Annotated in this window: 53 protein-coding genes (2 of these 53 only partly in view); 24 read left to right on the forward strand and 29 right to left on the reverse strand. The window is 67.9% G+C overall.

The genetic code is table 11. The annotated features are described in order from the left end of the window. Positions 1–550 carry the end of a glutamate synthase large subunit gene (gltB, locus tag ACYVD7_RS11405; RefSeq protein WP_460763135.1) on the forward strand. The gene continues 4,031 nt to the left of window position 1, outside the view, so only the last 550 of its 4,581 coding nucleotides appear in the window; the start codon falls outside the window, past its left edge; its stop codon occupies positions 548–550. Between the two features lie 202 nt (positions 551–752). Continuing rightward, on the forward strand, positions 753–2,282 hold the full coding sequence (locus ACYVD7_RS11410) for an FAD-dependent oxidoreductase (RefSeq protein WP_460763426.1): 1,530 nt from the start codon (positions 753–755) through the stop codon (positions 2,280–2,282). A 245-nt stretch (positions 2,283–2,527) separates the two neighbouring features. Here the strand turns inward: ACYVD7_RS11410 and folE are convergent, their stop codons facing one another. From folE to recC, 4 genes are all read right to left on the reverse strand, one after another. Then, positions 2,528–3,118, reverse strand: a complete 591-nt coding sequence (gene folE, locus ACYVD7_RS11415) for a GTP cyclohydrolase I FolE (RefSeq protein ID WP_460763137.1) — start codon at positions 3,116–3,118, stop codon at positions 2,528–2,530. 208 nt (positions 3,119–3,326) lie between these two features. Further along, a complete protein-coding gene (locus ACYVD7_RS11420; RefSeq protein WP_460763140.1) occupies positions 3,327–5,225 on the reverse strand; it encodes an AAA family ATPase in 1,899 nt (632 codons plus the stop codon). Further along, positions 5,222–8,878 (reverse strand): UvrD-helicase domain-containing protein, encoded by a 3,657-nt coding sequence (locus tag ACYVD7_RS11425; protein WP_460763143.1) that lies wholly within the window; start codon positions 8,876–8,878, stop codon positions 5,222–5,224. The genes ACYVD7_RS11420 and ACYVD7_RS11425 overlap by 4 nt, the downstream gene beginning before the upstream one ends. Beyond that, positions 8,875–12,255: an exodeoxyribonuclease V subunit gamma gene (gene recC / locus ACYVD7_RS11430; protein WP_460763146.1), complete on the reverse strand. Its 3,381-nt coding sequence runs from the start codon at positions 12,253–12,255 to the stop codon at positions 8,875–8,877. The genes ACYVD7_RS11425 and recC overlap by 4 nt, the downstream gene beginning before the upstream one ends. A 217-nt stretch (positions 12,256–12,472) precedes the next feature. Between recC and ACYVD7_RS11435 the strand changes: the two genes are divergently transcribed. The 6 genes from ACYVD7_RS11435 (at position 12,473) to ACYVD7_RS11460 (ending at position 17,016) form a co-directional block, all read left to right on the forward strand. After that, the gene (locus tag ACYVD7_RS11435; protein WP_460763148.1) at positions 12,473–13,267 is read left to right on the forward strand and encodes an ABC transporter ATP-binding protein; all 795 of its coding nucleotides are present in this window, start codon (positions 12,473–12,475) and stop codon (positions 13,265–13,267) included. Beyond that, the gene (locus ACYVD7_RS11440; RefSeq protein WP_460763151.1) at positions 13,267–14,016 is read left to right on the forward strand and encodes an MlaE family lipid ABC transporter permease subunit; all 750 of its coding nucleotides are present in this window, start codon (positions 13,267–13,269) and stop codon (positions 14,014–14,016) included. Before ACYVD7_RS11435 ends, ACYVD7_RS11440 begins: the two co-directional genes overlap by 1 nt. Positions 14,017–14,115: 99 nt before the next feature. After that, on the forward strand, positions 14,116–14,640 hold the full coding sequence (gene mlaD / locus ACYVD7_RS11445; protein WP_460763154.1) for an outer membrane lipid asymmetry maintenance protein MlaD: 525 nt from the start codon (positions 14,116–14,118) through the stop codon (positions 14,638–14,640). Beyond that, positions 14,640–15,293: an MlaC/ttg2D family ABC transporter substrate-binding protein gene (locus ACYVD7_RS11450; RefSeq protein WP_460763157.1), complete on the forward strand. Its 654-nt coding sequence runs from the start codon at positions 14,640–14,642 to the stop codon at positions 15,291–15,293. The genes mlaD and ACYVD7_RS11450 overlap by 1 nt, the downstream gene beginning before the upstream one ends. A 117-nt stretch (positions 15,294–15,410) precedes the next feature. Next, entirely contained in the window at positions 15,411–15,689 is a 279-nt protein-coding gene (locus ACYVD7_RS11455; RefSeq protein ID WP_460763160.1) for an STAS domain-containing protein, read from the forward strand. A gap of 70 nt (positions 15,690–15,759) precedes the next feature. Further along, positions 15,760–17,016 carry an MlaA family lipoprotein gene (locus ACYVD7_RS11460; RefSeq protein ID WP_460763163.1) on the forward strand — a complete coding sequence of 419 codons (1,257 nt, stop codon included), beginning with the start codon at positions 15,760–15,762 and terminating at the stop codon, positions 17,014–17,016. A 236-nt stretch (positions 17,017–17,252) separates the two neighbouring features. Here the strand turns inward: ACYVD7_RS11460 and ACYVD7_RS11465 are convergent, their stop codons facing one another. Then, on the reverse strand, positions 17,253–18,602 hold the full coding sequence (locus tag ACYVD7_RS11465) for a DNA recombination protein RmuC (protein ID WP_460763166.1): 1,350 nt from the start codon (positions 18,600–18,602) through the stop codon (positions 17,253–17,255). Between the two features lie 98 nt (positions 18,603–18,700). Here ACYVD7_RS11465 and ACYVD7_RS11470 point away from each other — a divergent pair, with 98 nt between their 5' ends. After that, on the forward strand, positions 18,701–19,051 hold the full coding sequence (locus ACYVD7_RS11470) for a GFA family protein (RefSeq protein ID WP_460763169.1): 351 nt from the start codon (positions 18,701–18,703) through the stop codon (positions 19,049–19,051). Then, entirely contained in the window at positions 19,048–19,548 is a 501-nt protein-coding gene (locus ACYVD7_RS11475) for a GFA family protein (RefSeq protein WP_460763172.1), read from the forward strand. The genes ACYVD7_RS11470 and ACYVD7_RS11475 overlap by 4 nt, the downstream gene beginning before the upstream one ends. A gap of 72 nt (positions 19,549–19,620) precedes the next feature. Here the strand turns inward: ACYVD7_RS11475 and fdhD are convergent, their stop codons facing one another. The 4 genes from fdhD to ACYVD7_RS11495 form a co-directional block, all read right to left on the reverse strand. After that, entirely contained in the window at positions 19,621–20,463 is an 843-nt protein-coding gene (gene fdhD, locus ACYVD7_RS11480; protein WP_460763176.1) for a formate dehydrogenase accessory sulfurtransferase FdhD, read from the reverse strand. Further along, positions 20,460–20,696 carry a helix-turn-helix domain-containing protein gene (locus ACYVD7_RS11485; protein WP_460763178.1) on the reverse strand — a complete coding sequence of 79 codons (237 nt, stop codon included), beginning with the start codon at positions 20,694–20,696 and terminating at the stop codon, positions 20,460–20,462. Before ACYVD7_RS11485 ends, fdhD begins: the two co-directional genes overlap by 4 nt. Further along, positions 20,693–23,047: an FdhF/YdeP family oxidoreductase gene (locus ACYVD7_RS11490; protein WP_460763181.1), complete on the reverse strand. Its 2,355-nt coding sequence runs from the start codon at positions 23,045–23,047 to the stop codon at positions 20,693–20,695. The genes ACYVD7_RS11485 and ACYVD7_RS11490 overlap by 4 nt, the downstream gene beginning before the upstream one ends. A gap of 101 nt (positions 23,048–23,148) precedes the next feature. Further along, positions 23,149–24,324 carry a class I SAM-dependent rRNA methyltransferase gene (locus ACYVD7_RS11495; protein ID WP_460763183.1) on the reverse strand — a complete coding sequence of 392 codons (1,176 nt, stop codon included), beginning with the start codon at positions 24,322–24,324 and terminating at the stop codon, positions 23,149–23,151. A 285-nt stretch (positions 24,325–24,609) separates the two neighbouring features. Here ACYVD7_RS11495 and ACYVD7_RS11500 point away from each other — a divergent pair, with 285 nt between their 5' ends. From ACYVD7_RS11500 to ACYVD7_RS11510, 3 genes are all read left to right on the forward strand, one after another. After that, entirely contained in the window at positions 24,610–25,389 is a 780-nt protein-coding gene (locus ACYVD7_RS11500; protein WP_460763186.1) for a rhomboid family intramembrane serine protease, read from the forward strand. A gap of 157 nt (positions 25,390–25,546) precedes the next feature. Continuing rightward, positions 25,547–26,086: an outer membrane beta-barrel protein gene (locus ACYVD7_RS11505; protein WP_460763189.1), complete on the forward strand. Its 540-nt coding sequence runs from the start codon at positions 25,547–25,549 to the stop codon at positions 26,084–26,086. 148 nt (positions 26,087–26,234) lie between these two features. Next, positions 26,235–26,705 (forward strand): cytochrome c oxidase assembly factor Coa1 family protein, encoded by a 471-nt coding sequence (locus ACYVD7_RS11510; protein WP_460763192.1) that lies wholly within the window; start codon positions 26,235–26,237, stop codon positions 26,703–26,705. A gap of 95 nt (positions 26,706–26,800) precedes the next feature. Here ACYVD7_RS11510 and ACYVD7_RS11515 read toward each other — a convergent pair whose 3' ends face one another. Continuing rightward, a complete protein-coding gene (locus ACYVD7_RS11515) occupies positions 26,801–27,277 on the reverse strand; it encodes an Lrp/AsnC family transcriptional regulator (RefSeq protein ID WP_460763195.1) in 477 nt (158 codons plus the stop codon). Positions 27,278–27,560: 283 nt separating this feature from the next. Between ACYVD7_RS11515 and phhA the strand changes: the two genes are divergently transcribed. Next, positions 27,561–28,451 (forward strand): phenylalanine 4-monooxygenase, encoded by an 891-nt coding sequence (gene phhA / locus ACYVD7_RS11520; RefSeq protein ID WP_460763198.1) that lies wholly within the window; start codon positions 27,561–27,563, stop codon positions 28,449–28,451. A gap of 100 nt (positions 28,452–28,551) precedes the next feature. On the opposite strand, the gene ACYVD7_RS11525 is transcribed toward phhA, so the two are convergent. Both ACYVD7_RS11525 and ACYVD7_RS11530 read right to left on the reverse strand, forming a co-directional pair. Beyond that, positions 28,552–31,584: a DUF7948 domain-containing protein gene (locus tag ACYVD7_RS11525; protein WP_460763201.1), complete on the reverse strand. Its 3,033-nt coding sequence runs from the start codon at positions 31,582–31,584 to the stop codon at positions 28,552–28,554. Between the two features lie 131 nt (positions 31,585–31,715). Then, entirely contained in the window at positions 31,716–32,441 is a 726-nt protein-coding gene (locus ACYVD7_RS11530) for a hypothetical protein (RefSeq protein WP_460763204.1), read from the reverse strand. Here ACYVD7_RS11530 and ACYVD7_RS11535 point away from each other — a divergent pair. From ACYVD7_RS11535 to ACYVD7_RS11550, 4 genes are all read left to right on the forward strand, one after another. Continuing rightward, positions 32,440–33,735, forward strand: coding sequence for a sensor histidine kinase (locus ACYVD7_RS11535; RefSeq protein WP_460763207.1), 1,296 nt, complete (start codon positions 32,440–32,442; stop codon positions 33,733–33,735). The two genes, ACYVD7_RS11530 and ACYVD7_RS11535, sit on opposite strands and share 2 nt — an antisense overlap. Positions 33,736–33,796: 61 nt before the next feature. Further along, positions 33,797–34,432, forward strand: a complete 636-nt coding sequence (locus ACYVD7_RS11540) for a response regulator transcription factor (RefSeq protein WP_460763210.1) — start codon at positions 33,797–33,799, stop codon at positions 34,430–34,432. A gap of 204 nt (positions 34,433–34,636) precedes the next feature. Next, on the forward strand, positions 34,637–35,401 hold the full coding sequence (locus tag ACYVD7_RS11545) for an RNA polymerase sigma factor (RefSeq protein WP_460763213.1): 765 nt from the start codon (positions 34,637–34,639) through the stop codon (positions 35,399–35,401). Beyond that, positions 35,395–35,739: a hypothetical protein gene (locus tag ACYVD7_RS11550; protein ID WP_460763215.1), complete on the forward strand. Its 345-nt coding sequence runs from the start codon at positions 35,395–35,397 to the stop codon at positions 35,737–35,739. Before ACYVD7_RS11545 ends, ACYVD7_RS11550 begins: the two co-directional genes overlap by 7 nt. A gap of 27 nt (positions 35,740–35,766) precedes the next feature. Here ACYVD7_RS11550 and ACYVD7_RS11555 read toward each other — a convergent pair whose 3' ends face one another. The 4 genes from ACYVD7_RS11555 to ACYVD7_RS11570 all read right to left on the reverse strand — a co-directional run bounded on the left by ACYVD7_RS11555 (position 35,767) and on the right by ACYVD7_RS11570 (position 38,876). Beyond that, positions 35,767–36,456 (reverse strand): helix-turn-helix transcriptional regulator, encoded by a 690-nt coding sequence (locus ACYVD7_RS11555; RefSeq protein WP_460763218.1) that lies wholly within the window; start codon positions 36,454–36,456, stop codon positions 35,767–35,769. A gap of 216 nt (positions 36,457–36,672) precedes the next feature. Further along, entirely contained in the window at positions 36,673–37,893 is a 1,221-nt protein-coding gene (locus ACYVD7_RS11560) for an NIPSNAP family protein (protein WP_460763221.1), read from the reverse strand. A 3-nt stretch (positions 37,894–37,896) separates the two neighbouring features. Continuing rightward, complete coding sequence (locus ACYVD7_RS11565) at positions 37,897–38,487, reverse strand: hypothetical protein (RefSeq protein WP_460763224.1); 591 nt, start codon at positions 38,485–38,487, stop codon at positions 37,897–37,899. After that, positions 38,484–38,876: a VOC family protein gene (locus ACYVD7_RS11570; protein ID WP_460763227.1), complete on the reverse strand. Its 393-nt coding sequence runs from the start codon at positions 38,874–38,876 to the stop codon at positions 38,484–38,486. Before ACYVD7_RS11570 ends, ACYVD7_RS11565 begins: the two co-directional genes overlap by 4 nt. A gap of 300 nt (positions 38,877–39,176) precedes the next feature. On the opposite strand from ACYVD7_RS11570, the gene ACYVD7_RS11575 reads away from it, so the two are divergent. Both ACYVD7_RS11575 and ACYVD7_RS11580 read left to right on the forward strand, forming a co-directional pair. Continuing rightward, a complete protein-coding gene (locus ACYVD7_RS11575) occupies positions 39,177–39,512 on the forward strand; it encodes a hypothetical protein (RefSeq protein WP_460763229.1) in 336 nt (111 codons plus the stop codon). 143 nt (positions 39,513–39,655) lie between these two features. After that, positions 39,656–40,693 (forward strand): class 1 fructose-bisphosphatase, encoded by a 1,038-nt coding sequence (locus tag ACYVD7_RS11580; protein ID WP_460763233.1) that lies wholly within the window; start codon positions 39,656–39,658, stop codon positions 40,691–40,693. A 109-nt stretch (positions 40,694–40,802) separates the two neighbouring features. On the opposite strand, the gene ACYVD7_RS11585 is transcribed toward ACYVD7_RS11580, so the two are convergent. Together ACYVD7_RS11585 and ACYVD7_RS11590 are read right to left on the reverse strand one after the other, a co-directional pair. Further along, a complete protein-coding gene (locus ACYVD7_RS11585; RefSeq protein ID WP_460763235.1) occupies positions 40,803–41,690 on the reverse strand; it encodes a hypothetical protein in 888 nt (295 codons plus the stop codon). Between the two features lie 31 nt (positions 41,691–41,721). Further along, positions 41,722–42,699 (reverse strand): GDSL-type esterase/lipase family protein, encoded by a 978-nt coding sequence (locus tag ACYVD7_RS11590; RefSeq protein WP_460763238.1) that lies wholly within the window; start codon positions 42,697–42,699, stop codon positions 41,722–41,724. 232 nt (positions 42,700–42,931) lie between these two features. Here ACYVD7_RS11590 and ACYVD7_RS11595 point away from each other — a divergent pair, with 232 nt between their 5' ends. After that, positions 42,932–43,675 (forward strand): 2OG-Fe(II) oxygenase, encoded by a 744-nt coding sequence (locus ACYVD7_RS11595; protein ID WP_460763240.1) that lies wholly within the window; start codon positions 42,932–42,934, stop codon positions 43,673–43,675. A gap of 167 nt (positions 43,676–43,842) precedes the next feature. Here ACYVD7_RS11595 and ACYVD7_RS11600 read toward each other — a convergent pair whose 3' ends face one another. From ACYVD7_RS11600 to ACYVD7_RS11610, 3 genes are all read right to left on the reverse strand, one after another. Next, positions 43,843–44,277 (reverse strand): response regulator, encoded by a 435-nt coding sequence (locus ACYVD7_RS11600; RefSeq protein ID WP_460763243.1) that lies wholly within the window; start codon positions 44,275–44,277, stop codon positions 43,843–43,845. Next, entirely contained in the window at positions 44,277–45,023 is a 747-nt protein-coding gene (locus ACYVD7_RS11605) for a sensor histidine kinase (protein ID WP_460763245.1), read from the reverse strand. The genes ACYVD7_RS11600 and ACYVD7_RS11605 overlap by 1 nt, the downstream gene beginning before the upstream one ends. Before the next feature lie 156 nt (positions 45,024–45,179). After that, complete coding sequence (locus ACYVD7_RS11610; protein WP_460763248.1) at positions 45,180–46,301, reverse strand: PA0069 family radical SAM protein; 1,122 nt, start codon at positions 46,299–46,301, stop codon at positions 45,180–45,182. A 94-nt stretch (positions 46,302–46,395) separates the two neighbouring features. Here ACYVD7_RS11610 and cls point away from each other — a divergent pair, with 94 nt between their 5' ends. The 3 genes from cls (at position 46,396) to ACYVD7_RS11625 (ending at position 49,216) form a co-directional block, all read left to right on the forward strand. Next, positions 46,396–47,835 carry a cardiolipin synthase gene (gene cls / locus ACYVD7_RS11615; RefSeq protein ID WP_460763250.1) on the forward strand — a complete coding sequence of 480 codons (1,440 nt, stop codon included), beginning with the start codon at positions 46,396–46,398 and terminating at the stop codon, positions 47,833–47,835. Between the two features lie 305 nt (positions 47,836–48,140). Beyond that, positions 48,141–48,395, forward strand: coding sequence for a hypothetical protein (locus tag ACYVD7_RS11620; protein WP_460763253.1), 255 nt, complete (start codon positions 48,141–48,143; stop codon positions 48,393–48,395). Positions 48,396–48,451: 56 nt separating this feature from the next. Then, positions 48,452–49,216: a pyridoxine 5'-phosphate synthase gene (locus ACYVD7_RS11625; protein WP_460763256.1), complete on the forward strand. Its 765-nt coding sequence runs from the start codon at positions 48,452–48,454 to the stop codon at positions 49,214–49,216. A 207-nt stretch (positions 49,217–49,423) separates the two neighbouring features. Here the strand turns inward: ACYVD7_RS11625 and ACYVD7_RS11630 are convergent, their stop codons facing one another. From ACYVD7_RS11630 to gyrB, 8 genes are all read right to left on the reverse strand, one after another. Beyond that, positions 49,424–49,834: an ExbD/TolR family protein gene (locus ACYVD7_RS11630; protein ID WP_460763258.1), complete on the reverse strand. Its 411-nt coding sequence runs from the start codon at positions 49,832–49,834 to the stop codon at positions 49,424–49,426. A gap of 427 nt (positions 49,835–50,261) precedes the next feature. Beyond that, positions 50,262–50,678 carry an ExbD/TolR family protein gene (locus tag ACYVD7_RS11635; protein WP_460763261.1) on the reverse strand — a complete coding sequence of 139 codons (417 nt, stop codon included), beginning with the start codon at positions 50,676–50,678 and terminating at the stop codon, positions 50,262–50,264. A 21-nt stretch (positions 50,679–50,699) separates the two neighbouring features. Then, positions 50,700–51,137 (reverse strand): ExbD/TolR family protein, encoded by a 438-nt coding sequence (locus ACYVD7_RS11640; protein ID WP_460763264.1) that lies wholly within the window; start codon positions 51,135–51,137, stop codon positions 50,700–50,702. A gap of 36 nt (positions 51,138–51,173) precedes the next feature. Continuing rightward, positions 51,174–51,935 (reverse strand): MotA/TolQ/ExbB proton channel family protein, encoded by a 762-nt coding sequence (locus ACYVD7_RS11645; RefSeq protein ID WP_460763266.1) that lies wholly within the window; start codon positions 51,933–51,935, stop codon positions 51,174–51,176. Positions 51,936–52,029: 94 nt separating this feature from the next. Then, positions 52,030–52,701, reverse strand: a complete 672-nt coding sequence (locus ACYVD7_RS11650) for an energy transducer TonB (protein ID WP_460763269.1) — start codon at positions 52,699–52,701, stop codon at positions 52,030–52,032. Positions 52,702–52,851: 150 nt separating this feature from the next. Beyond that, a complete protein-coding gene (locus tag ACYVD7_RS11655) occupies positions 52,852–54,069 on the reverse strand; it encodes a tetratricopeptide repeat protein (RefSeq protein ID WP_460763271.1) in 1,218 nt (405 codons plus the stop codon). A 125-nt stretch (positions 54,070–54,194) separates the two neighbouring features. Further along, complete coding sequence (locus tag ACYVD7_RS11660; RefSeq protein ID WP_460763273.1) at positions 54,195–54,998, reverse strand: M48 family metallopeptidase; 804 nt, start codon at positions 54,996–54,998, stop codon at positions 54,195–54,197. 202 nt (positions 54,999–55,200) lie between these two features. Beyond that, positions 55,201–55,414: the final stretch of a DNA topoisomerase (ATP-hydrolyzing) subunit B gene (gyrB, locus tag ACYVD7_RS11665; protein WP_460763276.1), read on the reverse strand. It continues 2,243 nt past the right edge of the window; only the last 214 of its 2,457 coding nucleotides appear in the window; its start codon lies off the right edge, out of view; it ends in the stop codon at positions 55,201–55,203.

Here is a 55,414-nt window from a genome sequence, read left to right on the forward strand (position 1 = left end):
CGGCAAAGGCATGGCCGGCGGTCGCATCGTGCTGAAACCGTCGCCCGACGCCCGCTACGACACCCGCAATGCGCCGATCCTCGGCAACACCTGCCTGTACGGCGCCACCGGCGGCGAGCTGTATGCCGCAGGCCGCGCCGGCGAGCGCTTCGCCGTGCGCAATTCCGGCGCGATCGCCGTGGTCGAAGGCGCCGGCGACCACTGCTGCGAATACATGACCGGCGGCGTGGTCGCGGTGCTGGGGCGCACCGGATTGAACTTCGGTGCGGGCTTTACCGGTGGGCTTGCATACGTGCTCGACCTGGATCGCGATTTCGTCGATCGCTACAACCACGAGCTGATCGACATCCAGCGCATCGCCGGCGACGGCCTGGAAAACTACCGTTCGCACCTGCGCGACCTGCTGCTGGCGCACGTCGCCCACACCGACAGTGCGTGGGCAAGGAAGATCGTCGAGGAGATGCGCGATTTCCTGGGCAAATTCTGGCTGGTGAAACCGAAAGCCGCGAGTCTGGAAGCGCTGGCGGAGAACCTCAGGAGAGCGGCGTGATGGCGTTCGCCCTTGCTTGTAGCTCCCGCGAAAGCGGAAATGCCGTTCAACGGCGAACGCCGGTCAACCCAAAGTCGTTGCTCATCAACGACGAGGCAACCCGCCCGCAACCTTTCCCGACGCGACGTCAAACGCGAACGTCACTGGATTCCCGCCTTCGCGGGAATGACGAAGAACGAGGCTGTGGGTGCGCATGAGCAAGATGGAAACGAAGAAACCTACCGCTGCCCGGCCCGCATTCGGCTTCCGCGAACAGCCGCGGCAGATGCCTGCGCGCATTCCGTTGGCGCTGCGCCAGGACGGCGACTGGAGCGAGCTGTACGGCCGCTTCGACCACGCCGAGGCGAAGCACCAGGCCGGGCGCTGCCTCGATTGCGGCAACCCGTATTGCGCGTGGAAGTGCCCGCTGCACAACTACATCCCGCAGTGGCTGGAGCTCGCGCGCCAGGGCCGCGTCACCGAAGCCGCATCGCTGTGCCACGAAACCAACCCGCTGCCGGAAATCTGCGGTCGCGTGTGTCCGCAGGACCGCCTGTGCGAAGGCAGCTGCACGCTCAACGACGGCTTTGGCGCGGTGACCATTGGCGCGGTGGAGAAATACATCGTCGATGCCGCACTCGCCGAAGGCTGGCGCCCGGATCTGTCGAACGTGGTGGCCACCGGCAAGCGCGTCGCGGTGATCGGCGCGGGTCCCGCCGGCTTGTCGTGCGCGGATCGCCTCGCGCGCGCGGGCGTGGAAGCCACCGTGTTCGATCGCTACGAAGCCATCGGCGGTCTGCTGCACTTCGGCATCCCCAGCTTCAAGCTCGACAAGACGGTGATGGTGTCGCGGCGCGAGATCCTCGACGGCATGGGCGTGCAGTTCCGCCTCGGTGTCGAAGTCGGTCGCGACGTGACCCTGGAATCGCTCATCGACGACTTCGACGCGGTGTTCCTCGGCCTGGGCAGCTACCGCTACACCGACGGCGGCCTGCCCGGCCAGGATCTCGCGAACGTGCTGCCGGCACTGCCGTTCCTGGTGCAGAACGGCCGCATCGTGCATGCCGCCGCCGATGCCAGGGCGTCGTCCGAGGGCCTGCCGCCGGTGAGCAAGGCCATCGCGGGTTGGGAAGACCACATCGCCCTGCCCGACCTGCGCGGCAAGCGCGTGGTCGTGCTCGGCGGTGGCGACACCGGCATGGATTGCGTGCGCAGCGCGGTGCGCCTGGGCGCGGCGAGCGTGAGCTGCGTCTACCGCCGCGACGAAGCCAACATGCCCGGCTCCGCGCGCGAAGTGGCGAATGCGCGCGAGGAAGGCGTGCAGTTCCTGTTCAACCGCCAGCCGCTGGCGTTGCTTGGCGACGACCACGTCACCGGCGTGCGTGTGGCCGACACCGTGCTGGGCGAACCCGACGCGCGCGGTCGTCGCAATGCGGTGGTGGTGGCGGGTACCGAATCGGTGCTGGCAGCGGACGTCGTGATCATCGCGTTCGGGTTCCAGCCCGATCCGCCGGCGTGGCTGGCCACGCACGGCATCGAGCTGGAGCGCGATGGCCGTATCCGCGTCGGGCGCGAGCGGTCGCGTTGCGGTAGTGATTGCGCGACGCAGGATTCGCTATTGCCGTTCCAGACCACGCACCCTTGCGTCTTCGCGGGCGGTGATGCGGCGCGCGGTGCAGATCTGGTGGTGACAGCGGCCTATGAGGGGCGCGAAGCCGCTGCGGCGATCGTGCAGGCGATCCTTGGGCGTTGATACAAGAATTCAGCGCTCCATCATTCTGGGCCGCGGGCGCGGCCCTTGCCGGACGGCCACTTCACGCTTGTCGTGGGCCGACCGCGCACCCGAAGGTTTTCGCCGGCGGCGATGCGGTGCGCGGGGCGGACTTGGTGGTGACGGCCGCTTACGAAGGCCGCGAGGCGGCGGCGAGCATCGTGCGGGTATTGCTGGGCTAACCCCGCGGCCTCGGCGTCAGGCACCGAGGCCGAATACCCCAGCCCTCAGCGCCCCGGGCCCACGTCGATGAACTGCAGGAACTCGGCGCGGGTGCGTGCGTCCTCACGGAAGCTGCCGAGCATCTTCGAGGTGATCATGCTCACGCCGCGCTTGTGCACGCCGCGGGTGGTCATGCATTCGTGCGCACCTTCGATGACGACGCCGACGCCGCGCGGCTGCAGCACGTGCTGGATGCAGTCGGCGATCTGCGCGGTCATCTTCTCCTGCACCTGCAGGCGGCGCGCGTAGGTCTCGACCACGCGGGCGAGCTTGCTGATGCCCACCACCTTGCCGTCGGGCAGGTAGCCGACGTGGGCCTTGCCGATGATCGGCGCCATGTGGTGCTCGCAATGGCTCTCGAACTCGATGTCGCGCAGCACGATCATCTCGTCGTAGCCGGCCACTTCCTCGAAGGTGCGCGCCAGGTATTCGGCGGGGTCCTCGCCGTAGCCGCTGAACCAGTCGCCGTAGGCGGTGACCACGCGCTTGGGCGTGTCGATCAGGCCTTCGCGGGCCGGATCGTCGCCGGCCCAGGCGAGCAGGGTGCGGACAGCGGCTTCGGCCTGGTCGCGGCTGGGCTTGGGGGTGTCGGCCATGGCGGGTTCAATGCGTACGTGGGGAGGGGAATGCTACTCCGCGCCGCGAGGTATTGGGCGCGCGACGGATTCCAGCGCGGAGGAGCTTGGCTACGCGGCTCCGACTGGCAGCCTCGCGGGCAGGTCCTCGGCGTCGGTCGATTCGACCGGGTCGGGCACCGAACGGGCAGATGGCGAGTCATAAAAGAGGGGCGGCAAGCTCGCGCGTTCAACGCAGTCTGGAGGCCAGCCCCGAGACGCGCTGTGCATGCCGCGACAATGCTTCGCGTAGCACCGCCTCGCTGCCGCACACGTGCACCGCCTGGCGGGCGCGGGTCAGCGCCGTGTACACCAGCTCGCGCGAGAGCGTGCGCGCGTCCTGCCGCGGCAGTAGCAGCCACACGGTGTCGTATTCGGAGCCCTGCGCCTTGTGCACCGTCATCGCGAACGCGCCGCCGTGTGCCGGCAGCGCGGCGGGATGGAACCCGCGCACGCCTTCGCCGCCGGGGAACCAGGCGACCACGGTGCCGGCGGCATCACGCAGGCACACGCCGATGTCGCCATTGAACAGGCCATGGCGGTAGCTGTTCTCGGTCACCAGCAGCAGGCGGCCATGGAAGTAGCGTTCGCGCTGCGCCCCGGCCAGCGCTTCCTCGATGCGCGTGTTGAGCTGGACCGCGCCCTGCGGCCCCTCGCGCAGTGCAGTAAGCACGCGGGCACGGTCGGCGAGCGCGAGCGCGACCTGCGGATCCTCGACATCGGCCAGCGCGCGCCACGGCGCCAGCAGTGCGGTCCTTGCGTCCGCGGCCAGCGGATCGGCGAGCCCGGCGTGGAAATGCACGCCGGACAGCGCGCCCGTGCGCAACAGGTCGAGCAGCGTGTCGGCATCGCCACCGCGCGCCGCCTTGGCGAGCGGGGCGAGGTCCAGCGTCTCGGATTGGCGGTAACCGCGACTGAGATGCACGCGCGGCAGGCGCGTGAATGCGGGGATCGCTGCCGGCATTTCCGGCGCGCCCGACACGGCGGCGTCGCTGATGGGCCCACGCGCGAACAAGTCAGCCTGCGCGGGATCGGCAACGCCGCGGGGGCGGCGCGCACCCGGCATCGAAGGCACCGTCGGCGTAGTCGGTGGCGCTGGAGTGATCGCGGTTTCATCCATCGCCGCCGCCACGATCGCGGCGAGCACGTCGCCGGCTTCCACCGACGGCAACTGGTCCGGATCGCCCAGCAACAGCAGGCGCGCGCCATCGGGGACCGCTTCGACCAGCTTGCACATCAGTGGCAGGTCGACCATCGACGCCTCATCCACCACGACCACGTCGAACGGCAGCGGATGGTCGACGTCGTGGCGGAAGCGCGGCCGTCCGGGCACCGTCCCGAGCAGGCGATGCAACGTGCGCGCCTGCTGCGGCAGCGCCGCGCACAACGCAGGATCCACGCCCGGCGTCCCCTGCAGTTGCGCGACGGCCTTGCGCAGGCTTTGCGCCATGCGTTCGGCCGCGCGGCCGGTGGGTGCCGCCAACGCGATGCGCGGTGCGCGCCGTCCCTCGGCGCGGGCCTGCGCCAACAGCAACAGCAGCAGCCGCGCGATGGTGGTGGTCTTGCCGGTGCCGGGACCGCCGGTGATGACGAGCAGCGACCGCCGCAGCGCCAACCATGCCGCCCGCGCCTGGGCGTCATCGGGATTCGGAAACAGCGCGCCGAACGCGTCGAGAGCGGCGATCTGCGTGGGTTCGCCAGCGTTCTGCGCGGCCAGGCGTCGCAGGTGCGCGGCCAGTCGGCGTTCGTACTCGCGGTAGCGGCGCAGGTAGAGCAGGTCGTCTTCCAGCACCAGCGGCGCATCGGCCGCGGCGGCGACGTCCGCGCCGGGCGTGGCGACCCAGCGCGAATCCTGCAAGGCCGCGCGCCACGCGGCCGGCTCTGGCCAGGACACGTCGATGTCGAGCAGTTCCGGCGGGCGGGCGAGGTCGATGCCGGCGTGGCCCAGCGCGATCGCGTGCGACGCCAGCGCCGTCGCGGCCAGCACGGCATCGGGCGTGGCTGGATCCAGGCGGCGCAGGCTCTGCGCCAATGCATGGTCGACGGTGCGCAGCACGCCGTGGCGATGGAGCAGGTCGAGCAGGCTCATGCCAGCCCTCCTGCGAACAGGGCGTCGAGCGCCTCGACCAGCGCGCGCGGCGGTACATGTGCGTGCACCCCCGGCGCAGCGGAATCGTTCGCGTCCAGGCCGCGGCAGTACAGGTAGCGCACGCCACCGAAATGGCGGTCGTAGTCGTAATCCGCACCGAGGCGGAAGCGCAGCCAGCGATGCAGGGCCAGCGTGTAGATCAGCGCCTGCAAGGTGTATTCGCTCTCGTCCATCGCCGCGTCGAGCGTCGCCGCGTCGTAGGCGGGCAGCCGATTGGATTTGTAGTCGAGCAGGTAGGTGCGGCCGGCGTGCGGGCCGTCAGACAAGGTGCTGTCAACCGGGGCATCGTCAACCAGTGTGTAGACCAGGTCGATCTTGCCGGTCATCAGGCCTTCCAGCCGCTGGCGCAGGCCGAAGGCATGGCGCGCGCGCAGCACGCCGTGCGCGTGCAGCCCGGCGAGCAGTTGCTCGACGCTGACGGACTGTAGCGAGAAGTGGAATTCCATTTCCGCGCGACGCTGCGCGGTGGGCACATCGCACAGGCGTACGCCCTCGGGCAGCACGGCATTGAGGGTGTCGCTGACCAGCTTCGCCAGCACGGGCAAGCCGTCGTCGCTGTCTGCAGCGGTGTAGCCGCCGCCGGACAGCGCCTCGCGCAACGGCGATTCCTGCCCCGCCGGAATCGCGCCACCGGCATCGCACCAGGCGGCGAAGTCCACCCGCTCCAGCGCCGCGTGCAGCACGTTGCCGAAGCGGCTGCCGCTGAAACGACGGTCGTAATCGGCGGCCGGTGGCGCTTCGGGTTCGTCGCCGGCGCCGACTTCGGCACCAGTCGCCGCAGCTGCGTGGCTGCTGTCCTCGCGCGCCAGCTGGGTGAAGCTGTACACCCACCAGTCGCGCGGCAACGCGCGCTGCACCACGCGGGCCGCAGGCACCTCGCCGGCCGCTTCCGGTGGCAATGGCAGCAACTCGGCGGGGATAGCCGGATCGGTGTCGAGCACGATGGCGCCGTCGGTGTCATCCGTGAGCGTCGCGATATCGCCGAGCAGGCGCGCCAGTGGCGTGTCGTCGTAGCCGAACAACGGGCCCGCGGCGAGCCACAGCGCGTGCCGGGCGCGGGTCAGGCCGACGTAGAGCAGGCGCGCGTCTTCGGCGACTTCTTCCTGCTGGCGTGCGGCGACTGCATCGGTCCAGGCGGATGCATCGACGTCGCGTCCGGTGTCCAGCTGCAGCGTGCGACCCTGCGCGGACAGCACTTCGCACCAGCGCCGCGGTGATTTGCGTTCACGACCGACACCCGCGAACGGCAGGAACACCAGCGGGAATTCCAGGCCCTTGCTCTTGTGAAGCGTCATCACCTGCACGCGCTGGGCGTCCGATTCCAGGCGTAGCTGCTGGGTTTCATCACGGTCATCGGCCTCGGCGATGCGGCGACGCAGCCAGTCGACCAGGCCGTGCACGCCCAGCGCGGTGGTCGTGGCTTCCTGCAGCACTTCGGCCAGCTGCAGCAGGTTGGTGAGGCGGCGTTCGCCGTCGAGCAGCTGCAGCAGGTGCGGTGCCTGTTCGGCGCAGCGGTCGGAAATCAGCGCCAGCGGGCCATGGCGCTCCCAACGCTCGCGCCAGTCCAGCGCGCGCAGCTGCCAGGTGGCGCGCAGGTGGTCGTCCTCGTCGAAGCGCGCCAGCATCGCCGCGTCCATGCCCAGCCACACGCTGGCCAAGGCGCCGCGCAGCCGCGCCTCGTCGCCGGGATGCAGCAGCGCTTCCAACAACGCGAGCACTTCCTGCGCCTGCGCGCTGTGGAACAAGCTCAACCGCCCCGCCGCGACAGCCGGGATGCCGGCACGGGTGAGCAGCTCCTGCATCAGCGTCGCCTCGCGGTGCTCGCGCACCAGCACGGCGAGATCGCCCGGGCGCACGGCACGGCCGCGGATCATCGCCGCGCCGCGACGGGCGTCGCCGAGCAACGTGTGCATCGCGGTGACGCAGGCTTCCGCGGCGCGGCGCCGGGAATCGTCGGCTTTCCACGCGCCACCGCCGTCGGGTGCGGGCAGCTGCCGCAGGGTCAGGGCGGGCGCGTTGATGCCCGCGCGCTGGTAGTCGTCGTCGTGCGCGGTGCCACCGGGTTCCACGGCGAGAAAACGGATCTTGGCATCGCCGAAGGCGGTGTCGCCGCCGCGGTCGTACAGCGCCTGGATCGCGCGCAGCACGGCCGGACGCGAACGGAAATTCTGGCGCAGCTCCGGTAAGCGTCGGATGCCCGGGGTCGTGGCGGCCGCAAGGTACGTATGGACGTCACCGCCACGGAACCGGTAGATCGCCTGCTTGGGATCGCCGATCAGGAAGAGATTGGCGACGTCCGGGTTGGCCGCGTCCGTGTTGGTGGCATCCGTGTCAGCCGCCGTGTTCGCGTCGCCGCCGAACACGCGTCGAAAAATCGCCCACTGCCGCGGGTCGGTGTCCTGGAACTCGTCCACCAGCGCCACCGCGTACTGCTGGCGCAACCGCTGCATCAGCGCGTCGCCGTGCGCGCCCTCGAGTGCACCGGCCACGCCCTCGATCAGATCGTCGAAGGTCTGCACGCGGCGCAGGCGCTTGAGTCGTGCCAGGCGCGACGCGGCCTGCGCGCGCAGGCGGTGGACCAGGCCGATGGTCTGGTCGGCCAGCCACGCTTCGCGCGCAAGGTCGGCGTCGAGCCACGCCGCCAGCGCGTCGAACACCGGCGACGCGGGCAACTGCGCCTCGCGGCCGGCTTTGGCGTGTTCCCGCAACCGCGCGGGCGTGAGTTTGTCGAGATGATCGTCCGTACGTTTCAGCGCGCGCATCGCGATGCCCTGCGCAAGCGACTTCCACGCCTTCTCGTAACTGGGCCGCTTCGCCTTCTGCCCGTTCATCACGCCCGCAGCGAAAGCGTCGGCCAGCGCCGACTGCGCGTGTTCGCCGTGTTCACGGTAGGCGGCCTGCAGCGTCGCGAACGCCTGCTGCAACGCCGGCACCGGATCCGGCACTGCCGGGGGCGATGGAGGCAGCACGTCATTCGCCGCAAGCAGGGCGCCGAGGTCCTTCGCCAGCTCCTCCGGTCCCGACCACTCGCGCGCGAGCAGCTCGGCGTCGCTGGCGTCGGCACCGAACGCGCGCCACAGGTCGGCGGCGACTTCGTCGCGCAGTTCGGTGTCGCTGCCCACCAGTTCGGCGGCGAGGAACGGCTGCCCGGCCTCGAGCGCGTGATCGCCGAGGACGCGCATGCAGAAGCCGTGGATGGTGAACACCGCGGCCAAGTCGATCTCGTGCGCGGCGCGCAACAGCCGCGCCTGCAGCGCGGCGGCGTCTTCATGCGCGAGCCGGCGTGCGATCAGCGCGCCGGTGAGCGCGGTTTCAGCATCGTCCGCCGACGCCTGCGCGCCACTGGCGAGGCGCGCGGCCAGAGTGAGGCGCTGGCGCAGGCGTTCGCGCAGCTCCTGGGTGGCGGCTTCGGTGAAGGTGACGGCCAGGATCTGGCCAACACGCAGCTCGCGCTCGATCACCAGGCGCGTGACCAGCGTGGCGAGCGTGAAGGTCTTGCCGGTGCCGGCGCTGGCCTCGATCAGCTGCAGGCCGGTCAGCGGCTGGTCGAGATACGGATCGCGCGGCGGCGCGTGCGCGGCGGCAACGTTCATGCGGCACCTGCGCTGCGCGCGTGGACCACCGCGTCGAACACCTGCGTGGCGATTGCGCGGAACTGGTCGCCCAGTACCTCGTCGGCAAACGGATCGTGGCCGCGCAGCACCAGTTGCGCGCTCACAGTGGCGCTTTCGCTCCAGCCGTTGTTGCCGCCCGTCCAGGCGTCGCGCGCGCGCTCCCATGGGCTTTTTCGGGACGCCGCGGTGCCGGCGCGTTGCTGCTGCTCGGCCTGGTACCAGACCCATCCCGAGCGCGGCAGGAATGGCAGCGCCTCACGCAGGCCGCGTTCGCGCAGGCGCAGCAGGACCCGCAGCGCGTCCTGCGCCTGCGCTTGCGCTGCCGGATCGCGAGGATGCGGCCCCAGTTTCTTGTTCTGCAGCGCGAACTGCCACAACGGCTGCGGCTGCCCGAATGCGCACAGCATCAGCCAGTCGAGCCCGTGAGAGATCTGCGCCGGACCGTGCAACTCGTCGAAACGCAGGCGCGCCAGTCCGTGTGCGTAGAGGTTGTCGATGCGGCCGTACAGGCGAATGCCGTCGAGCTCGAAGTCGACGTTCAGCACGCGCGGCTCGCCTACGCGCCAGGCGCGGAACGCATCGGCATAGGGCTGCACCTCGGTGCGCACGCGTTCGAGCTGGCGTGCGCCCATCGGCCCGGACGGCAGCATCGCCCGTGCGCGCAGGCGCTGGGCGAGATCGTCGGTGGCGCCGGCGACGCAGGCGTCGAACACCGCATGCTGCAGCTTCCAGCGCTGCAGGCCACGCGCGGGCAGGGTCAGTGGCTCGGTGTCGTCATCGGCGTCGGCTTCTTCCGGCAGGCGCACGTTGAGCCGCTGGCGCAGGAACGCGGCGGGCGGATCGGAGAGGAACTTGCGCAACTCGGTGACGCTCAGCTCCTCCGTGTCCTCGCGCGGCGGCGGCGCGGGCAGCGGTCCGGACACCCACGCACCCAGCGGCCGGCGCTCGCCACTCTGGCTCTGCGCGGCCGGACGCCATTCCCCGCGATAGCTGAAGCGCCGTGGTTCCCCTTCTTCGTCCGTACCGGCGCCGAACGCGGCCGGCGCGAACGGCTGCAACGGATGGCGCACGACGAAAGCCTGGCGCACCTGCGCCGGTTGCGCGTGATAGCGCGCCGCAGTGTCGAGCAGTTCCGACACCAGCACCGACGGCTCGCGCTCGCTGCCGTCGCGCGGATCGGCACCGAGGTAGCTCAGGTAGAGCACGTCGTTGGCGGCGGCGAACAGCTGCAGGAACAGGAAGCGGTCGTCCTCACGCAGCGAGCGGTCGCCGTGTCGGCGCGCCGGGCCACCCAGTTCGGCCGCCAGCTTGTTCAATCCACCGGCCGGATCGCGGCGCGGGTAGTCGCCGTCGTTCATGCCCAGCAACGCGATCACCCGGAACGGCAGCAGGCGCAGCGGCACCATGCGGCCGAAACTGACGCCGCCGGTGAGCAGCGGCGCGCGGGTGTCGGCTTGCGTCAGCGCGCTCTGGAAATGCGCGCGCACGACTTCCGGCGGGACCGGCGAGTCGAAGCCCGCCACTTCCGCGGCCCGGGCGAAGTCGTCGAGCAGGCCGTGCAGGCGTTCGCGCGCGCGCTGGTCGTTGCCCGTGCGCAGGTGCTCGGGCAGCAGCGCGGCGAGCAGGTCGAGCAGGCGCTCGCGCCACAGTGCGGGCGACATCGCGGTGGCGAACACGCGCTCGTGCCGGGCCAGCACGCGCAGCACCCGGATCAGCGCATCGAGCGCGTCCAGCGCGCTGCCTTCCATGTCGGTGAAAGGGGCGATACCCAGGATCGGCGCATCATCGTCGCTGGCGTGACCCAACAGCAGGCGGTCGAGCGCGAACGCCCAGGTGCAGGCATCGTCGCGCGGGGCGTCGTGGCGGCTGCGGTGCGCGGCGTCCAGGCCCCAGCGCGCGCCGGCTTCGCTCAGCCAGCCGTGCAGGCGCTCCAGTGCGGCCGCGTCGAGTTGCGCGGCGTCGGCCAGCGCAGGCGTGGCAAGCAGGTCGAGCACCTCGCTCAGGCCGAAGCGCGACACCGGCAGCGCCAACAGCTGCAGGAACACCGCCGCCAAAGGTTCGGCCGCCATCGGGCTGGTGTCGGCGAGCGCGTAGGGAATCGCTTCATGGCGCGCTCCGCCGCCGAACACCGCGGCAATGTGCGGCACGTAAGGATCGATGTCGGGCGCGAGCACGGCGATCTCGCGCGGCTGCAGCGGCGGATCGAAGCGCCGGCCTTCGGGGAGATCGTTCTCCAGCAGGCCGCGCAACTGGTCGTGCAGCACCTGCACCTCGCGCAGGCGGGTGTGGCAGGCATGCACCTGCACACTGGCGTCCTCGCGATCGAGTGCGGCGCGCCAGGGCGTTGCCGGCGGACCGCGCCGGTGCAGCAGATCGCGCTTCAGGCGTTGCAACAGGGATTCGTTCGCCGTGTCGCCGCGCACCTCCGGGTCGTCGTAGGCGGCGATTTCGCCGGAGGGGTGCACGACTTCGTAGCCGCCGAGCACGGCCATGAAGTCGCGGCCGGCCGCGCCCCAGGCCTGCAGCAGGGGGCTCTCATCGGCGCTGGCCTCGTCGGGATCGAACGCCCCCTCGCCCGCACGCAGGCGCTCCGCCAGCGTGCCCAGGTCGCCCCAGTACTTGCGGGTGGGCGTGGGCAGGTAGAAATGCAGGGTCCCCACGCGCGCCTGGGTGGCGATCACGCGCAACACGTCGGGCGAGACATTGAGCGTGGCGAATGCGAACAGTCGCGGCGGCAATCCCGCCGGCAGAGGGCCCGTGCCGCCGTCCTTGCCGCCAGCAGCGCCGCCAAAGCGGCCGAGGTAATCATCGATGCGCCGCGCGCGATGGCGCTGGCCGCGCGCGACGCGTCGCCACAGCGCAGCCTGCGGATCACTCGGCGACGACCCGGCCTCCCAGGCCAGCAGCCAGTCGCGACGCCAGGCCTGGTACTTCTCGAACACGCTGGCCAGCTCGCCCGCCAACGACCAGGGCTTGAGCGGATCCTCGCCGGCGAGGTAGCCGCGCAGCGTCTGCAGGGCCGGTTCGCGCAGCGCATCGGGGTCGCCAAGGGACGCGTACAGGCGCCAGTGCAGCGCCGTCGCGTCCAGGTCCTCGTCGGCGCCCGCGACGTTGGCATCGAGCGCACGGCGAACGAATTCGCCCGGGGTCAGGAACTCCAGGTTGGCGGCGATGCCGTATTCCTTTGCCAGCGTCGCCTGCAGCCAGCGCCGCATCGCCACCTGCGGCACCAGCACGATATCCGGCGCCAGCAGCGGCTGGCCGGAAGCGGGATGCCGCAGCTCGTCCGCCAGCAATCCGGCCAGTACCTCCAGGGCGTTGGAGTGGTAGAGGCGGAAATCGGGCGCGGCGGGCATCGACCCATCTTGCCGTACGCCAGTCGCAAACGACGAGACGCGAGGATGTTGCCTGCCCCACCGGAGCCGCGAACCCGACGGCCATGACCATCGGCCGGCACGCCGCACGTCGGCGCTCTGCGACAATGTCGCCCGCCATTCAGGCTTTCCCCCGCATCCTTCGCGCGCTTTTGCGCCCATGCGCCCGCGCACCCACGAAGAGCACGCCAGACCCTGCATGACCGACACCGCGCCCATCGTTCGCATCGACAACCTCCGCCTCGACCGTGGCGGACGCACGGTGCTGCGCGACATCAGCCTCAACGTGCCGTGCGGCAGCATCGTCGCGGTGCTGGGGCCGTCGGGCAGCGGCAAGTCGACACTGCTGGCGGCTTTGACCGGCGAACTGCACGCGGCCGCCGGCTCGGTGCAGGTGCTGGGCCAGGAAGTGCCGCGTTCGCAACGCGCGCTGCTGGAGCTGCGCAAAGGCATAGGTGTCCTGCTGCAGGGCAACGGCCTGCTCACCGACCTCACCGCGGCGGAGAACATCGCGCTGCCGCTGCGCATGCATACCAAGCTGCCGGCGCCGGTGATCCGTCGCCTGGTGCTGATGAAGCTGCATGCCGTCGGCCTGCGCGCCGCCGCCGATGCGTATCCGCGCGAACTCTCCGGCGGCATGGCCCGCCGCGTCGCCCTGGCGCGCGCGCTGGCGCTGGATCCGCCGCTGATGATCTACGACGAGCCGCTGACCGGCCTGGATCCCATTGCCAGTGGCGTGGTGATGGACCTGGTCAAGCGCCTCAACGATTCGCTCGGCCTGACCAGCATCATCGTCACCCACCACGTGCACGAGACGTTGCCGATCGCCGACCACGCGGTGGTGATCGCCAATGGCGGCATCGTGTTCACCGGCACGCCGGATGCGCTGCAGGCCAGCGACGATCCGCTGGTCCGCCAGTTCCTCAACGGCGAACCCGACGGCCCCATCCCCTTCGAAAGCGCCGCCTTCAACAGCAGCGCGGAGGCCGCGTGATGCCGTTCGTTGCCGCCACCCGCGCCATCGGTCGCGCCGGCCTGTTCACGCTGTCGGTGCTGCGCGCGTCGAAGCCGACCGCCGACTTCTTCCGCGAGCTGGTCCGCGAGATCTACAAGATCGGCGCGCGCACGCTGCCGATCATCACCGTTGGCGGCGCCTTCGTCGGCCTGTCGGTGACGCTGCTGGGCTACCGCGCGCTCGATACCTACGGCGCCGCCAACCAGGTCAGCGCGATGCTCGGCCTGGGCATGTATCGCGAACTCGGCCCGGTGCTGACCGCGCTGCTGTTCATCGGTCGCGCCGGTTCGTCGATCGCGGCGGAGCTGGGCCTGATGCGCGCGACCGACCAGATCACCGCGCTCGGCCTGATGGCGATCGACCCGATCGGCAAGGCGGTGGCGCCGCGCTTCTGGGCCGCGCTGTTGTGCATGCCGCTGCTGACTGCGTTCTTCTGCAGCCTGGCGATCAGCGCCGGCTACTTCGAGGCCGTGCATGTGATCGGCATCGACCAGGGCTTCTTCTGGCAGGTGCTCAAGGACAGCGTCGACTTCGGCGACGACTTCCTGATGGCGTTCGTGAAGTCGGCGGTGTTCGGTGCGACCGCGGCACTGGTCGCCGCGCACGTCGGTTACCACGCCGAACCCACCATCGAGGGCACCTCGATCGCGACGACGCAGGCGGTGGTCAATGCGTCGCTGCTGGTGCTGATGTTCAACTTCGTGATGTCGGCATTGTTGTTCCGGTAGGGCGGGTTTGACCCGCCGGTATGCGCGGATCGTTGTTTCGTTTTACGAGATCGTTGTTTGCGGCGGGCCAAGGCCCGCCCTACGAATAGGGTGAGTGACATGCGTAGTCCAAGAATCGAATTCGCCGTCGGCGCCTTCCTGCTGCTGGGCCTGGCCTCCGTGCTGGTGCTCGCGCTGGCGTCCACCAACCGCAACTGGGGTTTTGGCGGCGACAGCTACCCGCTGAAGGCCCGGTTCACGTCCATCGGCGCGCTGCGCCCCAACGCTCCGGTGAAGATCGCCGGTGTCGCGGTGGGCAAGGTGGCCGACATTCAGGTCGACCCGGTTAAATACGATTCCGTCGTGACCCTGGCCATCAACAGCAAATACAGGGACCTGCCGGGCGATACCTCCGCCGGCATCTTCACCAACGGCCTGCTGGGCGAAAGCTACATCGGCCTGGCGCCCGGCGGCGATCCCGAGCCGCTCAAGCCCGGCGACGAGATCTTCCTCACCCAGCCGGCGGTGGACCTGATCCAGCTGGTCGGCAAGTACATGTTCTCCGGCGCCGGCAAGTCGGGTGACGACAAGCCAAGCAACGAAACCCCCGCGGAGCCCTCCGCACCTTCGGAAGAAACCAAGTGATGAAGCGCAACCTGATCACCCTCGCCCTCGCCGCCGCCTTCGCGGCCGCCGCGCCGGCGGTCACCTTCGCGCAGAGCGCGGCGCAGGCCGCGCCGGCAGCCATCTCGCCGAGCAAGCTGGTGTTCGACAACTCCACCCGCATCCTGACGACGCTGGAAACGCGTCGCGCCGAGTTCAGCAAGAACCGCGGCGCGCTGCGCCAGTTCGTGTCGAGCGAGTTCAACTCGATGTTCGACCGCGACTACGCCGCGCGCATGGTCCTGGGCGTGCACGGCCGCGGCGCGTCCGACGGCGACGTGAAGCTGTTCGCCGATGCGCTGACCGACAGCCTGATGGGCCGCTACGGCTCCTCGCTGCTCGACTTCAACACCAAGCTCAAGGTGCGCGTGAAATCCGAAACCGCGCTACCCAACGGCCGTGGCGTGCGCGTGTCCAGCGAGTTCCTGCGCCAGGGCGGCGAGCCGATCCCGGTCGACTACCTGATGCGCAAGTCCGGCACCGGCTGGAAGGTGTTCGACGTGATGGTCGAAGGCGTGAGCTTCGTGCAGACCTTCCGCGCGCAGTTCGACGGCCCGCTCACCCGCAAGTCGATCCCGCAGGTGGCCGCCGACCTCAAGGCCGGCAAGCTGCAGGCCGACGCGGGCAAGAACTGATCACGAAGCACTGACTGCCCAGCACGATGACCACGGGACGTTGGCCGCGCACCGCGCCAACGTCCCCTTCGTCGCAACGTGATGGCACCCTGACCGCCCGCACCGAGGCAGCCACCGATGACCGCCACGCTCTCCCGCACCGACGACACCCTGGTTTTTGCCGGCGAACTCGATCGCGCCGCGGTGGCATTGCTGTGGCCGCAGGCGCAGGCGAAGCTCGCCGGCGCCCGCGCGCTGGACCTGACCGCGCTGACGCGCATCGACAGCGCCGGGCTGGCGTTGCTGGCCGAACTGGCCGCGCACATCGACGGCGTCCGCGTCGTGGGCACCCCACCGGGGCTCGGCGAACTGCGCGCGGCATACCGCCTGCAGGACGATCTTTCCTTCACGGCCTGACCCGCTGCCCGCCTTGTTGCGGTAGCGTTACAGCCTCTCGCCGCGCTTTTCCCTGAAGCTCCCCATGCGCTTGAACGGATTCCCCCTCGCCCTGGCCGCGCTGCTGGCTCCCGCCGCGGTGCTTGCCCATGCTTCCAGCGACGCGACTCCGGTCGCTGCCGAACCGGTTCCGGAGCAGGTCATCGCCACTGCTTCGGCTGCCGATATCGACGTTGCGTCGCCCGTTGTCGACCCATCCGCCGCGGCTGGCCAGCTTGCGACGCCGGAGACGACCACCGTCGCCCTTGCACAAAGCGCCGGAACCGAGGCGCCCGCACCGGAGGACCCCAGTGCCGCGCAGCAGACGCCAGCTGTCGATGCGACAGCGGTCGATGGGCCCGCTGTCGAAGCTGCCTCTGGCGAACGCGCACCCACGGTCGAGGCCGGCGCGCCTGTCGCCAATCCCGACCTCTCGGCCACCACCACGCAGGACGGCGCATCGCAGGACGATACGACGACGCCCGCCGAACCGGCGCCCGCCTCCACCGCGCCGACCGACGCCGAACGCGACTTCGCCGACATCTACGGCACCCAGGGCTACAACCCGGTCGCCGATTCCACGCTGCCGGAGCCGGCGACGATGCCCGGCACCTTCGACCCGTGGGAGAAGTACAACCGGCAGATGCACCGCTTCAACTACGTGATCGATCGCCGCGTCGCCAAGCCGCTGGCGCGCGGCTACGTGAAGGTGGTGCCGCGACCGGTTCGGCTGGGCGTGAGCAATTTCTTCAACAACCTCAGCCAGCCGCTGACCATGGTCAACAGCCTGCTGCAGGGCAAGCCGAAGCAGGCCGGGCAGTCGCTGGGCCGATTCCTGCTCAACTCCACCGTGGGCGTCGCCGGCCTGTTCGATCCGGCCACCCGGGTCAAGCTGCCCAATCGCAGCGAGGACTTCGGCCAGACGCTGGGCGTGTGGGGCTGGAAGCGCTCGCGCTATGTCGAGCTGCCGCTGTTCGGGCCGCGCACGGTGCGCGACGTGTTCGGCATGGTTGGCGACGCGCCGCTGAGCCCGCTGCGGCGGATCGAGGAAGACAGCGTGCGCATTCCGCTGCAGGGACTGCAGCTGGTCGACATGCGCGCGCAACTGCTGTCCACCGATTCGTTGCGTGAAGGCGCGGCGGACGACTACACCCTGGTGCGCGATGCCTGGTCGCAGCGCCGTGACTACCAGATCTTCGGCGACCGCCTGAAGAACGGCGAAGACCTGCCGGACTACCTGCGCGACGACGAGGACGATTCCACCGTGCCGATCGACGCGATGCCGGTGCTGGTGCCGGGCGGCAGCTGATCCGCGCGCAGCGTCCTTCGACTTCGCCTGCGGCGCGCAGCTTGTCCTGAGCGCACTCGAAGGGCCCAGGATGAGCGGATCTGGATGTGGGGCGTGCTTGAGTCGCGCTTGACTGGCTGGACGCCGAACATACGAGACTGGGCCGTTGGATGCCTTCGCATGAGGAGGAGATGCCCTCCGCGAACGCCGCTCATCCTGAGCGTAGGCGCCTAGCGCCGAAGTCGAAGGACGCAGACTCAGCCTTCGTCATCCATCGCATCCGACGCGGTACCCAGCAGTCGCTGGCTGTCTTCCTGCGGCAACGCTTCGACGTCGCGCAGCTTGCGTGACAGCGCGCGCGTGCGCCGGCCGGTTTCCTCGATCTTGCCGCTGGCTTCGTCCAGCTTCTTCTTCACCCCGTCGAGCACGGCGCCGAACTTGCCGAACTCGGTCTTGACCGCGCCGAGCGTGCGCCAGACTTCGCTGGAGCGCTCCTGGATCGCGAGCGTGCGGAAGCCCATCTGGAAGCTGGTCATCAGCGCCAGCAGCGTGGTCGGGCCGGCCACGGCGATGCGCTGGTCGCGCTGCAGCGCGTCAACCAGGCCCGGCCGACGCAACACCTCGGCGTAGAGACCTTCGGTGGGCAGGAACAGGATCGCGAACTCGGTGGTGTGCGGCGGTCCGACGTACTTGTCGCGGATGCGCGTGGCTTCCAGGCGCACGCGCCGCTCCAGCGCGTCACCGGCGGCATGCGCGACGGTGACATCGCCGCGTTCCTGCGCGTCCAGCAGGCGTTCGTAGTCCTCGCGCGGGAACTTGGCGTCGATCGGCAGCCACAACGGCGCCTCGCCGGTCGAACCGGGGAACTTCACCGCGAATTCCACCCGCTCGCTGCTGCCCGGCAGCGTCGCCACGTTCGACGCGTACTGGTCAGGCGCGAACACCTGCTCCAGCAGGCCCGCCAGCTGCACTTCGCCGAATACGCCGCGCGACTTCACGTTGCCCAGTACACGCTGCAGGCCGCCGACATCGGCCGCGAGCTTGTTCATGTCGCCCAGGCCCTGGTGCACCTGCGCCAGCATCGCGGTGACGTTGCCGAAGCTTTCGGTCAGGCGCGTTTCCAGCGTCGCGTGCAGTTTTTCGTCGACGGTGGCGCGCATCTGTTCGAGCTTGGCGGCGTTGTCGCTCTGCAGTTCGCGCAGCCGCTGTTCCAGCGTCGTGCGCATCTCGCCGATGCGCTGTTCGTTGTTGCGGGTGAGTTCGGCGACGCGCAGGTCGAGCGCGCCGGCGAAATCCTTCAGCGCCAGCGCGGTTTCCTGCCGCGCCTTGCGTGCATCTTCGGTCAGCGCCTCGCGCAGGTCTTCCAGGCGCTGGTCGGTGCGGCCGGCGGCTTCGTTGAGGCGGTTGGCGAAGCCGTCGGTGCGCAGTTCCTGCTGGGTGGAGAAGCTGTCGAGCTGTTGGCGCAGTTCGACGCGGCCGTCGCGCTGCTCCTCGCGCAGGGCCTGCTGCAGCGACGCGTCCGGGCGACGCAGCAACAACAGCACGAGCAGCACGATGGCCACGAGGACCGCGGCGAGCAGCAGCATCAGGAGCAGGGATTCGGACATGGGCGCCAGTGTAGCGGGCCAGGTCGCAGCACATGAGACGGCAGGCGGCGAAAGGTATGCTCGCCGACGCGGACTGGACCGCGCGCGGAGACGCAACGATGACGACGCACAAGGGCAGCTGCCATTGCGGCAAGGTGGCATTCGAGGTAGACGGCGAAATCGACGGCGCGACGAGCTGCAACTGCTCGATCTGCCAGCGCAAGGGTTCGCTGCTGTGGTTCGTGCCGCGCTCGCAGCTGCGGGTGACCGCGGGCAAGGACGCGCTGGCGACGTACACGTTCAACCGCCACGTCATCCGGCATCGCTTCTGCCCGGTGTGCGGCATGCATCCATTCGGTGAAGGCACCGACCCCAAGGGCAACGCGGTCGCCGCGATCAACATCCGTTGCCTGGAGGACATCGATCTCGACGCGGTGCCGGTGAACCACTACAACGGCCGCGCGTTGTGACGGCCGACGCTGGGTCCGGAGGCGGGTTCCCGCTGGAAGGCGGTTGTACGTGCCGTGCGGTGCGCTATCGCGTGGCAGCCGCGCCGATCTTCGTCCACTGCTGCCATTGCCGCTGGTGCCAGCGCGAGACCGGCACTGCCTTCGCGCTCAACGCGATGGTGGAAACCAGCCAGGTGACGCTGCTGCAGGGCGAAGTGGAAACCGTGCATACGCCTTCGGAAAGCGGCAAGGGCCAGCAGATCGTGCGCTGCGCGCAATGCCACGTCGCAGTGTGGAGCCATTACCCCGGTGGCGGCCCGGAAATCGCTTTCGTGCGCGTGGGTACGCTGGACAATCCGGACGTGGCGCCGCCGGACGTGCACATCTACACCGCGTCTAAGCAGCCGTGGGTGGTGCTGCCCGAAGGGGCGGCGGTGTTCGCGGAGTTCTACGACCCGCGGGCGCAGTGGCCGGCGGAGTCGATGCAGCGCTATCGCGCGGCGAAGCAGCCGGCTTGATGACGCTCTACGCAACGCGATGTGCTCCAGCGCGTCGTGTTGCGGTTCGACAGGGACGGATCCTGCTCGCGGCTACGGCGCGACGCCTTCGATGCGCCCGGGATGGCTGTAGAGATTGAACGCATCGCCGCGCGCGAAAGCCGCCAGCGTGATTCCGGCCGCTTCGGCGGTGCGGATCGCCAGGTCGGTGGGCGCGGAAATCGCGATCACTATCCCGATGCCCGCCATCGCGGCCTTGTGCACGATCTCGTATGACGCGCGTGAGGTGATCACCAGGAATCCGTGGCCCGGATCGGTGCCCGCGTGCACCATCGCGCCGACCAGTTTGTCCAGTGCGTTGTGGCGACCCACGTCCTCGCGCACCAGTAGTCCGTGTTCGCCGACGAAACCGGCAGCGTGTACTCCGCCGCTGCGCGCATTCAACGGCTGCCGCGCGGCCAGTCCCGCCAGCGCGGCCTGGATCCGTGGCATTGAAACCGGCTGCGGTTCGCGCACGCGCGGGACCGGCCGCAAAGCGTCTTCCAGCGCTTCCACGCCGCACAGTCCGCAACCGCTGCGACCGGCTAGGTTGCGGCGTCGCGACTGCAGCGCGTCCCAGCGGGATTGCGGGATCGCCGCATGCACGGCAACGCCAGACGCGCCGTTCACGATATCGACGACGCGTAATTCGTCCGCGCTGGCCACCACACCCTCGGTGAGGGCGAAGCCGAGCGCGAAGTCCTCGAGATCACAGGGCGTCGCCATCATCACCACGTGCGATTGGCCGTTGTAGAGCAGCGCTACCGGCGCTTCCACTACTACGGTGTCCTCGTGTGCGCTGCACTCGCCGGCCTGCACGCGCAGCGCGCGCACGGGAACGAGCGGTTCGCCGACGGGGCCTGCTTGCGGATGCGCATCGCGCGCGTGCGCCTTCATGCGTGAGCGCACAGCTGCCGGCCCTTGGCCGTGAGCCAGAGCCGGGTCAGGTCGCCGTCCACGCGCGCTTCAACCAGGTCGAGGCCGTCGAAGCGCGGATCGCTGCCCAACGCGGTCAACAGGCGCTGCAGTTCGCTCAGGCCCAGGCCAAGGCGCTTGGCGACGCGATGGATCGACTGGCCGTCTTCGCTGGCCAGCAACTGCAGGAGTTGCAAGGCGGGCTCGTCGCTCATGGGCGTAGGGCGGGCCTTGGCCCGCCATCCGGGTCGCCCGTCATATCGGTGTCGTACGCCACGTCGATCGGCGGGCCAAGGCCCGCCCGACGCAACCGCACCGGAATCGACTTCGACGCCGGCGTGCGCGCGCGGTCAGCGTAGCTGCCCAGCGGCACCAGCGGATTGGTCTCCGGGAAGTACGCCGCGAGGCAACCCGCCGGGATGTCGTATTCGACCAGGCGGAAGCCGTGCACTTCGCGCTCCTCCACGGCGCCGGCCGCATCGCGCCAGACCGACACGAGGTCGACCATTTCTCCGTCGCTGAAACCATGGCGCTGCAGGTCGTCGGACGAGATGAAACAGACCCGGCGCAATCCGTGCACGCCACGATAGCGGTCGTCCAGGCCGTACACGGTGGTGTTGTACTGGTCGTGCGAGCGCACCGTCATCAGCGTCAGCAGCGCGCCATCGCGCTCGCCGTGCAGGGCCAGCGGATGCACGAAGAAATGCGCCTTGCCGTCGCGCGTTGGGAACGCGCGTTCGCGATTGGGATGGCGCAGGTGGAAGCCGCCCGCCGTGCGCACGCGCGCGTTGAAATCCTCGAAGCCGTCGACCACGCGCGCGATGCGTTCGCGGACGCGGTCGTAGTCGTCCACCAGGGCGAGCCACGGTGTCGCGCTGCCGGGCAGCGTCGCCGCGGCGAGGCGCGCGATGATCGCCGGCTCCGACAACAGGTGCTCGGACGCCGGCGCGTTCATGCCCGACGACAGATGCACCATGCTCATCGAGTCCTCCACCGTCACCGCCTGCGGGCCGGTGGCCTGCAGGTCGATCTCGGTGCGGCCCAGGCACGGCAGGATCAGCGCCTCGCGGCCGTGGACCAGGTGCGAGCGGTTGAGCTTGGTGCTGACGTGCACGGTGAGGTCGCAGCGGCGCAACGCCGCCTGGGTCAACGCGGTGTCCGGCGTGGCGGTGGCGAAATTGCCACCCAATGCAAAGAACACCTTGCCGTGGCCGTCGCGCATCGCCGCGATCGCGCTGAGCGTGTCGAAGCCGTGTGCACGCGGCGGATCGAAGCCGAATTCCGCGCCGAGCTTGTCGAGGAAAGCGGCTGACGGTTGCTCGTAGATGCCCATCGTGCGATCGCCCTGCACGTTGGAGTGGCCGCGCACGGGGCACGGTCCGGCGCCGCGCCTGCCGACGTTGCCGCGCAGCAGCAGCAGGTTGCCGAGCATCTGGATCGCGGCGACGCTGCGGTGGTGCTGGGTGATGCCCATGCCCCAGCAGAAGATCGCCGCATCGCTGTCGATGTAAACCTGCGCCGCGTGTTCGAGCTGCGCGCGGGTGAGGCCGGATTCGCGTTCGAGGTCCTCCCACTCCGCCGCGCGGACGCTGGCGGCGAACAGCTCGAAGCCGGACGTGTGTTCGGCGATGAAGGCTTCATCGAGCGTGGAACGCCCCGTCGCGTGGCGTTCCACCACGACCTTCGCCATCGCCGTCGCCACGGCGAGATCGCCGCCGATGCGCGGCTGGAAATAGTCGGTGGCGATGCGCACGCCCTGGCTGCCCGGGCGCATGTCGGCCGGCGACTGCGGATACGCGAAGCGTTCCAGTCCACGTTCGCGCAGGGGATTGAACGCGATGATTCGACAGCCGCGCTTGGACGCTTCGCGCAGCTCGCCGAGCATGCGCGGATGGTTGGTGCCGGGATTCTGGCCGAAGATGAAGATGGCGTCGGCGTGCTCGAAATCCTCCAGCAGCACCGAGCCCTTGCCGCTGCCGAACTGTTCGGTGAGGGCGACGCCCGACGGCTCGTGGCACATGTTCGAGCAGTCGGGCAGGTTGTTGGTGCCGAACTCGCGCACGAACAGCTGGTACAGGAACGCGGCCTCGTTGGAGGCGCGACCGGAGGTGTAGAAGATCGCCTCGTCGGGCGTGGCGAGCGCGTTCAGCGCGCCGGCGATCTTGGCGAACGCCGCGCCCCAGCCGATCGGCACGTAGCGATCGCTCGCGCCGTCGTAGGCCATCGGCTCGGTCAGGCGGCCCTGTCCTTCGAGAAAGTAATCGTCCTGCAGCGCCAGCTGCGACACGGTGTGCGCGGCGAAGAACTCGCGCGTCACCCGCTTGCTGGTGGCCTCGTTCGCCACTGCTTTCACGCCGTTCTCGCAGAACTCGAAGGTCGAGTGCACGTTGCGATCCGGCCACGCGCAGCCCGGACAGTCGAAGCCGGTGGGCTGGTTGGTGCGCAACAGCGTGCTGGCACCCTTCAACACCACCTGCTGCTCACGCAGCGCATGCCACGAGCTTTTCAGCGCGTCCCAGCCGCCGGCGGGCTTGAGGTAGACATCGATGGATTTGCGCGAGGACATGCGCGGATTGTAGGGCGGGTCTTGACCCACCGACGCGCCCGGACCAAAGGCATGCGACCACCGGCGCGCCCTGCCGAAGGCGGGCCGAGGTCCGCCCTACGTCAGTCCAGCACGCGGCAGAACACCGCCTTGAGGTAACGCGATTCAGGTACCTGCGCCAGCCAGGGATGGTCGGCGCCGGCACCCGCGACCTTCAGCACCTGCACGGTGCGGCCTGCGTAGAACGCGGCACGGCGCAGCATGTCGAGGAACTGGTCCTCGGCTACCAGGCCGGTGCAGGAGAACGTCGCGAACAGGCCGCCCGGCTTCACCACGCCCAGCGCCAGCTTGTTCATGTCGAGGTATTTCTTCAGCGCGGTGATGACCTGCTCGCGATCGCGGGTCATCTTGGCCGGATCGAGGATCACCACGTCGAACTGCTCGCCGGCATTACCCGCATCGCGCAGCCACGGGAAGATGTCGGCCTGGACGAAACGCGGGCGCACGTTGTTGAGCTTGGCGTTGCCCTTGGCGATCTCGATCACCGCTTCGTCGATGTCGATGCCGACGACTTCGGACGCGCCACGCACCGCCGAATACACCGCGAAACCACCGGTGTTGCAGCACAGGTCGAGCACGCGCTTGCCTTCGACCTGCTGGCTCAGCCACTGCCGGTTCTCGCGCTGGTCGGCGAAGAAGCCGGTCTTGTGCGCGCCGGCGGGATCGGCGCGGAACTTCACGCCGTATTCGGTGATGACCGACGGTTGCGCGGGTTCGCTGCCGCGGAAATCGAACGACTCCTGCTTCTGCACGTGCTCGTCGGCGGAGGCGTGGAAGCGGCAACCGGGGAAGAGCTGCCTGAGCGCGGCGTAGATCCATTCGCGGTAGCGGAAGGCGCCGGCGCTGAAGAACTCGACCACCAGCAGGTCGCCGTAGCGGTCCACGACCAAGCCGCTGATGCCGTCACCTTCGCTGTGCACGACGCGCCAGGCGTCGCTGACGGCGTCGAGCTTGAGGACGTCGCGGCGCAGCGACACCGCTTCGGCGATCTTGCGCTCGAACCAGGCGGCGTCGACGGCGACGTCCGGGTCGCGTTCGAGCATGCGCAGGGCGATGCGGGAGTGGCCGTTGTAGAAGCCACGACCGATCCAGACACCGTCCACGCCGACCACGTCGACGATCTGCCCGGACCTGGGCCGCTGCGCCGGCTTGTCGACCAGGCGCTGGAAGATCCAGGGGTGGGTGGAGTTCCAGGCGTTCTTGAGACGGACGGTCGGGTTCGGTTCGGCAGTATTCATCGCGGCATTTTACGCGGCGGAACGGGGTCGCCGTGGATATCCCGCTCCGCTGGCTCACACGCACATGAGCTGCCCCGGCCGCGATGACGGTATTGCGCCGGGTCGAGCGCGCGAGGCGAGACTGCCGAGGCAATGGCAGCCGCTGGCGGAGAGCCCGCAGGCGTGGCTTCTCAGCGCGCTGCGGCGCGTTTTGGGAGCGCAGCAACCATTGTCCTTGCGGCGCGGACGGACTTTCCCGCCGTTCCACCCTTGCATCCCCCTGCCCCTGCCGCCACTGCATTGGGCATGCACCTGCCCAGCCCTGAACTACCCGCCGACAGCCCGACCCAGCGCGCCAGGGATCGTGGTCGCCTGCTGCGCGCGCTCAACGCCAGCCTCGCCTTCGCGCTGCTGCTGGGCGCGGTTTACGCCGCGCAGCCGACCTTCGACGTCGCCCGCTGGGCGGTGCAGCCGCACGACCTGGCCGGACTGGCGGGCGTGCTCACCGCGCCGCTGCTGCACGGCTCGATCGAGCACCTGGCCGCCAATGCGATCTCGCTGCTGTTGCTGGGCACGCTGGCCGGCGCGGTATATCCGCGCGCCACGCTGCGCGCACTGCCGTTGCTGTGGCTGGGCTCCGGGCTGGGGGCGTGGCTGCTGGGCGATGCGGGCACCCGCCACCTGGGCGCGAGCGGGGTGACCCACGGACTGATGTTCCTGGTCTTCAGCCTGGGCGTGCTGCGCCGCGACCGGCCTTCGGTGGCGGCGGCGATGATCGCCTTCTTCCTCTACGGCGGCATGCTGCTCACGGTGTTGCCACACGAAGCCGGCGTGTCCTGGCAGTCGCACCTGGGTGGCGCGATGGCCGGCATCGTGGCGGCGTGGCTGTGGCGTCGCGCCGACCCGCTGCCGCCGCGGCGCAAGTACAGCTGGGAGATCGAGGAGGAGCTGGAAGCGCAGGCTGCACAACGCGAGCGCGACGAACTCGAACGCGACATGCCGCACGACGTGCCGGTGCTGTGGCAGCGCCCCGAGCGCGACGACGAACGTGGCGTGGTGCTGCGGTTTCCGCCGCGACAGGAGTAGGAAGGCGTCCGCCAGCACAGCGCAGCGCCGGAACCCGGCCTGCCACACTTTGCCTGAACGGCGGCTGTTAACGAAAAATTGACATATTTCCGGAGAGCGCCGAATCTCTGCGCCCCCCGATCCTGGGGGAATGATCAATTTTTCTGGAAAGCACGCAATGAAGAAGACCCTGATCCTCGCCTCCGCCCTGGCCCTCGCCTCGGTGTCCAATTTCGCCCTGGCTGCCGAAGGCAAGGGCTTCGTCCGCGCCGAGCTCGGCCGCAGCCACGTCGATATCGACGTGTCCGGCATCGGTAGCGGCAGCGAGAACGACACCAGCTACTCGCTGCGTGGCGGCTACTACTTCACCGAGAACTTCGCGGTCGAAGGCTTCTACAGCAACCTGTTCGACAAGTCGGTTGACGGTGACTCGGCCGAGCTGAGCGCCATCGGCGTGGGCGTGGTCGGCAAGAAGAACTTCGGTGCCAACAACACCGGCTTCTTCATCGACGGCCGCGTCGGCGTTGCGCACGGCAACCTCGACACCAACTTCGGCCTGGACGGCAACTCGACCAAGCCGTACGTCGGCGTCGGCGTGGGCTACGACTTCAACGAGAACGTCGGCCTGAGCCTGAACTACGACTACCTCAAGGGCAACGGCGATGGCATCTCCATCACCGCCAAGCCGCTGACCCTGGGCGTCGAAGTCCGCTTCTGATCGTCCGGCAATCGTTGCACTGGAACGGCCGCTTCGTGCGGCCGTTTCTTTTTTGCGGCATTTCTGGCCGCGCCTGCGCACGCTAGAGTGCGCAAGCCGCGCCGTTCGTCCTGTCGCGGCCACATGCCTGACAGGAGTTGCCGTGAACATGCCCGCGCAGACCCACTGGTTCGGCCGCAACTGGAAATGGGTGGTCCCGGTGGGCTGCCTCTCGCTGGTGATGCTGTTCGTCCTGGTGGGTGCGCTGCTGTTCGCAGGGGTGTTCAACTTGATGAAACAGGCCGAGCCCTACCGGTACGCACTGGAATCGACGCAACGCCATCCCGCGGTGATCGCCGCGCTCGGGCAACCGATCGAGGCGAGCGCGATGATCCGCGGCAACATCCAGGTCAAAGGCGCTTACGGCGATGCGCAACTGAATTTCCCGGTGTCCGGTCCGCGTGGCAAGGCGACGGTCTATGTCGAGGCGCGCAAGGAACGCGGCCGCTGGCGGTACCGCATCATCGAAGTCGACACGGGTGCGCAGCGCATCAACGTCGTGTCTGACGACACCGTCGCGGCGCCTTCCGGCGAGGACGACCAGGTTGAGGACGACCAAGTTTCCGAAGGCGCACGGTAACCGGCGCGCAAGCCGTCCGCATTTCAAGACGACCTTTCAGCATCACCACCGGCTGCGTTGAAACTACGGCACCGGCCGCAGGTAACGCGACGTCATCAGCCGCGCGGCAACGGCATCCCGCGAAACGCCTTCACCGTGCGCAGTACGAAACTGGAATTCACGTCGGCCACGCCCGCCTGGTTGAGCAGGCGATCGAGCAGGAAGCGCGAGAAGTGTTCCAGGTCGCGTACCGCAACCTGCAGCAGGTAATCCATGTCGCCAGTGAGGGCGTGGCAGGCGACGACTTCGTCCCACTGGTCGACGAACTGCGCGAACGCCGCGATCGAATCCGCGTCGTGGTGGCGCAGTTGCACGCGCACGAAGGCGAGCAGGCCCAGACCCAGACCTTCCGGACTGACCTCGGCGCGGTAACCGGTAATCACGCCGTCGCGTTCCAGCCGCTGCACCCGGCGCAGACAGGCCGAAGCCGACAGATGGACGCGTTCGGCCAGCTCGGCGTTGGTCTGGCGACCGGCGCGCTGGAGTTCGGCTAGCAGCAGCAGATCGGTGCGGTCGAGGTCGACGGCAGCCATATGGCGGATTCCTGCTTGGTTTTCCAATGAGGCGCAACAATCTTGCGCCAAAGCCGCCACCTGGCACAACAACGCAACCTTCTTGCAGCCTGTGGACGCTAAAGTGCCTTGATGCGGTCAAGCGCCGTGTTCGAGCGCCCGTGGCGATCCCTAGTTCGACCTGGACGTCTCCCACGATGTTCGTTCACATCGCCCTACGCGACCGTGCTCCATGACAGCCGTGCTCCAGACAGCCGTGTTCCACAAACGCATGCCGGCCCCACGCCGGCGCACCGGACCTTCGATGAACACCACTCCCAACCGCATCGAACACCAGCTCACCGACAAGGGCTACGTACCGGTCTACACGACCGCCGTGGTCGAACAACCGTGGTCGAGTTATTCGGAAAGCGACCATGCGGTCTGGGCGACGCTGTTCAAGCGCCAGCGCGAGATCCTGCCCGGCCGCGCGTCCGACGAATTCCTGCGCACGCAGGAAGCGATGGGGATGACGCCGCAGCAGATCCCGAAGTTCGACGACCTCAACCGCATGCTGCGCAAGGCGACGGGCTGGGAGCTGGTCGGCGTCGAGGGCCTGCTGCCCGAACTTACCTTCTTCGACCATCTCGCCAACCGGCGTTTCCCGGTGACGTGGTGGATCCGCAAGCCCGAGCAACTCGACTACCTGGCCGAGCCCGATCTGTTCCACGACCTGTTCGGCCATGTGCCGCTGCTGATGAACCCGGTGTTCGCCGACTACATGGCTGCGTACGGTCGCGGCGGGGTCAAGGCGCATGCGATCGGTCCGGACGCGCTGGTGAACCTGACGCGCCTGTACTGGTACACGGTGGAGTTCGGACTGATCCGCCAGCCGGAAGGCCTGCGCATCTACGGCAGCGGCATCGTGTCGTCGAAGGGCGAGTCGATCCATTGCCTCGAATCCGCCGCACCGAACCGGATCGGCTTCGACCTGGAGCGGATCATGCGCACGCGCTACCGCATCGACACCTACCAGAAGACCTACTTCGTCATCGACAGCTACGAGCAGCTGATGGAAGCGACGACGCCGGACTTCACGCCGCTGTACGCGAAGCTGGCGGAGCAGGAGTCGATCCCGGCCGGCTCGGTGCTCGCTACCGATACCGTCTACAACCGCGGCACCGGCGAGGGCTGGTTGAACGACGGCGACGTGTAGTCGCTCGAGGCCGCGCTACCGGGTGACGCACACCCGGCACGGAGCCCTGAAAAAAACGGCCGCACGAAGCGGCCGTTTTTGTTCGGGGTGCGAAACCAGCCTAGAGCCCGCTGTTCCGCCACGCCTGGTCGGCCACGGTAGCCACGTTGATCGGCGCGGTCGACGCGGCGCCATCCCAGCCCTTGTTCTGGCCCGTCTGGGTGTTGCGCCAGAGCAGATCCGCCTTGCCATTGCCGTTGTAATCGCCGGCACCGACCGGACGCCACGCCGCCGGCACCGCCGCCACCGCCAGTTTGGTCGCGCCGTTGGCGCTCAACCAGCACTGGCTGGTGTAGTTGCCTGGATTGAACCAGTGGATGTCGGCGTAACCATCGCCGTTGTAATCGGCCACCGGGCCAACCCTCCACAGCACCGGCATCGACGACACGGCCTGCGTCGTCGTCGAATTGCCGCTGCGCCAGATCTGGTTCGCACCGGTCTCGATGTTGCGCCACAGGATGTCGCTCTTGCCGTCCTTGTTGAAGTCGCCCACGCCGACGATTTCCCACGCCAACGCCGATACCGTGGCCAGCGCGGTCTGGGTCGACGCCACCCCCGAATTCCACACCACGCTCGCGCCGGTGATGCGGTTGTGCCAGAGGATGTCGGACTTGCCGTCTCCGCCGAAATCGCCGACGCCCGCCACGACCCAGTTGGTATCGGTGGCGGCGGTGATCGCCTGGCGCGTGGTGCTCTGGGCCGAGAGCCACAGGTCGTTGGCGCCGGTGACCAGGTTGCGCCAAAGCACGTCGGACTTGCCGTCGTTGTTGAAGTCACCCACGCCGGCCACCGTCCAGTTGGGATCGGTCACGGCCGCCTGGGCGATGCGCGTGGTCGAGGTCGCCGAGCGCCACAGGTCGTTGCCGCCGGTGGCCAGGTTCCGCCAGTACACGTCGTCCTTGCCGTCGTTGTCGAAGTCGCCGCTCCACGTGCGGTTGTAGGCCTGCCCGACCTTGGCCATCACCACGTTGGTGAGCGAAGAGTTCGCCGGATCCTGCTCGTCGCCGACGAAGTAGACGCCGCCGAAGCGGTCCACCGCGATCGCACGGCCGGTTTCCTTCTCCGCGCCATCGCCCACGTAACTGCTGAAGGCCAGCTTGGCCTTGCCCGCCACCACGCCGATCTTGGCGACGAAGGCGTCGTAGTCGTAGCCGGTGCCGCCGCGGCCGGCCTGCAGTCGGGCGGCCTGCGGGAAATTGGTCGAGTGCGTTTCGCCTGTCACGTAGGCATTGCCCGCCGCGTCCACCGCGATGCCGTAGCCGTAGTCGAAATCGTCGCCGCCCAGGTAGCTGCTATACGCGAGGGCATTGCCGGCGGGCGCGAACTTGCTGACGAACGCGTCTCTCGACTGGCTGGCACTGCCGTGGGTCGACTGGAACGCATTGGCCAACGGGAACGGGACGGCGTCTGTTGCACCCTGGTCCGAATAGGTGTCGCCGGTGATGTAGGCCGCGCCGGTACGGTCCACGGCGATCGCGTAGCCCTCGTCGTTGTCCGAGCCTCCGTGATAGGTGCTGTAGACCAGCGCACCGCTGGGATTGAACTTGCTGACGAAAGCATCCCAGTTGCCGGCGTTGTTCGCCTGGCGTGCGCCCAGCACCGGGAAGTTGGTCGACGAGGTGCTGCCGGTGATGTAGGCGTTGCCCGCCGTGTCCACGGCAATGCCGCGGCCGTAATCGTCCAGACCGCCGCCATGGTAGGTGCTGAACAGCAGCGACCCGGTCGCGCCGAACTTGGCCACGAAGGTATCGCGGCCGGAGTTGGCACCACCGGCGGTGGCGTTGCTGGCCTGTCGCGCGTTCTTGGTCGGGAAGTTGGTCGAGTCCGTGGTGCCGACGACAAAGGCCTGGCCGCTGGCGTCCACGGCGATGCCCTGGACGTGCTGGAAACTGGAACCGCCCAGCAGCGTGCTGTAGACGATGGACATCGACGGATTGAGCTTCATCACCCAGGCGACGTCGTAACCGGTGTTTTGGGTCTGGTAGGCATTCACCAGCGGGAACGGCACGGTGTCGTCGGCGTCGCCCCGGGTGTCGCCGCCCAGGTAGATGTTGCCGGCGGCGTCGAGCGCGATCGCCAGGGCCTGGTCGGTCGAGGAGCTGCCGATGTAGCTGCTATAGAGCAGGCCGTTACCCGCGGCGTTGAGCTTGGCCAGGTAGATGTCCGAGCTGTTGAGATGCGACCCATTGGTGACCGGGAAGTCCGAGGATTGGGTGCTCCCGGTGATATACGCGTTGCCGGCGCGATCCACCGCGACACCGTAGGCGTAGTCGAAATAGTTGGCGTCGATCCAGCCCGAGTAGTCGATTACCGGATCGATCACCAGCGCATGGCCGCGGTCATAGCGGCCCACTTCAAAAGCGACGCGGTTGTCGGCCAGCAGCTTGTAGCGGCCTTCCACCGCGATACGCCGGCCTTCGATCTGCTGGTACAGCACCGGCCGGTTCTGGGTGATCTCGCCCTGCGGCGTCGCCAGCACCAGGTTGCCGTCGGCATCGAGGTGGCGCGAACCGGCACCGGACAGCTTCATCACGATGGTGTCCGGATCTGCGCCCGGCGCCACGATGAAGTCGTACTCCAGCCGGTTCTGGCTGCCGTAATAGACCAGGTCGACCCCGGGGTAGACCTCGTCGTAGCGCACCTTGCCGAACTGCGCGATGTCGCGCTGCCACTTGGCCGGATCATTGCCGCGCAGGTATTGGCTCAGCGCCTGCTGGCGGTCCTCGCCAGCCACGCGCGGCGCGGCGTTGGCACCGACCAGGCCCATGCGCAGCACGGCCGGCGCGGCCTTGTCGCCCGTGCCGCCGCCCATCTTGAACACGGCCTCGGTGGGGGTCAGGAACAGGCTGTAGCCCAGTCCGCGCGAAAGGAAGTTCACCCGCGCGTCGGTCTGGCCCTGGTTGGCCTCGAACGCGAGCGGCATGCGGGCGTAGGCCGCGATGGCCTGTTTGCGGACGGCATCATCGTCCTTGGCCGGCGCCTTCGCGGCGACCGGCGCCTGGACGGGTGGCGCGGTGGTGTCAGCGGCCTGGTGGGCGGACCACAGTCCGATGACGGCCGCGATCGAAGCGGCCAGGACGTCACGAATCATCATGGAAATCCCCTGCTGGAAACGGATCGCGCACGCTGGCAAGCGGCGCGTACGTCTCATTACGCGGCCTCAGGCCGTTTCCGGTCATGGCGGGGAATTATTTGACGTGCGTCACACTAAGACTTCCCGTCTGGTCAGCCTGGGCTGCCCGCCATCCCGTCGTTGCCGCGAGTCGGACGCGGCGCGGCGGTCGGACTGCGCCAGCGCCGATCCAGCACCAGCTTCGCCCCCACCGCCACCACCACCGGCGCGAACCACGCCGCGTAGTGCAATGCCGTGCCATCGATCGCCGGCAGCAACCGCGGCAGCCCGATGCCGAGGAACGCGATGTGCGTGGCGATACCGTTGCCCAGCATCGCCGAGTAATGCTCCACCAGCCACCAGCGTGGCCGTGCCGCGAGGCGTTCGCGATGGCGGCGCTTGCGCAGCATGTCCTGGCCGGTGAACAAACCGATCACGGAGAACCCGATCAGCAGGGGCGACCCCACGCGTACGCCCAACGCGAGCACACCGACGCCACTCAGCAACGCCAGCCACGCCAGCGCGACGAACACCGGCCCGGTGTAACGGGCGACATCGTGCTTGTCGCGGATCGCGCGCCACGCCGTCCACACGCCCACCGCGGTAATCACCAGCAGGTACGCAAGGAACGTCGCCGTGACCGGCTGGCCCTGCAGATAACGCGCGATCGCCAGTGGCAACCCACTGACGATGATGGCGGTCATCGCAATCAGGTAACCCTGGCCCACGCGGCGGTGCAGCGGGCTGCCCTTGCGTACGAACGCGGCAGTCCAGAACGAAGCCAGGGCGATCACGCCAAGGACGCCGTGGGTGGCGACGATCATCGAGTAAGGGGTCATGGCGGCGACTGGCGGGAGGACGCACTCAGGATCGCGACGCGCCGGCCTGGCCTGCAGTGCCCGTGGTCATCGCCGCGACCTGCCGGAAGTCACTTCCTGCATTGGCGGCATTGCGGCGGGCGCACATCCACCCCAGCATGGGCGCATGTCGCGTTCGACCATCATTCCCCATCGTCAGGGCCTGCCCCTGCGCGAACGGCTGCGCACGCTGCTGCATCCGTTCAACCTCGCCGGGCTGTTCACCTGGGGCGCGGTGGCGCTGTCGATGCGCTGGGTGCGCGCGGACGCGCAGCTGGCCGCCGGCGCGCTGATGGGCCTGTACCTGCTGGCGCTGCTCGCGCACGACCTGGTCCGCGAACACGCCCGGCGCCTTGAAACGGCGCTGCTGTGGTTCGAAGCCATCGTTGCATTGCTGCTGGTCTGGCTGGCCCCGCGCGTGGGCACCGCGCAGGTACTGCTGGTGGTGTGGACCGCGCAGATCGCCACCTGCTGGTCGCCACGACGCGCATTGCTGTCCGTGCTGCTGGCCGACGCCGCGGTGTACGCGATCCTCGTCGCCTCGGGACTGGATTCGCCGCTGATCGTCGTGGCGATGTACGGCGGCTTCCAGGCGTTCGCTGCGCTGTGCGCCTACTACGCAAGCGCCGCCGAAAGCGCCCGCGACCAGCTGGTGCGCGTCAACGCCGACCTGCTCGCAACGCGATCGCTGCTCGCCGATGCCGCGCGCGACGCCGAACGCCTGCGCGTGGCGCGCGAACTGCACGACGTCGCCGGGCACAAGCTCACCGCGCTGATGCTCAACCTGCGCGCGCTGGCGGCCGATCCGGTGCTGACGGACAGGCACGAACTGCGCGTCGCCCAGCAGATGTCGACGGAACTGCTGGGCGACATCCGCAATGTGGTGCAGGCGCTGCGCGATGCCAGTGGACTGGACCTGGGCACCGCCCTGCGCGCACTCGCCGCACCAATGCCGCGGCCGACTTTGCAACTGGACATCGACGACGACGTGCACATCAACGATCCCGCCGTGGCCGAGGCCGTGTTGCGGCTGGTGCAGGAAGCATTGACCAACGCCGCGCGCCACGCCGAAGCGCAGAACGTGCGCGTCGTCCTGCAGCGCGACGGCCGCCGGTTGCGCGTGAAGGTCGAAGACGACGGCCAGGTGCGCGGCGCGATCCGCGAAGGCAACGGCCTGTCCGGCATGCGCGAACGCCTCGCCGCCGCGGGCGGCACGCTGGCGCTGTCGACCACGCCGCGCGGCGCACTGCGCATCGACGCGAGCCTGCCGCTGTGACCTCGATGATGATCGTCGACGGCACGGAGCCCGCCTTCGCGTTCGCGCCTGGAACCTACGCATGAACACGCCCCTGCGCATCGCCCTCGCCGACGACCAGGCGCTGGTGCGCGCCGGCCTGCGCGCGCTGCTGGAACGCCAGGGCGTCACGATCGTGTTCGAGGCCGACAACGGCGACCAGCTGCTCGAACAGCTCGCGACGCAGCCGGTCGACGTCGTGCTCAGCGACATCCGCATGCCCGGCTGCGACGGCATCGACGCCCTGCAGCGCCTGCGCGAACGTGGCGACGCCACCCCGGTGCTGCTGCTCACCACCTTCGACGACGCCGACCTGCTGCTGCGCGCGACGCAGGCCGGCGCACAGGGCTTCCTGCTCAAGGACGCCGCACCGGAAGACCTGCGCGACGCGATCGAACGCGTGGCCCGCGGCGACACGCTGCTGCAACCGGTAAGCACCGAACCGGTCCGCGCGCGGTACCAGTTCCACGCACAGGGTGCGCCGAAGGAGCGTTTCAGCGAACGCGAGGTCGCGATCCTGCGGCTGCTCGCCGGCGGTTATTCCAACAAGGAGATCGCCCGTTCGCTGTTCCTCGCCGAAGGCACGGTGAAGAACTACGTGTCGACGATCCTGGAAAAGCTCGACACCCGCGATCGCACCCGCGCGGTGCTGAAGGCGATTGCGTTGCGGGTGATCTGAGCGGTCGCGGCGCAAGGGATTCCCGCGCGCCAATGCGTCGGCGCCGCCTCATCGACGCAATTGCGACCCGGATGGCCTGCCCCTCCCGAACACGCGCGGGTTGAGCACACACCCGACCCCCCGGGCGGCGCATGCTTCCCGCCATCACCGGCCCGCGGGAACCTCCCACGCACTGGCGCATCCGATGGGTAAGGAGGAAACGCCATGACCCGCCCGAACGACAATCTGGCCCGCGACTACGCCGCGCTGGACGACACTGCCCTGGTCGGGCTGGTGCAGCACGGCGACCGCGAGGCCTTCCGCCATGTCATGCGGCGCTGCAACCAGCGCCTGTTCCGGGTGGCGCGGGGCGTCGTCAACGACGATGCCGAAGCCGAGGACGTGGTCCAGGAGGCCTACGTGCATGCCTATGAAAAACTCGCCAGCTTCCGCGGCGACGCCTCGCTGCTCACCTGGCTGACGCGCATCGTGCTCAACGAAGCCTACGGCCGCCTGCGCCAGCGCCGCCCCACCGTCGATGTCGAGCATGTCGAGGTGATGCAGGCCGACACCAGCCGCGTGGTGGCGTTCCCGGCGAAATTCGGCAACGAAGATCCGGCCGCCGCCGCCGCACGCGACCAGATCCGCCGCTTGGTCGAACACGCCATCGACGCGCTGCCAGAACCTTTTCGCATCGTGTTCGTGATGCGCGAGATCGAGGAATGCTCGATCGAGGAAACCGCGGCGAGCCTCGCGCTGCGACCGGAAACGGTCAAGACACGACTGCATCGCGCACGGCGCCAACTGCGCATGGCGCTGCAGGACACCCTGGCGGCGACGCTCACCGACGCCTTCCCTTTCCTCGGTCCTCGCTGTGATCGCATGACCGATGAAGTTCTCAGGCGCCTCGACGCGTCGTCGCCGGGACCACTGGGAAAGCATCCCGACGGTTCCGATTCCTCCATGCCTTCCAGGAGTTCGCCATGTTGATCGCCGCCCTGCTTGTCTTTGCCATCGCCGCCCTCGGCGGATTGATCCTTGCCGCGAGCGTGCTTCGCGGGCGCCTCGCGCCCTGGGCGCTGTCGGTGCTGCACGCCCTGCTCGGCGCCACCGGCCTGGGCCTGCTGCTCGTCGTCGTGCTGCAGGGCGCCGGCTCGGCGCGCGTCAGCGCGGCGCTGGGCCTGCTGCTGGTCGCGGCGCTGGGCGGTTTCTATCTCGCTTCGATCCACTACCGCGGCCGGGTCGCGCCCAAGGCCGTGGTGCTGGTGCACGCCGGCGCCGCGGTTGCGGGGTTCCTCACGCTGCTGAGCGGCGTGCTGGCGCTGTGAGTGCGTGGCCGCAGTGAACCGGCCTGCTCAGGCACTCGCTGATCCCACCGATCGCAGGTACGCATCGAGGTTGCGCGCCGGATCATCCGGAAACACTTCGCCCGTCGTTGCATGCGCGACGATCCGGTCGGGCCGGAAACTGCGGAAGTCCCTGCGCAACCGGCACCACGCGCCGAGCGTCCAGGTGCCGCCCCAGAATGCCAGCGCCAGCGGTTCGACCTCACGTGCGGTGACTTCACCGTTGCCGTCGCGATAGTCCAGGCGCAGCACCTGCATCTGGTCGATTGCCGCGTGCAGTGCGTCGATGAGTCCGCTGTTCTCGATGCGGTGGCCGACTTCCGGCGCGAAGATGCGGGTGCGGCGGCTGCGTTCGCGCAACTCCGGTGGTAGCACCGCCTCGATCTTGAGCAGCGCCGCGGTGGCGCCGCGCCCCAGGCGCTCGCCGCCGAAGGCGCGGACGAAGCGCGTGCCGACGACCAGGGCTTCGAGTTCTTCGACGGTGAACATCAGCGGCGGGATGTCCGCGCCCTTGCGCAGCACGTAACCGACACCGGCCTCGCCTTCGATCGGAACGCCCGACAGCTGCAGGTCGGCGACATCACGGTAGACCGTGCGCAGCGACACCTGCAGCGTCTGTGCGAGCTGCTGCGCAGTCATCGCGGAGCGGCGGCCACGCAGGGCGTGGATGATCAGGAACAGTCGGTCGGCGCGGCGCATGCGGCATGATCGTCTGCCGGTCAGGGTTGTTCAATCGCGTCCTGGCGTGATGGCGGTTCGTCTTTCACGCGAACCCCGCTCATCACGAGGTCACGGTAGCGCGAAGCGTTGCCCGACTACCCGGGATCGATTCCGCCAGGGCGGTGAAGCAGGACGCCACTCCGCACCCATGACGACAATCCAGTCGCAATCCAGGTTCACGACGTGCTCGCCGCATCAACGCAGCTCCGAACGCGCCGTCGGCGCCAGGCGCAGCAGCTCCGGGGCCTGCTTCAATTCCTCCAGCATCGCTTCCGCCAGCGCTTGCCGCCATGCCGCGCTACCACGCAACGCCAACCGGTGTGCATCGAGCGCGGCCACGTCGTCAAAGCGCGCCAACCACACGAATACCCGTTCACCCTCCCGCACCGGCAGGCGCGGAAACGTGTTTTCGCTCGCGTCGGTGAAGTACCGTGCCAGCACGTCCGCGCCGTGCTGGCGCAGCAAGGGTGCGAGCTCGCGATCGAAGCGCGCGGCGAACCCTGCTTCCGCCGGCGCATTCAGCGCGCAGATGCCGATGCACAGCGCGCCGCCCGATGCCGTTTCACCCGGCGCTGGTCGCGATCCCGCCGTCGGTGGCAGGCCGGAGCTCGCGTCGACCGGCTTGAGCAGCAGGACGTTGTCGCTGTCGATGATCGTCGCGTTCGCAGCGTTGCGATGCTGCTGCCAGACCGGACCGAAGTAGAACGCCTGCAGCGCATCGCGGCGCGCTTCCATCGAAGGAAATCCGCGCAGCCACACATAGCGATCGGGCGCGTCGAGATCGCGGAAGTGCCCGATGACATGCATGCCGACGGCTTCCTGGGGCTCGATGAACTCGCGCTCGAACAACGCGATCAGCCCGTCGCGCTGACCGGGCTGCATCGTGTACTGGCGCAGTTCGATGACGTTGTCCTCGTGCAGGAGGCGACCGGTGACATCGATGCGGCGGAACCACATGTGCCAGTTGGTTTCCCACGTCGCGCCATCGTCGACGGAGAACGCCTGCTGCCAATGCGCGGCGTGGGCGCTGGCGTGGCTCCACAGGAAGCGCACGCGCACCGGGCGGCCTTCGTGCTGGTCGCCGCCATGGAACGTGCCGACGCCATCCTCGAAACGTCCGCACATCGGCGGATCGAGGGCGCCGCTGCTGTCGCTGGCCCAATGGATGCGCCATTCGCGTGCCGCCGGGTCGTACAGGCGCAGGGCGATGCCCTCGAAACCGCCATTCCAGCCGGTGTGGAATTCCTCCAGGTTGCCCGCGCCGTCGAACAGCGGGCGACATTCGTCGCGCGCGGTGAACACCTCCCAATCGTTGCTGCCAGCCAGGCGCTGCCGCAGGCGCTCGTTCTGTACCTGCCAGCGACCGTGGATGAAGTCGAAGTCGTGGCGCCCGTCGCGTGTGCTTGTGTCGGACATCGTTCACTCCGTTCGCGTGATGTGCATGACCCAGTTGGTTTCCCAGGTCGCGCCGTCGTCGAGCGAGGCCGCCTGTTCCCAGGTGAATCCGTCAGGCATGATCCGGGACCACGTCGCGCGCGACAGAATGCGACGACCGCCATCGCTGTCTTGCCCGATGAACGTGCCGACGCCATCGCGGAAGCGACCCAGCGCCGGCAGCCCGAGCAGGCCATCGCGTGCGCTGGCCCAACGGTCGCTCCACTGCCGTTGCTGCGGATCGAACAGGCGCAGGGTCAGGCCGTGGATGTCGGCGCTGCGGAATTCATCGATGTTGCCGAGCCCGCCCAGCAGCGGTCGGCAATCCAGCGTCGCCGGGAATTCGTCCCACTGGTCGGAACCTACGTGGCGTTCGCGCAGGCGTCGGTTGTGCACGCGCCAGCGACCGTGGAAGAAATCGAAATCGCGGCGACCGTCGTTGTCGTGCCCGGCAACGGCGCTGCCTGCGCCTGTCGGCACCGACGCATCGGTCGACGTGTTCGCGAGCAGGCGACTGGCCGGCCACAACGCGAGTGCCGTGGCGCTACCAGCGAGGAAATCGCGACGCGTGGTCATCCTGCGATCTCCACCGAAGCCAGGCCGACGCGGTTGCCTTCGCTGTCGCGGATGTGGCCGATGACCACGGGCGTATCGGTGATCGAGGTAAGCGGCAACAGCACTTCACCGCCAATGTCGGCAACGCGCGCGAGCAGCGGGCGGATGTCGCTGACACTCAGGTATACGACCGTGCCGTTGGCCTGCGACGGCGCGCGTCGTGCATTAGCCTGCACCAGTGCACCGCTGGCGTGATCGGGTCCACCGTTGGGAAACACGGCCTGGTCGGTGTCGCCCATGTAACGCTGGCGCTTCATGCGCACGTCGAGCAGGGCTTCGTAGAACGCCTGCGCGCGATCGATGTCGGTGGCGGGAATCTCGAACCAGGCGGGAACATTGGGCTGCAGCATTGTTGGCGCTCCTTGTTGGTGGAGCTCCACGATGCGCGTGTGCTGCTGCCAGCCTGCTGTCAGCAGTCGCGCCTGACGCATCTTCCTGATCACATCTCCTTGATCACATCTCTTTGAAACCCACGCACCGTATGGTCTTGTCACCTTCTGGCTGATTGCATTCAGGTAATCGAACGTTCACCCGCCAGCCACCGTACTCCGGGCACCCTGTGCGGTATGTCCGAAACGCGCGCCTGACTTCGTACTAGTGGGGAGCAGGCGATCTCAGCTCCTGCGACACCTCTTGCCGAGACTGAATGCATGACCTCCTCCGAAACCGACGCCAACGTGATCTCTGCTGACGAACTTCTGCACGCGCTGGCACGCCTGGATGGCGCGATGGCGCAGGTGGTGCGCCGCGCGGGCGAAGGCTGCGGCCCGGAGTGCGAGCGGCACCTCGACAACGCCTCGCGTGGTCTGCGCGCGTTGCTTGGCGCGGATTCGGCGCAGGTGGTGGTTGACGTGATCGAAGCCGCGCGCCGCGTGCTCACCGCCGCCGATCCCGCCGCGCCGCTGCTGATGCTGACCATGGCCCGGCAGACCCTGGCTGCGCTGGTGCACCGCCACGCCGCTCGCGCGACACGCAAGGTCGCCTGAACGGGCAACCCGGCGATCCCTTCGCACAGTAAGACCGCAAAAAGCCGCCCTTGGGCGGCTTTTTCGTCTCCGGCACCGGCATGACTGCGGAGCCCGCCCCGCATCGGCGACAATACCGCCCCCGTTCCGCCCTACTCGCGCCCATGTCCAGCACCTCGCCCGTTTCACTGACCCGTTACCTGATCGAAGAACAGCGCGCCGGCCGCGTCAGCGCCGACCTGCGCCTGCTGATCGAAGTCGTCGCCCGCGCCTGCAAGACCATCTCGATTGCCGTGGGCAAGGGCGCACTCGGTGGCGTGCTGGGCGATGCCGGCACCCACGGCGTTGCCAGCATGAACATCCAGGGCGAAGCGCAGAAGAAGCTCGACGTGATCGCCAACGACGTCCTGCTGGAAGCCAACGCCTGGGGTGGCCACCTGGCCGGCCTGGCATCGGAGGAAATGGATCATTCGATGCCGATTCCCGATGTCTATCCGCGCGGCAACTACCTGCTGCTGTTCGATCCCCTCGATGGCTCCAGCAACATCGACGTCAACATCTCCGTCGGCACCATCTTCTCGGTGCTGCGCTGCCCCGATGGCGTGACCACGCCGGGCGACGAACACTTCCTGCAGCCTGGCACCACGCAGCTCGCCGCGGGTTACTGCACCTACGGCCCCAGCACGATGCTGGTGCTCACCGTCGGCAATGGCACGCACGCGTTCACCCTGGATCGCGAAGTGGGTTCGTTCGTGCTCACCACGGCGAACATGATGATTCCCGAGGAAACGAAGGAATTCGCGGTCAACATGTCCAACCAGCGTTTCTGGGAAGCGCCGATGCAGGCGTATGTCGCCGATCTGCTCGCCGGCAAGGAAGGTCCGCGCGGCAAGGACTTCAACATGCGCTGGGTCGCCAGCATGGTCGCCGACGTGCACCGCATCCTCACCCGCGGCGGCATCTTCAGCTACCCGCTCGACAGCAAGTGCGCGCCCAAGGGCGGCAAGCTGCGGTTGATGTACGAAGCCAACCCGATGTCGTTCCTGGTCGAACAGGCCGGCGGCGCGGCCTCCACCGGCCACCAGCGCATGCTGGAAGTGCAGCCCACCGGCCTGCACCAGCGCGTGCCGGTGTTCATGGGGTCCAAGCGCGAAGTCGAAGCCGCGGTGCGCTACCACGCTGAGGCGGTAATCGACGCCTGATCCACGCCGTCGCTGCGCACGTCACCAAACGGCACCGTCATCGCGACGGTGCCGTTTGTTTTTTATCGGTCGGGAACTGCCTGCTCAACGACCGGCAACACCACCGGAATTAGCCACCGGAATCTGCCACCGGTGCGGTTGCTACCGCCGGACACACGAACGCGCTGAGGTACCAAGGCGTGTTCTGCGATGCCGGCTTCAGCGTCATCGTTAGGCCCGGATAGCGCTTCTCGAACAGGCCCTTGAGCCGCTCGGCCAGCGGCTTCTCATCGGCGGACGAATAGCGCACCTCGGCGCCGCGCACGTTATAGCCCGGTCGCTGGTTCACGCCGACCGGCAGCGGTCGCACCCGCCAGCGGCCGACGGCATCCTTGTCCGCGAGTTTGAAATCCAGCATCTCGCCGGCGATACCCTTCAATCGCGGCGTGTCCGCCGTCTGGTCGCAATAGAAGACGTCGAAGTCGTAGTTGCTCCAGCGCGCATCGTTGCCGGCCAGGTTGTTCTGCGCTGGCGCCGTCGGTGGCGGGTCGATTTTCTGTTCGATCGTCGCGCGCACCAGCAGCTCCTGCGCGTCGAAACTCACCGCCGCCACGCGCTCGGGATTCACGCCGGAAGTGGACAGGCGGTTGATCGCCTGTGTGATCGCGTTGCCCATGCCCTCCTTCTGCAGCGGGTCGGGGATGGCATAGGTCAACACCAGCACGCCGCCGAGGCGGTCGATGCGCGCGGCCGGATCGGACTCGCGATCGGTGACCGCGGCGACGAACTCCTGGAAAATCTGGTGGGTCAGCGCGTTCTGTTTTTCACTGCGCGCCAGTTCGAGTTCCTGCCGGCGCGAGAGCTGTTCGATGACGGCCTTCTGCGCGTCCATGTCCCGGTTCTGCTGCGACACGTCGTTCTGGATGCGGTTGCTCTGGAACGTGGTGAAACCCAGGCCGGCGGCGGCGACCACCGCGATGAACTTTTCGGCCGTGTTGAGTTGCTCGGTGATGGACATTGGCGTGCCTCCCTTGGCGTTGCGTGCGATGTCAGTCGATCAGCGCGGCGAACTTCTTCGTCACCGCCGCGAATCCCTTTTCGGTGGGGTGCAGTTCGTTCGCCCACCACTGCTTGTAATTGGTGCCGCCGGACAGGGTCCCGCGCAGGTCGAGGTATTCCACGTGGGCGAACTCCGGACGCGCCGTCACGGCCTTGAGCATGGTGTTGAAGCGGTCGATCAGGCGCTTGATCAGGTCCACGCGCGTAACCATCTGCGCGTAGCCCTTCTCGCGGAAACCCGGTTCCAGCCACGGTCCCGGCAGCACCCAGAAGCCGCCCATGAAGCCGCGACCGTCGGGCACCGGATAGTCGTAACCGTGCAGCACGATCGGGACGGTCTTGCCGATCAGGCCTTCGCACACCTTGGTGACCGACGTGAGCATGGTGACGAGCGCGTCGAGCAGGCGCTGGTCGATCACGCCGGTGACGATGGACTCGTTCAGGCCGGCGATCGGGGAGGCCGCATGGTTGAGCAGGATGGCGAACTCGTCGCCGGCGATGTCGTTGCCGCCACCGGAGATCAGGATCGCCTTGGGGGTGACGCCGCTGCGCATCACCTTCTGGATGCGCCGTGCGAAGTCCTCGAGCTGGCCGCTGGAATACGCCATGTCCTCCAGGCGATCGCCCTTGTGCGCGACGGATTCGACGTCGTAGGCGTAGTCGTCCTCGAGCTCCTTGAGCACGTCGTGGAACGGATAGTCGAACCAGGAGTCGCCTTCGGCGATCACCACGCCACGGCTGGTGGCGCCGGCGTGACCGCCGCCCATTTTCACTGCGCCCCTGGCGGGCTTCGGCATCGCCTTGCCGAGCGCGACGGCGCGGCGCGCGGCGGCTTGCGCACGCCGCTTGAGGGTCTGCTCGGCGAGGTCGCGACCGACGGCCGCGGCGCTGTTGGTGGTGGATTTGCCGCCGGTACGGGGGGCGACGCGGGCGGTGCGCTTGCGGGGCGTCTTACGGGGCGAGGGCATGGGCGCGTCCTGACTGCGGTGGAAGGGATTCCTTTCGCCAGCGCGAACCCGCGGATTGCGCGCCGGTGCTTGTTGGATGCTACGTCGGCGGCGGGCGCCAGCGGCCAGTCCCTCGCCGGCCGCGACGCCTTTCATCCAGATGCGAGGCCCACCGCGGAGGCGATCACAGACACGCCCGGCCGGCGCCGTGTGCGAGGATGCGCCCAACTTCCCTGGCCATGACGAGGGCCACGTGCACGCAGATCCGGGCGAGCCAGCTGGCTCCCGTTCGCGCGACAACAAGGCCGACTTCATCGAAGTCTTCGACGGCGCGCTGTCGCCCGCGGCCTGCGCCGCGCTGGTGCAGCGTTTTGCCGCCAGCAACGAGGCCAAACCCGGCCGGGTCGGCGGCGGCGTCATGCCGGACCTGAAGGACAGCCGCGACATTTCCATCAGCAGTCTTCCCGAATGGCGCGACGCGGAAATCCAGCTCAACACCGCCGTGTTCAATGGCCTGCTGGCGTACCTTCGCCGCTATCCGCACACGCTGATCGCGCCGTTGATGCTGGAAGTACCCGGCGCCGACGGCGCGCGCCATCGCCTGACCCCCGAACGGCTGCAGGCGATGGACAATGCCGCGCTGTCGCCGATCGTGCAGACCGTGCTGCGTCCGGGCGCGATCAACCTGCAGCGCTACACCGGCGGCAAGGGCGGCTACCCGTACTGGCACTGCGAGCTGTACCCGCGCGATCCCGGCAGCGAAACGCTGCATCGCCACCTGCTGTGGACGATCTACCTCAACGACGGCTTCGACGAAGGCGAAACCGAATTCCTCTACCAGCAACGCAAGATCGTGCCGCGCACCGGCTCACTGCTGATCGCGCCCGCGGCCTTCACCCACACCCATCGCGGCAATCGGCCGCTGGGCGGCGACAAGTTCATCGCGACCAGCTGGATCCTGTTCCAGCGCGCCGAGACACTGTTCGGCAAGGGATAGCGGCGCAGCCAATCCAATGGTGCTGGTTGTCGCCCTCACACGATGTCCCTGGCACCAGGTTCGGAACATCCCGGTGGTCCGCCGGCGATGTCGTCGTTGCCCTGAGACGTGTTCGAAAACGGACACGATTCGGCAGCGGTACAAACGCCGCGCAGAACCGGAACGAATCACGCCACCCGCGGATGGTTCAGCACCAGCCAGTACAGCCCCACCTGCTTCACCGCCCAGACGAACTGCTCGAAGTCCACCGGCTTGCGGATGTAGCTGTTCACTCCCAGCGCGTAGCTGGCTTCGACATCGAACGGCTCCGCACTCGTCGTCAGCACGATCACCGGCAGCGAACGCGTCGCGGGGTTCGCGCGGATCGCCTGCAACACCTCGCGGCCATCGAGCTTGGGTAGGTTGAGATCCAGCAGCACGATCGCCGGCAGGTCGGCGGCATTGCGTCGCGCGTACTGGCCGCGCGCGAACAGGTAGTCCAGCGCCTGCGCGCCGTCACGGACGACCTCCATGCGGTTGGCCACGCCGGCTTCGGCGAAGGCGAGCCGGGTGAGCTCGACGTCGTCGGGGTTGTCCTCGACCAGCAGGATGTCGCGTTGCATCAGCCCGGGTTTCCATCGCTGGGGAATGTCGGCAGCGTCACAGTGAACACCGCGCCGTCACCGGGCCGTGAATCCGCGCTGATGTCGCCGCCATGGCGCTGGGCGACGCGCTGGGCGATGGCCAGGCCCAGGCCGTTGCCGGCACCCTGCTCCGGTCCATGCAGGCGCTGCAGCGGCTGGAACAGCTTGTGGGCGTAGTGGCTGTCGAAACCGATGCCGTGGTCGGCCACGCGCAGCCACTGCGCCACGCCGTTGCGTTGCCCGGTGACCTCGACATGCACCGGCGCGTCGGTGATGGAAAAGCGTCGGGCATTGTCGAGCAGCTGGGTCAGCATCAGCTTGAGTAGGCGCTCGTCGCCGTGGGTGACCAGGCCCGGTTGCACCGTGATGTCCCAGGTGCGCTCCGGCCAGGCCTCGCGCAGCTCGGCGGCCGCCCATTCCGCGAGCAGGCTCAGGTCCACTTCGGCCGGATGCAGTTCGGCGCGGGTAGCGCGGGAGAGTTCGCTCAGGCCTTCCAGCAGGCTAGTCATGCGTGCGGCGGCATCGCGGATACGCTGCAGGTGGTCGCGCTCGGCATCGTCCAGGCGCGGCGCGGCGCTGTGGGCCAGGTGCGCGGCGAAGCCCTCGATCGAGCGCAGCGGCGCGCGCAGGTCGTGCGTGATTGCGTCGGTCAGCAGCTGGAGTTGCTTCTGCGCGGCATCCAGCTGGGCCCGCGCCTGGGACAAATGGTCGTCGTCTTCGGTCATGGCGCTGGCGATGTGAGCGTGCCTGCTCGAGGCGGGCGTTGGGCGCAGCTTACCGGGCGGTCGTGACGGCGGCGTGGTTCCGACGACGACGTCAGAGCCGCTCGCCCTGGAGCGCCCGGCCTCGAGTACTCAGCCTTGAACACTTGCCCTGAAGCCCTAGAACAGCTGGCCCTGTGGCGAAGCTTCGCGCGGCGGCGAGGCTTTTTGGGGAGGAGCAAATCTGCTCGCGTCCAGCGGCGGTAACCGACCAAAGCCCAGCCGCGCGTGCGCCTTGGCAAAACGCTGTGCGATCAGTTGCGCGAACGGTCCCTCGCCACGCATCCGCTTGCCGAAGCCGCTGTCGTAATCCTTGCCGCCACGCATCTGCCGGATCAGGCTCATCACGTGCGCGGCGCGATCGGGATGGTGCAGCTGCAGCCACTCGCGCCAGATTTCCTTCAGCTCGTGCGGCAGGCGCAGCAGCACGTAGCCAGCGGCGCGGGCGCCATGATCGTGGGCGGCTTCGAGGATGTGCTCGATCTCGTGATCGGTGATCATCGGCACGACCGGCGCCACCATCACGCCTACCGGAATGCCGGCATCGGCCAGGGCCTTCATCGCGCGCAGCTTCGCGTGCGGTGCCGATGCGCGCGGCTCCATCTTCGCGGCCAGGTGGTTGTCGAGCGTGGTGATGGAGAAGTAGGCGGTGACCAGGCGTTCGCGTGCCATCGGTGCGAGCAGGTCGATGTCGCGTTCGATCAGTGCGCCCTTGGTGATGAAGCTCACCGGGTGCTTCGTCTCCGCCAGCACCTGCAGGCATTCGCGGGTGATCCGGTAGCGGCGCTCGATCGGCTGGTAGGCGTCGGTATTGATGCCCAGCGCGATCGGCGTGCAGCGGTACGACGGCTTCGCCAGTTCCGCGCGCAGGCGTTGCGCGGCATTCGTCTTCGCGAACAACTTCGTTTCGAAGTCGAGTCCCGGCGACAGGTCGAGATAGGAATGCGACGGCCTGGCGAAGCAGTAGACGCAGCCATGCTCACAACCCCGGTACGGATTCACGGATGCGGCGAAGCCGATGTCCGGTGAATCGTTGCGGCTGACGATGCTGCGCGCCTGCTCCTCGGTGACCGTGGTCTGCGATCGCGCCGGATCGACGAGTCCTTCGTAAACCGAACCCCAGCCGTCGTCCTCACCCCGCGTCGTGGTGACGGCATAGCGGCCGTGGGTGTAGCTGGCCGCACCGCGGCCCTTGATGGGTGCCTGCGGCTTGAGTGCATCGGAATCGCGCGCGTCGTCCATGCGCTTACGTTACGCTCGCTGCGTCGCAACGTTCGCGACGCCGCCGCAACAATTTAGCCTGTTTCAGTCCAGCCCCTCCGTCCAGACAAAACCCATGCCCGACGCCCTGCGCGACCTGTGGGCCGCCCTGCTCGCCACGCCCCACCTGCGGCTCTACCTCACCGTCGCGTGGGTGGTGTACCTGTTGTGGCTGGGCGGCTGGATCATCCTGCAGAAGCGCGAACCGGCAGCGACACTGAGCTGGCTGGTCAGCCTGGCTGCCCTGCCCTACGTCGGCTTCGCCATCTACTACCTGTTCGGGCCGCAGCGCATCCATCGGCAGCGCCTGCGTCGCATCCGCGCGCGGGCGCGGTTGCCGTCGCTGCCGGAGGGACTGCTGCCCAACGCCGAAGCCATCGAGCTGGCCCGCCTCGCGCAGGCCACGACCGGTTTGCCGCCGAGCTCCGCGACCAGCGCACGCCTGCTGGTCGATGGCGGCGCCAAGTACGCCGCGCTGCTGGCGGATGTGGCCGCGGCGCGCGAGTACATCCATCTGGAGTACTACATTTTCTATCCCGACCACACCGGTGGCGCGCTGCGCGACGCATTGGTCGAACGCGCACGCGCCGGGGTCAAGGTGCGGTTGCTGCTGGACGCGGTGGGTTCGGGCAAGACACCCGCGAGTTTCTTCCGCGACCTGCTCGACGCCGGCGGTGAACTGGCGTGGTTCCACCCGATGCGCTTCGGCATGCGCTTCTGGAAGCGGCCGTGGTTGAACATGCGCAGCCACCGCAAGATCGTGGTGATCGACGGCGACATCGCCTACACCGGGGGCATCAACATCACCGACGAGGAAGACGAACACCTGCGCAGCGACGCCTACCGCGACCTGCACCTGCGCGTGACCGGCGACGTCGTGCGTTCGCTGCAACTGGTGTTCATCGAGGACTGGTCCTATGCGACCGGCGGGTCGCCGCTGCCGCTGGCGCCGCCATCGCGACATCCCGGACCGGTGGCTGTGCAGGTGCTGGTGTCGGGTCCGGATTCGTCGTGGGAGGCGATCCATCGTCTGCACGTCAGCGCGATCCACGCGGCGACGCGGCGGGTGTGGCTGGCCACGCCCTACTTCGTTCCCGGCGAGGCGGCGCGGATGGCGCTGACATCGGCAGCGCTGGGCGGGCTGGACGTACGCCTGCTCGTGCCGCGGGTGAGCGACAGCAAGGTAGTGACGCTGGCGGCGCGTTCGTATTACGACGAGCTGCTTTCCGCCGGGGTGAAGATCCACGAGTACGGACCGCGCATGCTGCACACCAAGGCGTTGTTGTGCGACGACGACCTGGCCATCGTCGGCAGCGCGAATTTCGACCACCGCAGCTTCCGGCTCAACTTCGAGGTCTCGCTGCTGTGTCGCGACGCGCACGTCTGCGCGGAGCTGGCGACGCTGCTCGAAGCCGAGTGTGCATCCGCCACGCGCGTGCCCACCGAACGCGAGCGGCCGCTGCTGCGCGCGCGCCTGCCCGAAGCGCTGGCGCGGCTGGTGTCGCCACTGCTATAGGGCCGGTTTCGAGGTCTCAACCACCTGGAATTGTCATTCCGGGCGTAGTGAGGAATCTCTGGAATCAACGGCATGGATCTCTCCCTACACACGAAATGACCTTTGTTCGGCGCTTCCCCAAGCCCGTTACCGCCTTCCGGGTAAGCCGTCTGGTTCTGCGCGTGCACCTTGCGGCCGCAGTCCGCAGCTTCCGGATGCACGGCCCGCGCCATGCGACCGGCGGCACGTTCCCGCCACCGCGCCTGCCGACTGCGGGTGGACACCGCGTTACACTCCCGCGCATCGGCAATCCGGATGGAGTTCCCATGCCCTGGCTGTACCTGCTGCTATCGCTCGGCGCCATGGCGCTCGCGTTCAAGGCCTCCGGCCTGTTGTTGGGCCTGTGCCTGCTCGCCTCGCTGGCGCTGCTGGTGGTGTTCGTACTGAAGCTCGCCGAACAGCGCATCGGCACCCGCACCCGCGACGAAGCGTTGATGCTGGATCCGGCAGAAATGCGCCGCCTGCGCGAACTGGCCGAGGCGCGCAAGCTGGAAGCGTCGCAGAAGGAATCGCGTCCCTAATCGCGGGTCACACGCTATTCCATCGCGGCACGGGGCCGGCGACCTACAATGCGCGCATGACCGTCCTCAGCGTCAACGTCAACAAGATCGCCGTGCTGCGCAATTCGCGCGGTGGCGACGAACCCGACATCATCCGCGCCGCGCGCACCTGCCTGGATGCTGGCGCGCACGGCATCACCGTGCATCCGCGGCCCGATGCGCGCCATGTGCGCGCCGACGACGTCCTCGCGCTGGCGGCGCTCACCCGCGAGTACGGCGTGGAGTTCAACCTGGAAGGCAACCCGTTTGCGCCGCCACGCGACGGCTACCCAGGTTTCCTTGCCCTTTGCGAACAGGTGCGCCCGGCGCAGGCGACGTTGGTCCCCGACGGCGATGCCCAGCTGACGTCCGACCACGGGTTCGATTTCGCCCGCGATGCCAGCGCCCTGCAACCGCTGGTTGCCACACTGAAGTCGCTGGGCTGCCGGGTCAGCCTGTTCGCCAATGCACACACGGACGGTGACCTCGACGACATGCGCCATGCCGCATCGACGGGTGCCGAGCGGGTCGAGCTGTACACCGGACCATTTGCCGAGGCGTATGCGGGGGGCGATGCGGCTTCGATGCAGGCGCGGTTCGCCGCGACCGCGGTCCGCGCACAGGCCGCCGGGCTCGGAGTCAACGCCGGCCACGACCTGAGCCAAGCCAACCTTGGCAGCTTCATCCGTGCTGTCCCGGGTGTGCTGGAAGTATCGATTGGCCACGCGCTGATCGGCGAAGCCCTGTACGCCGGGCTGGATGCGACGGTGCGTGGCTACTTGCGGATCCTGGCTTCGACCTGAGAATTGTTCCTGCGGTAGGCGTTTTGTCGCCCTGCCCCGTCAGACGCCAGTCGGTTCTGGTTGTCGCGGCATTGGAACGGGCGCCCAGGCTGGGGCCAGGTCAACACCCGAAGCCTCGCGTGTACTGACTCACTCGCGACATCTCCGCTCGAAGGCGTGCGGTCCGTGGCAGGCTCGGAGGCCTTGCCTGCCACGGGATCCACTCCGTCAGCGTTGCAGCGCGATGTTGGTAATACCGCTGTTCCGCGCCGCCGCCAGCGCTCCGGAGAACGACTGGTAATCGGCATCGGCGTTGGCCGCGATCTCGACGATGGTGTTGGGCGCATCGCGCGCCACGCTGGCCAGGCTCGCCTGCAATGCCGCCGCGGTCAGCGTCGCTCCATCCAGCGCGTAGGTTCCGTCCGCCTGCACGCTCAGCGTCATCTTCACCGGCTTGATCGGCGGGGAGCTGTCGCGGGGTGCCTGCGGCAGGCGCATCTCCATCGTGCGCGTCATCATCGGCGCGGCGACCATGAAGATGATCAGCAGCACGAGCATTACGTCGACCAGCGGGGTGATGTTCATCTCCGCCATTGCGCGGCCGGAGCGGGAGTCGCTTGCGTATGCGGACATTGCCATGGTGCCTCCTCCTGGGTTGTGGTTCCGATGGCGCCGGGTGGTTCGTACCTGAGGTGTTGACGACTTCACGCTACGCCTGCGTATGGAATGGCCGCAATCGCGCAACGACGGCGCGGTTTGTGATTGATTCAGCTTCATCGCAGCCAGGCACACCCAACCGGCGCTGGGTCCAGTCACCAACGCGCGGGGTTGGGATTCGGGGTTACCGCTGGCCACTGTGGCGTTGCCTGATGCCGAGTGGTTTGGCGATGCCGGGTTTGAGACGCTCTGCTTGAGTCGCCTTGCCTGAATCGCTTCGCTTGAATCGCCCCGGCTGAATCGCGCTGGCTGAATCGCGCCGGCTAAGTCGCGCAGACAAAAAAACGCCGCCCGGGGGCGGCGTTTTCACGACTTGTTGCGGTAAGCGGTGACGCTTCCGCCAGCGGCCTTACTGCACCTGGACGAAGCCGATCTTCTGCATGTCGGCGTTCTTCGCCCGTGCCAGCACGTTGGCGAGGATGCCGTAATCGGCATCCGGATTGGTATCGATCTCGAGCAGCGGCTGGTTCGTCGGGTCCTTGGCGACCTCGTTGACCATCTGCTGCTGCAGGATCTTGATGTCGACCGGCGAGTCGTTCCAGTAGATCACGCCAGCGGCGTCGATCCGGAGACGGATCGGCGGCGGCGGAACCTTGTCCTGCTTGGGCGGATTGAGCATCCGCTGCGGCAGGTTGACTTCGATCGGGTAGGACAGGATGGGCGCGGTCACCATGAAGATGATCAGCAGCACCAGCATCACGTCGACGAGCGGCGTGACGTTGATGTCGGCCATCGGGCCACCACCACCACCAGTTGCAAATGCCATGTCTAGTTTCTCCGGTGGGGGTTACTGACCGCGACGGTCCTTGATGGCGACGAAGCCGACCTTACGCATACCCTGGTTCTGGGCGATCGTCACGATCTCCTGAACCAGCTTGTACTTGGCCGTCTTGTCGCCGCGCACGTTGACCTGTGCCTGCGGATCCTTCTGCGCCTCGATCGAGAAGCGGCTTTCCAGCACGCCCTTGTTGATCGGTTCGTCATTCCAGTAGAGCGCGCCGGTGTCTTCGATGGCGATGGTGATCGGCGTGACCAGCTGCACCTTGGTTGGGTCGCGCTTGTCGAGATTGGCCTCGGGCAGGTCGACCTTCACCTTGTGGGTCATCAGGGGCGCCGTGATCATGAAGATGATCAGCAGCACCAACATCACGTCGACGAGCGGCGTGACGTTGATCTCCGCCATCGGGCGACCACCACCACCACCGCTATCAGAACTGAAAGCCATGTCCGGACTCCGAAACGTCTACTGGATTTAGGACGATCAGCGCTTGCCGCCGACTTCGCCGACGCGCGAGCCGGTGGCGAAGAAGTCGTGCAGGTCGTGGGCGAAGGTGTCGAACTTGTTGTTCGTCACGCGGTTCAGGCGGGTGAAGAAGTTGTACGCCAGCACCGCCGGGATCGCGACGAACAGGCCCATCGCGGTCATGATCAGCGCTTCACCGACCGGACCGGCAACGGCGTCGATCGAGGCGTTGCCCGACATGCCGATGCGGATCAGTGCGTGGTAGATGCCCCACACGGTGCCGAGCAGGCCGACGAACGGCGCGGTTGAACCGACGGTGGCGAGCACGGTCAGACCGGCTTCCAGGCGCGAGCTTTCGCGGGTCACACCCTGACGCAGGGCGCGGTCGACGAACTCGGAACGGTTCAGCGACTCAACCAGGCGCGAGCCTTCGTGACGCTGGTGGTGGGCGGCGGCCTGGGCGGCGTCGAGGGCGATCTTGGAGAACGGCTCGGCGCGCGACTGGTCTTCCATGAAGCGGATGGCGTCCTGCGCGTTCGGGGTTTCCCAGAACGTGCTGATGACGCGATCGCTGCTGGTCTTCAGGCGCAGGTTCTTGAGGAAGTTCATGACGATCCAGTAGACCGACAGGACCGACATCACGGCGAGCGTGATGAAGACGATCCAGCCGACCAGATCGAAGTTTTGCAGCAGGTGGGCAAAGCTCATCTGCTGAAGAGCGGCGGCGTTGGAGCCTCCGGCCTGGGCCGCACCGGCGGCGGCGGTGGTTTCCTGCAACATGACGCTTACCTTTTTAGTCGTGGAAGGTGGGATTACAAGTAATTACAAGTAACAGCAATGTTCACTGTCCGTCAGGCGGTGACCCGCCGGACGGTCAGAGGTTGAAAACTACCGGGACACGGACCGTACTGGGGACCGGCTGGCCGTTTTCCTTGGCCGGGCTGAAACGCCACTTCTTGCGCTTCGGGGCTTCCATCGCGGCCCGGTCGAGGTCGCGGTTGCGGCTGCCCTTTTCGATACGGACGTTAAGCACGGTGCCGCTGGCGTCGATGTCGACCAGCAGGATGACGGTACCGGTGATGCCAGCGCGGGCCGCGGACGGCGGGTAGTCCGGCGGGTTCATGCGCTGCGACGACGGATCAATCGAACCGGCGATGGTTTCCGACGGGCGCGGCGGCGACGGCGGCGACGGCGGTTCCGGCGGCAGGTCGACCGGGCTCGGGTCATCCACCTCGATCGGCGGCTGCTCCGGCGGCGGCGGCTGGACCGGCGTCGGGGTCGGCGGCGACAGCTGACGGATCGGCTGCGGCGGCGGCGGTTCCTCCGGCGGCGGCGGCGGCGGCGGCGGCGGCGGCGGCGGCGGCGCCAGGTTGACGATGGTCACCTCTTCCTCGGCCTTTTCCGCCGACGGCGGGGTGAGCGGGGCGAGCAGCAGCAGCAGGGCGGCGACGTGGATCGCCAGCGCCATGGTGATACCGGTGATTCGAGCCCAATTAAGACCTTCGGGCTCGTCGTCGTGGGTGTGAATTTCGAGGGCTTGCGTCATGCGCCGTAGCTCGGGAAGTGATTTCCGGACGCAGAGCGCCGCGGGCGATATTCGGTGCCTGCGGCTTGGAACCGCAGGAACCTCCTAGCATATACCAACTTGCACCTATGCTTCCAAGCGCAAGTTGTGCTTTTTATGTTGGCAAAGCGTTTATTTGGCAGGGAGCGCCAGAATTTTCTTGGCGTCGTCGGGCTTCTTCAGGCCCTTCGCCATTGCCTGCTTCGCCGCTTCCTTGGCTTCCGGAACTCGGTCTTCCTGCCACAGCAGTCGTGCCAGGTTGAGGTAGGTTTCGCCATCGGGTGCCAGCGGCGCGGCCTTGCGGTAGGCGTCGATCGCCGGCGCGATCTGGTCGGAGAAATAATACGACTGCGCCAGCGCCAGGTAGCTCTGGTAGTCGGGCTTGAGGATGCCCTTCTGCAGCCCTTCCTGGACGATGCCGGCGACTTCCTTCTCCTTGCCCTCCATGTTGAGGTAGGCGGAGTAGAGGGCACGGTAGTCCTTTTCCTCGGTCAGCAGGCCGGCGGCGCGCATCTTTTCCATGGTCGCGGCGGACTTGTCGTACTTGTCGCCCTGCGCGTAGACGGCGGCCAGGTTCATCTGCGCCTTCTTGTCGTTGGGCTTGGCGGCGGCGATGCGTTCGGCGATCTTGACCGCCTCGTCGTTCTTGCCGGATTCGGAATAGCTGGCCATCAGCAGCGAGAGCCACTGTTCCTTGGGTTCGGGCGTGGCCTCAACCAGCTGCTTGAAGACGGCCGCGGCTTCGTCGTACTTCTCCAGTTGGTAAAGGGTCTGGCCCTTCAGTGCGAGGTGGTCGGGATTGGTGCTGCCCGACTCGCTCAGGAAGCGGTCGAGCGTAGCGGCACCTTCCTTCATCGTGGCTTCGTCCTGCAGCTGCAGCTGGGCCAGCATGTACATCGCGTTGAAGTGGTTGTTGTTGTCGAGGGCGTTCAGGTCGATCGCCTTCTTCATGTAGCTGATCGCGGCCGGGAGGTCGTCCGCGTTGTAGGCGGCCTGCGATGCCAGCTGGGCGGAGAAGGCGTGGTCGTAGCCGTTGTAGTCCTCGTTGGCGAGGACCTCATCGGCGAGCGTCCGCACATCGGCGTACTTCTCGCCGTCGAACAGCTTGAGCAGCTTTTCCAGCTTGGCGCGGGCCTTGGCGGAGGTCCTCACTTCCGGTGCGACGCGGGTGGCGCTGGGATATTGCTGCGCGGTCTTGTCCTTGTCCTTCTTGCTCGCTTCGCGCTCGGCGCGGCGTTGCGAACCGGCTCCGGCAGTGCTCTGGGCCTGGGCGGTGACACTGCCCAAGGCAAGCACGGCGGCGACGGTGGCAGCCAGCACGGTGTGGCGACGGGAAGGGGAAGGAGTCATGACAATCACCTTGTTCGAAACGGCCCGTCCGTTGGGCAAGAAAGGGTCGGGACCCGGGGGGCCGTCACGCTAACAGAAACGTCCGGCGGCGCGAAACGGGGTCTACGCCGTTCCGTGCGGCGCGTTCATCCACACTTTGGGGTATGGCCGCTCGCGCGGGCCTGTTGGTAGGTGGGCATCAATCCACCGGCGCGTTTGCGTAGCTCGTTGATGCGCGCCTGCGGATCGGGGTGCGTCGACAGCCATTGCGGTGGCCGGCTCTGGCTGGCCGTAATCATGTTTTCCCACAGGTTAACCGCCTGCTGCGGATCGAAGCCCGCACGCGCCATCAGCTGCTGGCCGACAACGTCCGCCTCGGTTTCCTGGGTGCGGTTGTTGGGGAGCAGGAAGGCCGCCTGCACCGCGGCACCGCCGAGCTGCTGGGTCGCGCTGGCGGCACCCTGGCCGTAGGCCGAACCGACGATCGCGCCAACAATGCCCAGCCCGGCCTGCGCGCCGACCTGTCGGGTCACGCGTTCGTCATGGTGGCGCGAGACCACGTGGCCGATCTCGTGCGCGACCACGGCGGCCAGCTGGTCCTGGTTCTTCGCCACGGTGAAGATGCCCGTGTAGATGCCGACCTTGCCGCCCGGCAGCGCGAACGCGTTGGGCGAGGTATCGACGAACAGCACGGTTTCCCAGTTGTACTGCCATTGCGGCGGCAGTTCGCGGGTAATGGTGTTCACCACGCAACGTACGTACGCGTTCTGGCGGCTGTCGCGGCTTTCGGGCTTCTGCGCGCGGGTTTCGTTGAACGCCTGGATGCCCATGGCGTTGAGCTGATCCTGCGACACCGCGCCCACGCGCTGGGTGCGGCCGGTGGGCGAGGTGGTGGTGGCGCAGGCGGCGACCAGGGCGACGATCGGCACGGCGAGCAGCAGTCGCTTCATCGCGGAATTCCTGAACAGGTATGAGGCGTTGTAGTCGGGCGTGTATTAACGCTTCGTCAACGACGACCGGACAAGCTGTTTTCGGGCGGGATGCGACAAGCTGAGCGAGGCCCACGCGAGCGCACCCGTGCTTCGTCCTGCGCTCCAGGCAGGACGCGAAGGTCCGGGCGTCGATCGCGACGACGCCCGCCGACAGCACCGGTCAGACGTCGAGGTTGGCGACCTTCAGTGCATTCTCTTCGATGAAGTCGCGGCGCGGTTCGACCACGTCGCCCATCAGCGTGGAGAAGATCTGGTCGGCAGCGACGGCGTCCTCGATGCGCACCTGCAGCAGGCGACGTGTTTCCGGATTGACCGTGGTGTCCCACAGCTGCTCGGGATTCATTTCGCCCAGGCCCTTGAAGCGCTGGATCTGG

Source organism: Lysobacter fragariae (assembly GCF_054779775.1).

Bases quoted from the DNA above. Each gene is read 5' to 3' on its own strand.
- ACYVD7_RS11410 (WP_460763426.1), top strand. From the start codon at position 753: ATGGAAACGAAGAAACCTACCGCTGCCCGGCCCGCATTCGGCTTCCGC.
- folE (WP_460763137.1), bottom strand. From the start codon at position 3,118: ATGGCCGACACCCCCAAGCCCAGCCGCGACCAGGCCGAAGCCGCTGTC.
- ACYVD7_RS11420 (WP_460763140.1), bottom strand. From the start codon at position 5,225: ATGAGCCTGCTCGACCTGCTCCATCGCCACGGCGTGCTGCGCACCGTC.
- ACYVD7_RS11425 (WP_460763143.1), bottom strand. From the start codon at position 8,878: ATGAACGTTGCCGCCGCGCACGCGCCGCCGCGCGATCCGTATCTCGAC.
- recC (WP_460763146.1), bottom strand. From the start codon at position 12,255: ATGCCCGCCGCGCCCGATTTCCGCCTCTACCACTCCAACGCCCTGGAG.
- ACYVD7_RS11435 (WP_460763148.1), top strand. From the start codon at position 12,473: ATGACCGACACCGCGCCCATCGTTCGCATCGACAACCTCCGCCTCGAC.
- ACYVD7_RS11440 (WP_460763151.1), top strand. From the start codon at position 13,267: ATGCCGTTCGTTGCCGCCACCCGCGCCATCGGTCGCGCCGGCCTGTTC.
- mlaD (WP_460763154.1), top strand. From the start codon at position 14,116: ATGCGTAGTCCAAGAATCGAATTCGCCGTCGGCGCCTTCCTGCTGCTG.
- ACYVD7_RS11450 (WP_460763157.1), top strand. From the start codon at position 14,640: ATGAAGCGCAACCTGATCACCCTCGCCCTCGCCGCCGCCTTCGCGGCC.
- ACYVD7_RS11455 (WP_460763160.1), top strand. From the start codon at position 15,411: ATGACCGCCACGCTCTCCCGCACCGACGACACCCTGGTTTTTGCCGGC.
- ACYVD7_RS11465 (WP_460763166.1), bottom strand. From the start codon at position 18,602: ATGTCCGAATCCCTGCTCCTGATGCTGCTGCTCGCCGCGGTCCTCGTG.
- ACYVD7_RS11470 (WP_460763169.1), top strand. From the start codon at position 18,701: ATGACGACGCACAAGGGCAGCTGCCATTGCGGCAAGGTGGCATTCGAG.
- fdhD (WP_460763176.1), bottom strand. From the start codon at position 20,463: ATGAAGGCGCACGCGCGCGATGCGCATCCGCAAGCAGGCCCCGTCGGC.
- ACYVD7_RS11485 (WP_460763178.1), bottom strand. From the start codon at position 20,696: ATGAGCGACGAGCCCGCCTTGCAACTCCTGCAGTTGCTGGCCAGCGAA.
- ACYVD7_RS11490 (WP_460763181.1), bottom strand. From the start codon at position 23,047: ATGTCCTCGCGCAAATCCATCGATGTCTACCTCAAGCCCGCCGGCGGC.
- ACYVD7_RS11495 (WP_460763183.1), bottom strand. From the start codon at position 24,324: ATGAATACTGCCGAACCGAACCCGACCGTCCGTCTCAAGAACGCCTGG.
- ACYVD7_RS11500 (WP_460763186.1), top strand. From the start codon at position 24,610: ATGCACCTGCCCAGCCCTGAACTACCCGCCGACAGCCCGACCCAGCGC.
- ACYVD7_RS11505 (WP_460763189.1), top strand. From the start codon at position 25,547: ATGAAGAAGACCCTGATCCTCGCCTCCGCCCTGGCCCTCGCCTCGGTG.
- ACYVD7_RS11510 (WP_460763192.1), top strand. From the start codon at position 26,235: ATGCCCGCGCAGACCCACTGGTTCGGCCGCAACTGGAAATGGGTGGTC.
- ACYVD7_RS11515 (WP_460763195.1), bottom strand. From the start codon at position 27,277: ATGGCTGCCGTCGACCTCGACCGCACCGATCTGCTGCTGCTAGCCGAA.
- phhA (WP_460763198.1), top strand. From the start codon at position 27,561: ATGAACACCACTCCCAACCGCATCGAACACCAGCTCACCGACAAGGGC.
- ACYVD7_RS11525 (WP_460763201.1), bottom strand. From the start codon at position 31,584: ATGATGATTCGTGACGTCCTGGCCGCTTCGATCGCGGCCGTCATCGGA.
- ACYVD7_RS11535 (WP_460763207.1), top strand. From the start codon at position 32,440: ATGGCGGCGACTGGCGGGAGGACGCACTCAGGATCGCGACGCGCCGGC.
- ACYVD7_RS11530 (WP_460763204.1), bottom strand. From the start codon at position 32,441: ATGACCCCTTACTCGATGATCGTCGCCACCCACGGCGTCCTTGGCGTG.
- ACYVD7_RS11540 (WP_460763210.1), top strand. From the start codon at position 33,797: ATGAACACGCCCCTGCGCATCGCCCTCGCCGACGACCAGGCGCTGGTG.
- ACYVD7_RS11545 (WP_460763213.1), top strand. From the start codon at position 34,637: ATGACCCGCCCGAACGACAATCTGGCCCGCGACTACGCCGCGCTGGAC.
- ACYVD7_RS11550 (WP_460763215.1), top strand. From the start codon at position 35,395: ATGTTGATCGCCGCCCTGCTTGTCTTTGCCATCGCCGCCCTCGGCGGA.
- ACYVD7_RS11555 (WP_460763218.1), bottom strand. From the start codon at position 36,456: ATGCGCCGCGCCGACCGACTGTTCCTGATCATCCACGCCCTGCGTGGC.
- ACYVD7_RS11560 (WP_460763221.1), bottom strand. From the start codon at position 37,893: ATGTCCGACACAAGCACACGCGACGGGCGCCACGACTTCGACTTCATC.
- ACYVD7_RS11565 (WP_460763224.1), bottom strand. From the start codon at position 38,487: ATGACCACGCGTCGCGATTTCCTCGCTGGTAGCGCCACGGCACTCGCG.
- ACYVD7_RS11570 (WP_460763227.1), bottom strand. From the start codon at position 38,876: ATGCTGCAGCCCAATGTTCCCGCCTGGTTCGAGATTCCCGCCACCGAC.
- ACYVD7_RS11575 (WP_460763229.1), top strand. From the start codon at position 39,177: ATGACCTCCTCCGAAACCGACGCCAACGTGATCTCTGCTGACGAACTT.
- ACYVD7_RS11580 (WP_460763233.1), top strand. From the start codon at position 39,656: ATGTCCAGCACCTCGCCCGTTTCACTGACCCGTTACCTGATCGAAGAA.
- ACYVD7_RS11585 (WP_460763235.1), bottom strand. From the start codon at position 41,690: ATGTCCATCACCGAGCAACTCAACACGGCCGAAAAGTTCATCGCGGTG.
- ACYVD7_RS11590 (WP_460763238.1), bottom strand. From the start codon at position 42,699: ATGCCCTCGCCCCGTAAGACGCCCCGCAAGCGCACCGCCCGCGTCGCC.
- ACYVD7_RS11600 (WP_460763243.1), bottom strand. From the start codon at position 44,277: ATGCAACGCGACATCCTGCTGGTCGAGGACAACCCCGACGACGTCGAG.
- ACYVD7_RS11605 (WP_460763245.1), bottom strand. From the start codon at position 45,023: ATGACCGAAGACGACGACCATTTGTCCCAGGCGCGGGCCCAGCTGGAT.
- ACYVD7_RS11610 (WP_460763248.1), bottom strand. From the start codon at position 46,301: ATGGACGACGCGCGCGATTCCGATGCACTCAAGCCGCAGGCACCCATC.
- cls (WP_460763250.1), top strand. From the start codon at position 46,396: ATGCCCGACGCCCTGCGCGACCTGTGGGCCGCCCTGCTCGCCACGCCC.
- ACYVD7_RS11620 (WP_460763253.1), top strand. From the start codon at position 48,141: ATGCCCTGGCTGTACCTGCTGCTATCGCTCGGCGCCATGGCGCTCGCG.
- ACYVD7_RS11625 (WP_460763256.1), top strand. From the start codon at position 48,452: ATGACCGTCCTCAGCGTCAACGTCAACAAGATCGCCGTGCTGCGCAAT.
- ACYVD7_RS11630 (WP_460763258.1), bottom strand. From the start codon at position 49,834: ATGGCAATGTCCGCATACGCAAGCGACTCCCGCTCCGGCCGCGCAATG.
- ACYVD7_RS11635 (WP_460763261.1), bottom strand. From the start codon at position 50,678: ATGGCATTTGCAACTGGTGGTGGTGGTGGCCCGATGGCCGACATCAAC.
- ACYVD7_RS11640 (WP_460763264.1), bottom strand. From the start codon at position 51,137: ATGGCTTTCAGTTCTGATAGCGGTGGTGGTGGTGGTCGCCCGATGGCG.
- ACYVD7_RS11645 (WP_460763266.1), bottom strand. From the start codon at position 51,935: ATGTTGCAGGAAACCACCGCCGCCGCCGGTGCGGCCCAGGCCGGAGGC.
- ACYVD7_RS11650 (WP_460763269.1), bottom strand. From the start codon at position 52,701: ATGACGCAAGCCCTCGAAATTCACACCCACGACGACGAGCCCGAAGGT.
- ACYVD7_RS11655 (WP_460763271.1), bottom strand. From the start codon at position 54,069: ATGACTCCTTCCCCTTCCCGTCGCCACACCGTGCTGGCTGCCACCGTC.
- ACYVD7_RS11660 (WP_460763273.1), bottom strand. From the start codon at position 54,998: ATGAAGCGACTGCTGCTCGCCGTGCCGATCGTCGCCCTGGTCGCCGCC.